Annotated in this window: 58 protein-coding genes, 1 tRNA gene and 1 riboswitch (2 of these 60 cut by a window edge); of the genes, 51 read left to right on the top strand and 8 right to left on the bottom strand. The window is 40.0% G+C overall.

From position 1 onward, the window contains the following. Positions 1–257, bottom strand: the 5' end (the start) of a protein-coding gene (gene nrdE, locus K1I97_RS02700; RefSeq protein ID WP_223331480.1) for a class 1b ribonucleoside-diphosphate reductase subunit alpha. The gene continues 1,903 nt to the left of window position 1, outside the view; only the first 257 of its 2,160 coding nucleotides appear in the window; the start codon lies at positions 255–257; its stop codon lies off the left edge, out of view. 81 nt (positions 258–338) lie between these two features. Continuing rightward, complete coding sequence (gene nrdH / locus K1I97_RS02695; RefSeq protein ID WP_000259240.1) at positions 339–557, bottom strand: glutaredoxin-like protein NrdH; 219 nt, start codon at positions 555–557, stop codon at positions 339–341. A gap of 674 nt (positions 558–1,231) precedes the next feature. Between nrdH and K1I97_RS02690 the strand changes: the two genes are divergently transcribed. From K1I97_RS02690 to K1I97_RS02665, 6 genes are all read left to right on the top strand, one after another. After that, complete coding sequence (locus tag K1I97_RS02690) at positions 1,232–2,452, top strand: alpha/beta hydrolase family protein (protein ID WP_223331479.1); 1,221 nt, start codon at positions 1,232–1,234, stop codon at positions 2,450–2,452. 464 nt (positions 2,453–2,916) lie between these two features. After that, positions 2,917–3,180 (top strand): phosphocarrier protein HPr, encoded by a 264-nt coding sequence (locus tag K1I97_RS02685; RefSeq protein ID WP_000146948.1) that lies wholly within the window; start codon positions 2,917–2,919, stop codon positions 3,178–3,180. 5 nt (positions 3,181–3,185) lie between these two features. Beyond that, entirely contained in the window at positions 3,186–4,919 is a 1,734-nt protein-coding gene (gene ptsP / locus K1I97_RS02680) for a phosphoenolpyruvate--protein phosphotransferase (RefSeq protein WP_223331478.1), read from the top strand. A gap of 255 nt (positions 4,920–5,174) precedes the next feature. Next, entirely contained in the window at positions 5,175–7,634 is a 2,460-nt protein-coding gene (locus K1I97_RS02675; protein ID WP_223331477.1) for a pneumococcal-type histidine triad protein, read from the top strand. A gap of 194 nt (positions 7,635–7,828) precedes the next feature. After that, entirely contained in the window at positions 7,829–8,746 is a 918-nt protein-coding gene (locus K1I97_RS02670) for a metal ABC transporter substrate-binding protein (protein ID WP_223331476.1), read from the top strand. A 13-nt stretch (positions 8,747–8,759) separates the two neighbouring features. Next, a complete protein-coding gene (locus K1I97_RS02665) occupies positions 8,760–11,807 on the top strand; it encodes a pneumococcal-type histidine triad protein (protein WP_317628032.1) in 3,048 nt (1,015 codons plus the stop codon). 36 nt (positions 11,808–11,843) lie between these two features. Here K1I97_RS02665 and pepT read toward each other — a convergent pair whose 3' ends face one another. After that, positions 11,844–13,067, bottom strand: a complete 1,224-nt coding sequence (gene pepT / locus K1I97_RS02660) for a peptidase T (RefSeq protein WP_223331474.1) — start codon at positions 13,065–13,067, stop codon at positions 11,844–11,846. Between the two features lie 154 nt (positions 13,068–13,221). Between pepT and hemH the strand changes: the two genes are divergently transcribed. Then, positions 13,222–14,316 (top strand): ferrochelatase, encoded by a 1,095-nt coding sequence (gene hemH / locus K1I97_RS02655; protein WP_223331473.1) that lies wholly within the window; start codon positions 13,222–13,224, stop codon positions 14,314–14,316. 40 nt (positions 14,317–14,356) lie between these two features. Here the strand turns inward: hemH and mscL are convergent, their stop codons facing one another. Beyond that, on the bottom strand, positions 14,357–14,737 hold the full coding sequence (mscL, locus tag K1I97_RS02650) for a large conductance mechanosensitive channel protein MscL (RefSeq protein WP_125827325.1): 381 nt from the start codon (positions 14,735–14,737) through the stop codon (positions 14,357–14,359). Between the two features lie 77 nt (positions 14,738–14,814). Continuing rightward, positions 14,815–15,252 (bottom strand): GtrA family protein, encoded by a 438-nt coding sequence (locus K1I97_RS02645; RefSeq protein ID WP_084972625.1) that lies wholly within the window; start codon positions 15,250–15,252, stop codon positions 14,815–14,817. A 28-nt stretch (positions 15,253–15,280) separates the two neighbouring features. After that, positions 15,281–15,377, top strand: a riboswitch (PreQ1 riboswitch). Between K1I97_RS02645 and K1I97_RS02640 the strand changes: the two genes are divergently transcribed. From K1I97_RS02640 to dapA, 4 genes are all read left to right on the top strand, one after another. Continuing rightward, positions 15,375–15,884, top strand: coding sequence for a QueT transporter family protein (locus K1I97_RS02640; RefSeq protein ID WP_084972327.1), 510 nt, complete (start codon positions 15,375–15,377; stop codon positions 15,882–15,884). (Overlaps the previous riboswitch by 3 nt.) Positions 15,885–15,989: 105 nt before the next feature. Beyond that, positions 15,990–16,062, top strand: a tRNA-Thr gene (locus tag K1I97_RS02635). A 357-nt stretch (positions 16,063–16,419) separates the two neighbouring features. Then, positions 16,420–17,496 carry an aspartate-semialdehyde dehydrogenase gene (locus tag K1I97_RS02630; protein WP_000542494.1) on the top strand — a complete coding sequence of 359 codons (1,077 nt, stop codon included), beginning with the start codon at positions 16,420–16,422 and terminating at the stop codon, positions 17,494–17,496. Positions 17,497–17,546: 50 nt separating this feature from the next. After that, on the top strand, positions 17,547–18,482 hold the full coding sequence (gene dapA, locus K1I97_RS02625; protein WP_223331472.1) for a 4-hydroxy-tetrahydrodipicolinate synthase: 936 nt from the start codon (positions 17,547–17,549) through the stop codon (positions 18,480–18,482). Positions 18,483–18,528: 46 nt separating this feature from the next. On the opposite strand, the gene mnmE is transcribed toward dapA, so the two are convergent. Then, complete coding sequence (mnmE, locus tag K1I97_RS02620) at positions 18,529–19,902, bottom strand: tRNA uridine-5-carboxymethylaminomethyl(34) synthesis GTPase MnmE (RefSeq protein WP_223331471.1); 1,374 nt, start codon at positions 19,900–19,902, stop codon at positions 18,529–18,531. Between the two features lie 122 nt (positions 19,903–20,024). Next, positions 20,025–20,207: a 4-oxalocrotonate tautomerase gene (locus tag K1I97_RS02615; RefSeq protein ID WP_001117401.1), complete on the bottom strand. Its 183-nt coding sequence runs from the start codon at positions 20,205–20,207 to the stop codon at positions 20,025–20,027. 123 nt (positions 20,208–20,330) lie between these two features. Between K1I97_RS02615 and K1I97_RS02610 the strand changes: the two genes are divergently transcribed. From K1I97_RS02610 to K1I97_RS02495, 24 genes are all read left to right on the top strand, one after another. Beyond that, positions 20,331–20,921, top strand: a complete 591-nt coding sequence (locus K1I97_RS02610) for a thymidine kinase (protein ID WP_223331470.1) — start codon at positions 20,331–20,333, stop codon at positions 20,919–20,921. After that, positions 20,918–21,997 (top strand): peptide chain release factor 1, encoded by a 1,080-nt coding sequence (gene prfA, locus K1I97_RS02605; protein WP_223331469.1) that lies wholly within the window; start codon positions 20,918–20,920, stop codon positions 21,995–21,997. The genes K1I97_RS02610 and prfA overlap by 4 nt, the downstream gene beginning before the upstream one ends. Further along, positions 21,997–22,833, top strand: coding sequence for a peptide chain release factor N(5)-glutamine methyltransferase (prmC, locus tag K1I97_RS02600; protein ID WP_223331468.1), 837 nt, complete (start codon positions 21,997–21,999; stop codon positions 22,831–22,833). Before prfA ends, prmC begins: the two co-directional genes overlap by 1 nt. After that, a complete protein-coding gene (locus tag K1I97_RS02595; protein WP_223331467.1) occupies positions 22,817–23,419 on the top strand; it encodes an L-threonylcarbamoyladenylate synthase in 603 nt (200 codons plus the stop codon). The genes prmC and K1I97_RS02595 overlap by 17 nt, the downstream gene beginning before the upstream one ends. Position 23,420: 1 nt before the next feature. Beyond that, entirely contained in the window at positions 23,421–23,852 is a 432-nt protein-coding gene (locus tag K1I97_RS02590; RefSeq protein ID WP_125453519.1) for a GNAT family N-acetyltransferase, read from the top strand. A 59-nt stretch (positions 23,853–23,911) separates the two neighbouring features. After that, a complete protein-coding gene (gene glyA / locus K1I97_RS02585) occupies positions 23,912–25,168 on the top strand; it encodes a serine hydroxymethyltransferase (protein ID WP_000575498.1) in 1,257 nt (418 codons plus the stop codon). Positions 25,169–25,175: 7 nt separating this feature from the next. Continuing rightward, the gene (locus K1I97_RS02580) at positions 25,176–26,150 is read left to right on the top strand and encodes a nucleoid-associated protein (protein WP_223331466.1); all 975 of its coding nucleotides are present in this window, start codon (positions 25,176–25,178) and stop codon (positions 26,148–26,150) included. Continuing rightward, complete coding sequence (locus K1I97_RS02575) at positions 26,150–26,752, top strand: lysozyme family protein (protein WP_004240129.1); 603 nt, start codon at positions 26,150–26,152, stop codon at positions 26,750–26,752. Before K1I97_RS02580 ends, K1I97_RS02575 begins: the two co-directional genes overlap by 1 nt. Before the next feature lie 87 nt (positions 26,753–26,839). After that, a complete protein-coding gene (locus K1I97_RS02570) occupies positions 26,840–27,814 on the top strand; it encodes a DUF1002 domain-containing protein (RefSeq protein WP_223331465.1) in 975 nt (324 codons plus the stop codon). Between the two features lie 74 nt (positions 27,815–27,888). Beyond that, positions 27,889–29,247, top strand: a complete 1,359-nt coding sequence (gene rlmD, locus K1I97_RS02565) for a 23S rRNA (uracil(1939)-C(5))-methyltransferase RlmD (protein WP_223331464.1) — start codon at positions 27,889–27,891, stop codon at positions 29,245–29,247. Between the two features lie 127 nt (positions 29,248–29,374). Further along, positions 29,375–30,181, top strand: a complete 807-nt coding sequence (locus K1I97_RS02560; protein WP_223331463.1) for an alpha/beta hydrolase — start codon at positions 29,375–29,377, stop codon at positions 30,179–30,181. Positions 30,182–30,192: 11 nt separating this feature from the next. Next, on the top strand, positions 30,193–30,321 hold the full coding sequence (locus K1I97_RS02555) for a putative aDP-ribosylglycohydrolase (RefSeq protein ID WP_009568444.1): 129 nt from the start codon (positions 30,193–30,195) through the stop codon (positions 30,319–30,321). A gap of 182 nt (positions 30,322–30,503) precedes the next feature. Continuing rightward, positions 30,504–30,974 carry a hypothetical protein gene (locus tag K1I97_RS02550; protein ID WP_223331462.1) on the top strand — a complete coding sequence of 157 codons (471 nt, stop codon included), beginning with the start codon at positions 30,504–30,506 and terminating at the stop codon, positions 30,972–30,974. A 157-nt stretch (positions 30,975–31,131) separates the two neighbouring features. Further along, positions 31,132–31,260, top strand: a complete 129-nt coding sequence (locus tag K1I97_RS02545) for an ADP-ribosylglycohydrolase (protein ID WP_223331461.1) — start codon at positions 31,132–31,134, stop codon at positions 31,258–31,260. 75 nt (positions 31,261–31,335) lie between these two features. Beyond that, a complete protein-coding gene (locus K1I97_RS02540) occupies positions 31,336–31,746 on the top strand; it encodes a DUF7668 domain-containing protein (protein ID WP_061409433.1) in 411 nt (136 codons plus the stop codon). A 334-nt stretch (positions 31,747–32,080) separates the two neighbouring features. Further along, positions 32,081–32,707 carry an SAP domain-containing protein gene (locus K1I97_RS02535; RefSeq protein ID WP_223331460.1) on the top strand — a complete coding sequence of 209 codons (627 nt, stop codon included), beginning with the start codon at positions 32,081–32,083 and terminating at the stop codon, positions 32,705–32,707. A 219-nt stretch (positions 32,708–32,926) separates the two neighbouring features. Next, complete coding sequence (locus tag K1I97_RS02530; RefSeq protein ID WP_223331459.1) at positions 32,927–33,856, top strand: hypothetical protein; 930 nt, start codon at positions 32,927–32,929, stop codon at positions 33,854–33,856. A gap of 231 nt (positions 33,857–34,087) precedes the next feature. After that, complete coding sequence (locus K1I97_RS02525) at positions 34,088–34,969, top strand: diacylglycerol/lipid kinase family protein (protein ID WP_223331458.1); 882 nt, start codon at positions 34,088–34,090, stop codon at positions 34,967–34,969. Positions 34,970–35,032: 63 nt separating this feature from the next. Further along, positions 35,033–35,524 carry a phosphoribosylanthranilate isomerase gene (locus tag K1I97_RS02520; protein WP_223331457.1) on the top strand — a complete coding sequence of 164 codons (492 nt, stop codon included), beginning with the start codon at positions 35,033–35,035 and terminating at the stop codon, positions 35,522–35,524. A 131-nt stretch (positions 35,525–35,655) separates the two neighbouring features. Further along, entirely contained in the window at positions 35,656–36,078 is a 423-nt protein-coding gene (locus tag K1I97_RS02515; protein ID WP_223331455.1) for a hypothetical protein, read from the top strand. A 140-nt stretch (positions 36,079–36,218) separates the two neighbouring features. Then, the gene (locus K1I97_RS02510; protein WP_223331453.1) at positions 36,219–36,641 is read left to right on the top strand and encodes a hypothetical protein; all 423 of its coding nucleotides are present in this window, start codon (positions 36,219–36,221) and stop codon (positions 36,639–36,641) included. Continuing rightward, entirely contained in the window at positions 36,634–38,301 is a 1,668-nt protein-coding gene (locus tag K1I97_RS02505) for a cutinase family protein (protein WP_223331451.1), read from the top strand. Before K1I97_RS02510 ends, K1I97_RS02505 begins: the two co-directional genes overlap by 8 nt. Next, positions 38,285–38,599 carry a hypothetical protein gene (locus K1I97_RS02500; protein WP_223331450.1) on the top strand — a complete coding sequence of 105 codons (315 nt, stop codon included), beginning with the start codon at positions 38,285–38,287 and terminating at the stop codon, positions 38,597–38,599. Before K1I97_RS02505 ends, K1I97_RS02500 begins: the two co-directional genes overlap by 17 nt. Positions 38,600–38,612: 13 nt before the next feature. Continuing rightward, entirely contained in the window at positions 38,613–38,921 is a 309-nt protein-coding gene (locus tag K1I97_RS02495) for a hypothetical protein (RefSeq protein ID WP_223331449.1), read from the top strand. A gap of 108 nt (positions 38,922–39,029) precedes the next feature. Here the strand turns inward: K1I97_RS02495 and K1I97_RS02490 are convergent, their stop codons facing one another. Beyond that, a complete protein-coding gene (locus K1I97_RS02490; protein WP_125425676.1) occupies positions 39,030–40,016 on the bottom strand; it encodes an L-lactate dehydrogenase in 987 nt (328 codons plus the stop codon). A 193-nt stretch (positions 40,017–40,209) separates the two neighbouring features. On the opposite strand from K1I97_RS02490, the gene gyrA reads away from it, so the two are divergent. The 16 genes from gyrA to K1I97_RS02410 form a co-directional block, all read left to right on the top strand. Further along, entirely contained in the window at positions 40,210–42,678 is a 2,469-nt protein-coding gene (gyrA, locus tag K1I97_RS02485; RefSeq protein WP_223331448.1) for a DNA gyrase subunit A, read from the top strand. Further along, a complete protein-coding gene (locus K1I97_RS02480) occupies positions 42,678–43,424 on the top strand; it encodes a class A sortase (protein ID WP_084972356.1) in 747 nt (248 codons plus the stop codon). The genes gyrA and K1I97_RS02480 overlap by 1 nt, the downstream gene beginning before the upstream one ends. Positions 43,425–43,622: 198 nt before the next feature. Beyond that, positions 43,623–44,420, top strand: a complete 798-nt coding sequence (locus tag K1I97_RS02475) for a formate/nitrite transporter family protein (RefSeq protein ID WP_000254786.1) — start codon at positions 43,623–43,625, stop codon at positions 44,418–44,420. 150 nt (positions 44,421–44,570) lie between these two features. Next, a complete protein-coding gene (locus tag K1I97_RS02470; RefSeq protein WP_223331536.1) occupies positions 44,571–45,851 on the top strand; it encodes an O-acetylhomoserine aminocarboxypropyltransferase/cysteine synthase family protein in 1,281 nt (426 codons plus the stop codon). 94 nt (positions 45,852–45,945) lie between these two features. Further along, positions 45,946–47,220 (top strand): DUF2130 domain-containing protein, encoded by a 1,275-nt coding sequence (locus K1I97_RS02465; protein WP_223331447.1) that lies wholly within the window; start codon positions 45,946–45,948, stop codon positions 47,218–47,220. Between the two features lie 9 nt (positions 47,221–47,229). Then, positions 47,230–48,108 carry a tRNA pseudouridine(55) synthase TruB gene (gene truB / locus K1I97_RS02460; protein WP_223331446.1) on the top strand — a complete coding sequence of 293 codons (879 nt, stop codon included), beginning with the start codon at positions 47,230–47,232 and terminating at the stop codon, positions 48,106–48,108. A gap of 112 nt (positions 48,109–48,220) precedes the next feature. Then, a complete protein-coding gene (udk, locus tag K1I97_RS02455) occupies positions 48,221–48,859 on the top strand; it encodes a uridine kinase (RefSeq protein ID WP_223331445.1) in 639 nt (212 codons plus the stop codon). Positions 48,860–48,986: 127 nt separating this feature from the next. Next, the gene (xseA, locus tag K1I97_RS02450) at positions 48,987–50,327 is read left to right on the top strand and encodes an exodeoxyribonuclease VII large subunit (protein ID WP_223331444.1); all 1,341 of its coding nucleotides are present in this window, start codon (positions 48,987–48,989) and stop codon (positions 50,325–50,327) included. Continuing rightward, complete coding sequence (locus tag K1I97_RS02445) at positions 50,305–50,517, top strand: exodeoxyribonuclease VII small subunit (protein ID WP_000043226.1); 213 nt, start codon at positions 50,305–50,307, stop codon at positions 50,515–50,517. The genes xseA and K1I97_RS02445 overlap by 23 nt, the downstream gene beginning before the upstream one ends. Beyond that, positions 50,514–51,389, top strand: a complete 876-nt coding sequence (locus K1I97_RS02440; RefSeq protein ID WP_038805374.1) for a polyprenyl synthetase family protein — start codon at positions 50,514–50,516, stop codon at positions 51,387–51,389. Before K1I97_RS02445 ends, K1I97_RS02440 begins: the two co-directional genes overlap by 4 nt. Then, the gene (locus tag K1I97_RS02435) at positions 51,382–52,197 is read left to right on the top strand and encodes a TlyA family RNA methyltransferase (protein ID WP_223331442.1); all 816 of its coding nucleotides are present in this window, start codon (positions 51,382–51,384) and stop codon (positions 52,195–52,197) included. The genes K1I97_RS02440 and K1I97_RS02435 overlap by 8 nt, the downstream gene beginning before the upstream one ends. Continuing rightward, positions 52,190–52,621 (top strand): arginine repressor, encoded by a 432-nt coding sequence (locus K1I97_RS02430; RefSeq protein ID WP_223331440.1) that lies wholly within the window; start codon positions 52,190–52,192, stop codon positions 52,619–52,621. Before K1I97_RS02435 ends, K1I97_RS02430 begins: the two co-directional genes overlap by 8 nt. Before the next feature lie 6 nt (positions 52,622–52,627). Continuing rightward, positions 52,628–54,295: a DNA repair protein RecN gene (gene recN, locus K1I97_RS02425; protein WP_223331438.1), complete on the top strand. Its 1,668-nt coding sequence runs from the start codon at positions 52,628–52,630 to the stop codon at positions 54,293–54,295. After that, positions 54,296–55,024, top strand: a complete 729-nt coding sequence (locus K1I97_RS02420) for a metallophosphoesterase family protein (protein WP_223331436.1) — start codon at positions 54,296–54,298, stop codon at positions 55,022–55,024. 78 nt (positions 55,025–55,102) lie between these two features. Continuing rightward, positions 55,103–56,926: a translation elongation factor 4 gene (lepA, locus tag K1I97_RS02415; RefSeq protein WP_223331435.1), complete on the top strand. Its 1,824-nt coding sequence runs from the start codon at positions 55,103–55,105 to the stop codon at positions 56,924–56,926. 144 nt (positions 56,927–57,070) lie between these two features. Next, positions 57,071–57,671, top strand: the 5' portion of a protein-coding gene (locus K1I97_RS02410; RefSeq protein ID WP_223331433.1) for a hypothetical protein. 23 nt of this gene lie beyond the right edge of the window; only the first 601 of its 624 coding nucleotides appear in the window; its start codon is at positions 57,071–57,073; the stop codon falls past the right edge of the window.

Raw genomic sequence — 57,671 nt, 5'->3', positions numbered from 1 at the left:
ATAAATTGGTGCAATTCTTCCAAGAACTCTGGACGGTATTTCTTGAGAAATGCAGTTTCGATGTAGTTGTGCTCAATGAGGTAGTTGATCTTATCAGTAATTGAACCAAAAACCATAGTATTTGGAACTACATTTTCTTTAAAGAAGGCATCCAAGGCTTCTTTGTCTTTATGAAGCATGATTTGTCCATTAACAGGACGGTTGATTTCGTTATTGAGACGGAAGTAAGTTACGTCCTCAAGATGTTTTAATCCCATAAAATTTCCCTTATCTAATTACAAAAGAAAGGCTTCTAAGTTAGCCCTAGAAGCGAGTTTCTTCTGGATGATGTACTAAGATTATGCTAATTGTTTCAGTTTTCCTGGTTGGAAGCCTGAAAAGACTTCAGTTGGTGTTTGGATAACAGGAGCAGCACTGAAACCGAGCTCTTTAACCTGATCAATATACTCAGGTTGCTCGTCGAGATTGATCTCACGATAAGCGACATTGTTGCTATCCAAGAAACGTTTGGTCATTTTACATTGTACACAATTATTTTTAGAATAAACCGTTACCATTCCGTAACTCCTCATAAAATTTGATTACTTTCTTAGTATATCAGAAAAAAAAACTTTGTCAAACTTTTTAAACTAAATCTTGTGCCTAAAAGTTACAGTTTTAAAATTGAAATACAAGATATAGTGGTTTTTGAAAGAAGTTGAAAATGGCAAAAATCGTAAGAGCATGAATAAGTTTAGCGGAGACAATGCTTTAACAAAACTGAAACTGTAATATTAATGAAAAAAAGAAAGTCTCTGCACAAGATGTCCCTATATTTTGTATTAAAATATTTAAAAGATAACTAAAATGAAGATGTTAGATTATACTGCATTCATCCAAATAGATTATGAATTTCGTATTCTTGATAGAGAGTATATAACTGTAATTTTTGGGAAGTATTCGCTTTATGTGGTATACTAGTAGTGACCATAGAACTTATAGATAGGAATAAATTTAAAAATGAAGCTATGAAAAGAGTTTATAGCGATTACGATATTTAGGTATATCGACTATTTAAAAAATATAAAAGACAGTAGATGAGTTAGATAAATGTTGAATATGCAAAAACTATTAGAATAGAGTTATTCACTTTAGAAACTTATACTTACTGTGGAAATATATAGCATAATGTTGTTAGGGAAATAGGATTAATAGATTAATAAATGAAAGAATGCAAATCAGGAGGCGCGTGGTGAAAGAAAATGATGTTATTTTAAAACGGCAATCAACTCAAATATTTTTTAAGAATGGTGATACGGATTTTTTCTTTAATTGGTTGTTAGGAATCGGTGAAATTTTTGGTTTCTCTCATGGAGAGCTTTATTATCTTGCTCAAAGATTGGGGAACTCACCAAAGCCTGATGACTGGAAAAATGTATTTTTATCGCATGTAAACTACCTTGAACAAGAAGCAAGTAATTCAGGATTGAGTGAACAAACAAAGGCGCAGTATTATCTTGCACAGACCTACTCACTTCGCTCGGCAATTCAGTTTACCGATCCATTTTCTGACGAGTATTTACTGACCGTTCGTCAAATGGAGAAGGTGTTTTCTAGTGCAATTCATTCACTAGGTGCACCGATTGAAAAACTAACTATTCCCTATCAGGGTTCTTACTTGCCTGGGTATTATCTTCATAGCGGCGATAATTGTCCAACGCTAATCATGATTGGTGGAGGTGATACTTATCGCGAAGATTTATTTTACTTTGCAGGATATCCTGGATGGATACGAAATTATAATGTTTTAATGGTTGATCTTCCTGGTCAAGGGAGCAATCCTAGTAGAGGGCTGGTCTTTGATGTGGATGCTTCTATTCCAATTTCATTATGCATAGACTGGTTGGAAAATAGAAATCCTAAACTAAATTATTTAGCTATTTATGGTGTCAGCGGAGGGGGATATTTTACCGCACAAGCTGTCGAAAAGGATCCAAGAATTCATGCTTGGATTGCTAGTACCCCTATTTACGACGTTGCAGAACTTTTCAGAAAAGAATTTGGATCAAGTTTGAAAGCACCTAGTTGGTTAATAAATGCCATTTTAAAATTAGCTGGAAATTTGAATGAATCAGCAAATTTAAATCTTAAAAAGTATGCATGGCAGTTTGGTACTTCTGATTTTAAGAGTGCTATTGATGATGTATTTAACTATGCAAATATTGTAGATTATCAAAAAATTCAATGCCCATGCCTGTTTATCATGGGAAAGGGTGAGGGTGCTGAACTGCAGCATCAAACTAAGGTAATTTATGAATCACTTAAATCTAAAAATCAACAAACTAAACTTCAAGTATTTGAGGCGGAAAGTGGTGCGGACGCTCATTGCCAAGTCAATAATTTAAGACTCGCCCATAATGTCGTTTTTGATTGGTTGGATACTTTATTTGAATGGAATCAATCAAAGTTTTAGTTCTACTTATACTACTTAGATATATCTACATTTTTACTGTTAGGTGCTACAAGCCTATCTTACTTTAAGTAGCAAATTGAATAAATTCTCTACTGTTGATGGTAAGAGTAGGTTTTAGAATTTCAGTATTTAATGAAGTCTTTTCAAATAATAGGTTGGCTGAGTTATATTAATTATAACAAAATAGTATTATTTTTTCATTATTTACTAGGATTGTCTTCTGATTGATATTAAGAGAAAATAGCTTTGAAAATTGAATTTTGATGATAACATTTTTGAACAATTAGTGTTTAGATATGCTATTTAATTGCTAGAGTGCTCATTATAATAGAAAAAGAAGTAATTTCATTTTCAGTAAAAGTCCATAAAATACTTGAAAAATTATCTTGAAGATGATATAATACAGTCTTGTAAGGGTTATCACATATAACTCAAATAGAAAACACTTAAAGGAGAGTCAAACTATGGCTTCTAAAGATTTCCACGTAGTGGCAGAAACAGGTATTCACGCACGTCCAGCAACATTGTTGGTTCAAACAGCTAGCAAATTTGCTTCAGATATCACTCTTGAGTACAAAGGTAAATCAGTAAACCTTAAATCTATCATGGGTGTTATGAGTCTTGGTGTTGGCCAAGGCGCTGACGTTACAATTTCAGCTGAAGGTGCGGATGCTGACGACGCAATCGCTGCTATCACTGAAACTATGGAAAAAGAAGGATTGGCATAAGGAAAATGACAGAAATGCTTAAAGGAATCGCAGCATCTGACGGTGTTGCAGTTGCAAAAGCATATCTACTCGTTCAACCGGATTTGTCATTTGAGACTGTTACAGTCGAAGATACAAACGCAGAAGAAGCTCGCCTTGATGTCGCTCTACAAGCATCACAAGACGAGCTTTCTGTTATTCGTGAGAAAGCAGTAGGTACGCTAGGGGAAGAAGCAGCTCAAGTTTTTGACGCTCACTTGATGGTTCTTGCTGACCCAGAAATGATCAGCCAAATCAAGGAAACAATCCGTGCGAAGAAAGTGAATGCAGAAGCAGGTCTGAAAGAAGTGACAGACATGTTTATCACTATCTTTGAAGGTATGGAAGACAACCCATACATGCAAGAACGTGCAGCGGATATCCGCGACGTGACAAAACGTGTATTGGCAAACCTTCTTGGTAAAAAATTGCCAAACCCAGCTTCTATCAATGAAGAAGTGATCGTCATTGCACATGACTTGACTCCTTCTGATACAGCTCAATTGGACAAAAACTTTGTTAAAGCTTTTGTAACCAACATCGGTGGACGTACAAGCCACTCAGCTATCATGGCACGTACGCTTGAAATTGCTGCTGTATTGGGTACAAACAACATCACTGAAATCGTTAAAGATGGTGACATTCTTGCCGTTAACGGTATCACTGGTGAGGTTATTATCAACCCGACTGATGAGCAAGCGGCTGAATTCAAGGCTGCTGGTGAAGCTTATGCGAAGCAAAAAGCTGAATGGGCACTCTTGAAAGATGCACAAACAGTGACTGCTGATGGTAAACACTTTGAATTGGCTGCCAACATCGGTACTCCAAAAGACGTTGAAGGTGTCAATGACAATGGCGCTGAAGCTGTTGGCCTTTACCGTACAGAGTTCTTGTACATGGATTCTCAAGACTTCCCAACAGAAGATGAGCAGTACGAAGCTTACAAGGCTGTACTTGAAGGAATGAACGGTAAACCTGTTGTTGTTCGTACAATGGATATCGGTGGAGATAAGGAACTTCCTTACTTCGATATGCCTCATGAAATGAACCCATTCCTTGGATTCCGTGCCCTTCGTATCTCTATCTCTGAGACTGGAGATGCTATGTTCCGCACACAAATCCGTGCCCTTCTTCGTGCATCAGTTCACGGTCAATTGCGTATCATGTTCCCGATGGTTGCACTCTTGAAAGAATTCCGTGCAGCGAAAGCAGTCTTTGACGAAGAAAAAGCAAACCTTCTTGCTGAAGGAGTTGCAGTTGCGGATGATATCCAAGTTGGTATCATGATCGAGATCCCTGCAGCAGCCATGCTTGCAGACCAATTTGCTAAAGAAGTTGACTTCTTCTCAATTGGTACAAACGACTTGATCCAATACACAATGGCAGCAGACCGTATGAACGAACAAGTTTCATACCTTTACCAACCATACAACCCATCAATCCTACGTTTGATTAACAATGTTATCAAAGCAGCTCATGCTGAAGGTAAATGGGCAGGTATGTGTGGTGAGATGGCTGGTGACCAACAAGCTGTTCCACTTCTTGTCGGAATGGGCTTGGATGAGTTCTCTATGTCAGCAACATCTGTACTTCGTACACGTAGCTTGATGAAGAAATTGGATACAGCTAAGATGGAAGAGTACGCAAATCGTGCCCTTACAGAATGCTCAACAATGGAAGAAGTTCTTGAACTTCAAAAAGAATACGTTAATTTTGATTAATTGAAAAGCCCTTGCAACTCAGTTGCAGGGACTTTTTTTGATATTTTTAAAAGAATTTTTAAGCTAATCTTTCTTATATAAAGTCCAATCTTGAGAAAATTGTGGTCAGAATAAAAAAGTACTTAACTGGTTCATAAAATTCTTGACAAGTTGCAAATTTAAGAGTAAACTATTAACCAGTTAAGTAATAGAGAGGAGTTTCTGCAATTTAGAAATGAATTGCAACTAGAAATATAAAAAAGAAAGAGAGTTTCGATGAAAATTAATAAAAAATACCTTGCTGGTTCTGCGGCAGCTTTAATTTTAAGTGTCTGTTCTTATGAATTGGGACTGTATCAAGCCAGAACGGTCAAGGAAAATAATCGTGTTTCCTACATAGATGGAAAACAAGCGGCACAAAAAACGGAGAATCTGACTCCTGATGAAGTCAGCAAACGTGAAGGCATTAATGCCGAACAAATCGTCATCAAGATAACAGACCAGGGTTATGTCACTTCACACGGAGATCACTATCATTACTATAATGGCAAGGTCCCTTATGATGCTATTATCAGTGAAGAGTTACTGATGAAGGATCCAAACTATAGGCTAAAAGATGAGGATATTGTCAGTGAAGTCAAGGGTGGTTATGTTATCAAGGTAGATGGAAAATACTATGTTTACCTTAAGGATGCAGCCCATGCGGATAATGTCCGTACAAAAGAAGAAATCAATCGGCAAAAACAAGAGCATAGTCAGCATCGTGAAGGAGGAACTTCAGCAAACGATGGTGCGGTAGCCTTGGCACGTTCGCAAGGACGCTATACTACAGATGATGGTTATATCTTTAATGCCTCTGATATCATTGAAGATACTGGTGATGCTTATATCGTCCCTCATGGCGATCATTACCATTACATTCCTAAGAGTGAGTTATCAGCCAGCGAATTGGCTGCAGCAGAAGCCTTCCTAACTGGTAGAAGTGGCCAATCAAAAACGCCTACTTATCGCCGTACCAATAACAACAGTGCTAGCAGCGATGTAGATAGATGGAGCCCATCCTATAATAACCAAGGCAGTGGCTATACGAACACGAACACATCTAACAACAGTAGTGACGATAGTCAAGCAAGTCAAAGTGATGATATTGATGGTCTTTTGAGACAGCTCTACAAACTGTCTTTGAGCCAACGACATGTGGAATCTGATGGCCTTGTTTTTGATCCAGCACAAATTACAAGTCGAACAGCTAGAGGTGTAGCTGTACCTCATGGGAACCATTACCATTTCATCCCTTATTCACAGATGTCTGAATTGGAAGAACGAATCGCTCGCATCATCCCGCTTCGCTATCGTTCGAACCATTGGGTGCCGGATTCAAGACCAGAACAATCAAGTCCACAACCGAATCCGCAACCTGCACCAAATCCTCAACCAGCTCCAAGCAATCCAATTGACGAAAAATTGGTTAAACAGGCGATTCGAAAAGTAGCTAATGGCTATGTATTTGAGGAGAATGGCATCTCTCGTTATATTCCTGCCAAGGAACTTTCAGCAGAAACTACTGCAGCCATTGATAGTAAACTCACCAAGCAAGAAAGTTTAGCTCATAAACTCGAAGCTAAGAACAGCAACCTCCCATCTGCTAATCGAGGATTTTACAATAAGGCTTATGATTTACTAGCAAGAGTTCATCAAGACTTACTTGATAATAAAGGTCGCCAAGCTGATTTTGACGCTTTGGATAAACTGTTGGAACGACTCAACGATGCCTCAAGTGATAAAGCTAAGTTGGTGGATGATATCCTCGCCTTCCTAGCGCCGATTCGTCATCCAGAACGTCTAGGAAAACCAAATGCGCAAATTGCCTACACTGATGATGAGATTCAGGTAGCCAAGTTGGCAGGCAAGTATACAACAGAAGATGGCTATATCTTTGATCCTCGTGATATCACCAGTGATGAGGGGGATGCCTATGTAACTCCACATATGACCCACAGTCATTGGATTAAAAAAGATAGTTTGTCTGAAGCCGAAAGAGCGGCAGCCCAGGCTTATGCTAAAGAGAAAGGTTTGACCCCTCCTTCGACAGACCATCAGGATTCAGGAAATACGGAAGCTAAAGGAGCAGAAGCAATCTACAATCGAGTGAAAGCAGCTAAGAAGGTTCCACTTGATCATATGCCTTACAATCTCCAACATACTGTGGAAGTTAAAAACGGAAGCTTGATTATTCCTCATTATAACCATTACCATAATATCAAATTTGAGTGGTTTGACGAGGGACTTTATGAGGCACCTAAGGGGTATAGTCTAGAAGATCTCTTTGCGACTGTCAAGTACTATGTCGAACATCCAAACGAACGTCCGCATTCAGATAGTGGTTGGGGAAATGCAAGTGACCATGTTCAAAGAAACCAAAATGGCCAAGCTGATACCAATCAAACGGAAAAACCAAACGAGGAGAAACCTCAGACAGACAATCCTGAAGAAGAAAAGCCACGCGAAGAATCACCAGAGGAGCCAGAAGAGCCTCAGGTCGAGACTGAAAAGGTTGAAGCGAAATTAAGAGAGGCTGAAGAGCTGCTTGCAAAGATCCAAGACCCCATTATCAAGTCCAATGCCAAAGAAACTCTCACCGGCTTAAAAAATAACCTGCTATTTGGTGCACAGGACAACAATACCATTATGGCTGAAGCTGAAAAGTTGTTGGCTTTATTAAAGGAGAGTAAGTAAAGGTAGTAGCATTTTCTAGCTCCTAAAAACAGGATAGGAGAACTAGAAAAGATTAATCGAAAATGAGAGCAGAATGTGAGTTCTAGTTCTCATTTTTTTCATGAAAATGTGCAAAATATCTTGACATATAGTGTAAATAAAGATAAACTATTTACTAGTTAATTAAATGGTTAAATACTAGTTAAGGAGTAATGATGAAAAAAAGAACATTCCTATTATTAATGACAAGTCTGTTGGTTCTTGTTTTAGGAGCATGTAGCCAAAAAGAAAAACAAGAATCAAAAGGGATGAAGATTGTAACAAGTTTTTATCCAATCTATGCCATGGTCAAAGAGGTATCGGGGGACTTGAATGATGTACGGATGATTCAGTCAAGTAACGGGATTCACTCCTTTGAACCTTCAGCAAATGACATTGCTGCTATTTATGACGCGGATGTCTTTGTCTACCATTCTCATACGCTCGAGTCTTGGGCTGGAAGTCTAGATCCAAACTTGAAAAACTCAAAAGTTAAAGTTTTAGAAGCTTCTGAAGGAATGATGTTGGAGCGTGTACCAGGTTTGGAAGATGTAGAAGCTGGTGACGGTATTGATGAAAAAACACTCTACGATCCTCACACTTGGTTAGATCCTGAAAAAGCAGGTGAAGAGGCGCAGATTATTGCGGATAAACTTTCGGAGCTTGATAGCGCCAATAAGGAAACTTATCAAAAGAATGCCAAAAACTTTATCGCTAAAGCCCAAGAATTGACTAAGAAGTACCAGCCTATTTTTGAAAAAGCGAGTCAAAAGACCTTTGTTACACAACACACAGCCTTTTCTTATCTCGCTAAACGCTTTGGTTTGAAACAACTTGGTATAGCAGGGATTTCCCCTGAACAAGAGCCAAGTCCGAGACAACTAACAGAAATTCAAGAATTCGTTAAGACCTATAAGGTTAAGACGATTTTTACAGAAAGTAACGCTTCTTCTAAAGTCGCTGAGACCTTGGTCAAATCAACAGGAGTTAATCTAAAGACACTCAATCCTTTGGAAGCAGACCCTGAAAACGACAAAACGTACTTAGAAAACCTAGAAGAAAATATGAATGTTCTTGCAGAAGAATTAAAATGAGGAGATTATGAAAATGAAGAAAAAGTATCTTGCGGTGGGATCGGCTTTAGTCCTTTCCCTAAGTCTTTGCATCTATGCATTGAATCAACATCAAGTAGAAGGAAACAACAATAATAACCGTGTGTCTTATGTCGATGGGAAGCAAGACTCTCAAAAAACAGAGTCCCAAACACCAGATCAAGTTAGCAAAAAAGAAGATATTCAAGCAGAACAAATTGTCGTGAAAATTACCGATCAAGGTTATGTGACATCACACGGTGATCATTTCCATTATTACAATGGTAAAGTTCCTTTTGATGCGATTTTCAGTGAAGAACTCTTGATGAAAGATGACAATTATCAACTTAAAGACACTGATATTGTCAACGAAATCAAAGGTGGATACATTATCAAGGTTGATGGTAAGTATTATGTCTACCTAAAGGATGCGGCATATGCAGATAACGTTCGTACGAAGGAGGAAATTGAGCGCCAAAAACAAGGTCATACACACGATGCGCCAGCTTCTAACAGTGCAGTGACACTTGCACGATCACAAGGACGTTATACTACCGATGATGGATATATTTTTAATCCATCTGATATTATAGAGGACACTGGTGATGCTTATATCGTTCCTCATGGTGGACATTACCACTACATTCCAAAGAGTTCCTTGTCTGCTAGTGAATTGGCTGCTGCTCAAGCCTACCTCTCTGGAACTAGAAAACAACCGAGTGTGACTGACTATCGTCCAAGTCAAAATGGAATCGGTCAAACCACTAATTCTAGTCAACAAACTGAAACACCAAGCAATACAGAAGAGAGCCTTCAGAATCTATTAAAACAGCTCCATGCACTTCCAAGTAATCAACGTTATGCGGAATCGGATGGCTTAATTTTTGACCCTGCTAAGATTTCAAGCAGAACACCGAGTGGCGTGGCGATTCCTCATGGAAATCACTATCATTTCATTCCGTATACAAAGCTTTCTGCTTTGGAAGAAAAGATTGCGCGTATGATTCCTCTTGCTAGCGACAGTGGGCAACCAGTACCTTTGGAAAATCCAAGTAAACCAGTAGAACATCCTGATCAGCAAGACCATCATCATGACCAAGACGGTGACCATGGAAGTCAGGGGACCAAGCATAAAGATCATGACCACGATGGAGAGAACCATAATCACCATCATGACGAAGAGCATGATCACGACTTTGCAGCTGAACGCGTTGTCAGTGAAGATGAGCAAGGGTTTGTAGTTTCTCATGGAGATCACGCTCATTATTTCTTTAAGAAGGACTTGACTGATGCTCAAATTAAAGCCGCCCAAAACCACTTGAAAGAAAATCGTCAGTCTGAGCCTGTTCAACCACTTGCCAAGACCGTGGAAAATTTCTCAAGAGATGCGAGCGATGAAGAAAAAATCAAGTATATCTCACAGACCTACGGAGTACCGCTTGAAGCGATTCGTATTTCAAATGGATTCTTTGTCTTTGGAAATCCGGATCAAGCCTATGATCCTACTCATATTCATCCCTATGCAGTACGAAAAGAACATGTTCGTATACCGCTGCAGACAGGTGATCCTGAACTTGATTTCTTAAATGAACTTTATACTACTGCCCTACGCGACAATGTGTCTCCTTATAGTTTGCAAGTTGAAAATGGTAGTTTTGTCATTCCACATGGTGATCACAATCACTACATTAAGGTTCAGACCAAGGGCTATGAGGTTGCTTTAAAGAATAAGATTCCTACCTTACAATCAAGCTATCAGCCTGGAGCTTTTGACGAGCAAACTGTTCTTTCTAAAGTTGATCAACTATTAGCAGATAGCAGAAGTCTCTACAAAGACAAACCTATCATGCAGAGACGGGTTGAACTTGCTTTGGGTCAATTTACCGAGAACATGAAAAAACTTGCGACAAACTCAACTGCTGGATACCTAGCAACCTTGGATCTCTTTGATAAGCAATATATCCATGTGGATCACAGTGTGTCTCCAGTTGAAACATCACCTTTGGACAAGAAATACCAAGCCCTTGTAGATAAGATCAATACACTGGATACAGATACTTATGGTTTGCCTAAGAAGGATCTCTTGCTTCATTTGCAAGATGCGAAACTAGCACAAGATGAAACAGAGTTGGATGCGATTGAAGCGAAACTGCAAGCCTTGCAAGATTTCCGCGATCGGACAGGGGTTACGACAGTAGAGTACATTAAGTATTTCTACGAACATGTATCTGATGGCCGACTCAGAGAAGAACTACGTAACCGTGTTGCCAAGTTGACTTGGGAACTTTACCAGTCGCAATCTTTTCTCAAAGCAACCGACTTAAACAAGTTATTCCCAACCATCTACCAAACTAAACTAGAGGTGGAAGAAGCTCTCAAAGACGAACCAGTTTCTACAAAAGCTGGCAAAACCATTCTGGATACGGAAAAAGTGGATAGCCAAACTGCTAAGACAGCTATCTATGAATTCCTAAAAGAACTCTACGGTGATTTTATGCCAGAAGAGCGGGTTAGCCATGTTAAAAAGGAAGAAGTGGATGCTCTTCTAACAAAAGCTGCCCAACTCCTAGCACGTGTCAAAGAAGACGGTGTCAAACAATCCCTAGCTGAAGAAGCAGCCAATATCAAAGCAGCCACAGAAAAAGAAAATGCAGACTTTGATGAAGCCAAGACACAGCTTGAGGAACTTTTGAACCGTATTGCAGCAACTATCCAACGAGAGGAAAAACAGGCAGAACAAGATCCGCAAACGGTGATCATCTATCAAAAACTTTATAATGTCTTGCTCTCTCTTCACAAGTACCTTGAGGATAATAAGGGATTAGATGCAGACTTTGAGCGTGTTGATGCCCTATTTGATCAACTCGCAGCCAAAAGTAGTGATAAAGAAGGCCTCCTTACTCTAGCTAAAGAGATTATTAGCTTGAACCAAGAACTCCGTTCAAAATCAAGTGAAACTGCTAACCAATCTAAGTCTGAGAAAGATAGTGAAACAGCGACATCTCAAGCAAGCGAAAAGCAAGAGCAAAGTGAGTCTGACTCAAGTGCTCAACCAAACGAATAAAAAGAAAGGCGAAGTAGCTGAGCTACCTCGTCTTTTTTAGTCTTTATAGGATACAATACCAATGATGGTATCTACTGCGCGCTCCATGGTCTGAAGACTAACGTATTCAAAACGGCCGTGCATGTTTTCACCACCAGCAAAGATATTCGGAGTTGGAATACCCATAAAGGAAATCTTAGAACCGTCTGTCCCACCACGAATCGGTTCAATGATTGGCGTGATTCCAAGATCTTCCATAACGGCTTTGGCAATGGTAACGGGTGTCATGTCTTTCTCGATGACTTCTTTCATATTGTAGTACTGGTCTGTCAGACTCAAGGTTACTCTATTATTCCCAAGCTTTTGATTCATCTTATCAGCAATGTCCCGCATGGTTTCCTTACGAGCTTCAAAGGCATCTTTTTCAAAGTCTCGAATGATATAGCTTGCACGCGCCTCCTCGACACTACCTGACACATCCATAAGATGATAGAAACCTTGGTAACCATCTGTCAGCTCTGGTCGGTCGTTCTCAGGAAGTTGATTATGAAAATCAATCGCCAGCTGAAGGGCATTGACCATCTGTCCTTTGGCAGTACCAGGGTGGACATTACGCCCTTGGAAATGGAGCTCAGCGCCAGCTGCTGAGAAAGTCTCGTACTGGAGTTCCCCTAGTGGTCCTCCGTCAACAGTGTAGGCGAAATCAACATCAAAATCTTTAGCATCGAATTTGTTAGCACCAACGCCAATTTCTTCATCTGGACCAAAACCAACTCGAATTTCACAATGCTTGATTTCGGGATGAGCAGTCAGGTATTCGATAGCAGTCATAATTTCAGCAATCCCAGACTTGTCATCAGCACCTAGCAAGGTCGTACCATCAGTTGTGATAAGCGTTTGGCCATGATATTTTTCAAGACTCTTGAAGTCAACAGGATCTAGTTTAAAGCCAGAAGTACCTAAGTCGATGGCTCCACCATCATAGTTTTCGATAACTTGCGGCTTCACACCTTCAGCATTAAAGTCAGCAGTATCCATGTGGGAGATGAAGCCAATTTTGCGAGTGAGATTTGGATCGTTAGCTGGTAAGGTACCAATAGCAAAACCATTTGGCAGATAGTAGACGTTTTGTAGACCAACACGTTTCATTTCAGGAATAAGAACGTTGATCGCAAAATCTACCTGACTTTGCGTACTTGGAGTAGTAGTAGAGTGTTCATCAGAACGTGTATTGACCTTAACGTAGCTCAAAAAACGTTCTAAAAGATTGGGATAAGTCATAAAAACTCCTTTATTATCATTTTTTTCATTGTATCATAGAATGGAGGGAAAGACAAAGAGGAGTAAATAAAAAAACAAAATTAATGAAAACGTTTATTTATTATATCTTTCATGGTACAATGGTAATTGAAAAAAACATCACAAGGATATATCAATGAAAAAAGCAATTTTAATGATGACATTCGGTTCACCAGAAGAGATTACCTTTGAGAGTGTAGCGGATTTTTTTACCAATATTCGTCGTGGGGTTAGACCCCAGGATCACGAGATTCAGACCCTCTATGATAACTATGTCCGTATAGGTGGAACACCGCTTCAGAAGATTACCCGTGAGGAAGTTGCTTTAGTAAGAGAGCGATTAGGAGAAGAGTATGGCATCTACTTTGCTAACAAATTTTCTCGCCCCTTTATCCCTGATGTGATCAAGCAGATGGAAGCTGATGGTGTTGAAGAATGTATCTGCTTGATTTTGGAACCTCATTATTCCTTCTACTCGGTGATGGGATATGAGAAGTTTCTGGAGAGCAAGCAAATACGCTTTTTAGTCATTAAAGAGTGGTATCAGCAACAGTCTTTGCTAGACTTCTGGACAGATGAGGTTGGTAAAATCTTGAGAGACGAAGTGGGAGGGGAGTCCTTCAAGGTGATCTTCTCAGCTCACAGTGTTCCAATTTTTGCCTTGGACTATGGAGATCCTTATATCGACCAGATTTTTGACAATAGCAAACTCATCGCGAACCAACTTGGATTAGTAGCAGATCAGTACACCAATACTTGGCAGAGCGAGAGTGACATTGGAATCCCTTGGATCAAGCCAGATGTACTCGAGTATTTGAGAGAACAGAAACAACATCCAGAGCATTATATTTTTGTACCGATTAGCTTTATCAGTGAACATATTGAAGTTCTTTTTGATAATGATGTAGAATGTTATGAGTTATGTCAAGAATTAGGGGTAAATTATCATCGCCCACCAATGCCAAATACAGATTCCCGTTTAATTGATGCTTTAGTTGATACTGTGAGGGACAATGAACAAAAAGAATTTAAGGAATTTCTCCCAGAAGAAGAAACCTTTGACGAATTAGCTCCCTCAGCAACCACTAAGGATATTATGGAGGAAACAGACGATCTTCAAATGCCAGAATTTGTGAAAAAACTGATTGAGAAAAAAGGCCGTGAAAATGTGAAGATGCCTTACTTAATAAAAAAAATGCTAGAAAAGGCAGGTAAGTTGCCGAAAGACTAAAGAAAAAAGGATTTAGCATGAAGCTAGATCCTTTTTTGTCTTATTTTTTCTCAAGAAGGGCTTTGATTTCTTGAAGAACTTCTAGTTCAGTTGGAGTAGCAGGTGCTTCCTCAACCACTTCCTCTTTCTTACGAAGGTTTTGAGCTTTTTCAATACCTTTAATAACGAAGAAAAGAACAGTACCCACAACGAGGAAGTTGATAACAGCGCTCAAGAAGCTACCATAACCAACACCATTCCATGAAAGTTCAGCGATACGTTCAACGTTCGCAGCTTTCAAAGCTGGGTTCAAGAGAAGTGGAGTGATGATATCATTAACAAATGAAGTAACGATAGCACCGAAAGCAGAGGCAATGATCACACCGACAGCGAGGTCAACGACATTACCACGAAGCAAAAATTCTTTAAGATCTTTTAACATTTTCATAAAATCCTTTCATAAAATCATGTTATATTATATCTTAAATAGCTATATAATGCAACTCTAATGCTTATGATTTAAGACACTTTTTTAAAGATATATGATTTACTAAATATATAATTGAGAATGATAATCAAGATTTGAGCAATCAGAGTTTCGATGGTATTAACCCTATCTATATTCTGTTCAACAAACTGACCAATAATATTGGGATAAGATGTAACGAAAATATAAGTTAAAAGAACGTCCAAACCAAGAGTAGAGAGCCGTGCTAAGAAAAATTTAGCCAGACGGATTGCCCAATTTTTTCTCTCTTGTTTAAAAACAAATGCATCATTAGTGATAAAGGCAAAAAGAATAGCAATAATATTTGCGAGTATGGTTGCTAGGACTTCTTGATGGCTGATACGGTAGATAGCTAAACGTGATAAAATTGAGACCAGAGTAGTAGCACCACCAAAAAATAAGTAGGAGAGAATCTCGTTATCAAAGAAAGCTTTTATTTGATTTTTCATGATTTTAGTATAGCATAAAGTCATATATTGTGCTATACTGGTAAGGTTGATTCACTCAACCCTTGGTGCTTAGCTTCTTTCACCAAGCATATTTTACGCGGGAAACCGCCAAAGGAGAGAACATGAAAAATTTAACTGTTCGTGACATGGCAGATATTGCTATTGTTGCTGCTATCTATGTGGTTTTGACCATTACCCCACCACTAAATGCTATTAGCTACGGTGCTTACCAGTTCCGTATTTCTGAGATGATGAATTTTCTAGCCTTTTACAATCCTAAATATATCATCGGTGTGACGATTGGTTGTATGATTGCTAATTTCTTTAGCTTTGGTCTAATAGATGTCTTTGTCGGTGGAGGTTCTACCCTAGTTTTCCTAAGTCTAGGTGTATGGCTCTTTAACAAATACAAAAATGATTATTTGTTCAATGGTTTGATTCGTAAAGATCATTTCTTCTTTTCAATCCTCTTTTCAATTTCAATGATTACCATTGCAGCTGAACTTCATATCGTTGCAGAGGCCCCATTCTTCTTCACATGGTTCTCTACGGGGATTGGAGAGTTTGCATCACTTATCGTGGGTGCGATTTTGATCAATAAACTGGGACAGCAAATCGATCTAACAAAATAAGAAGTTTATAAGCTAGATTCTTAATAAATCTAGCTTTTTTTATTCCATAAAATTAAAAGAGAGCGCTTGACAAGAACATAGAACTATAGTATACTTTTTAGGTAAGCTGATTTAGCTCAGTTGGCAGAGCGCATCCATGGTAAGGATGAGGTCGCCGGTTCAATCCCGGCAATTAGCATGATAGAAACGAAATAACCTTGGGAAACCAAGGTTATTCTTGTACACTTGTATAAATGAAGTTAAAGAGTTTTGGCTGTTGACAAAAGTGACTCTATCTAGTAGAATAGTAGTTGCGATGAGTCGATAGGTAGTCTTCAGACTACTATTGAGCATAAGGAGGTCATAACGCAGGAGCGGACCTTGATGAGTTGTGTGAACCTGCTCATCACATGAAGATGCCTCTTAGTCCCTGGTCAATGACTAGGGATTTTTAGTTTTCAGAAAATATAGTCTAAAAATGCTTTTCAATTTCTGGAAAAAGTAGTATAATACATCTATTATAGAAATTTTTAGAAAATTCCGAAAGAGGTTATTTATGGGATATACAGTTGCTGTAGTCGGCGCGACAGGTGCTGTCGGAGCTCAGATGATAAAAATGTTGGAAGAATCAACACTTCCAATTGATAAAATCCGTTACCTTGCTTCTGCACGTTCAGCAGGCAAAACTTTGAAATTTAAAGACCAAGATATTACGATTGAAGAAACGACTGAGACAGCTTTTGAGGGTGTTGATATTGCACTCTTCTCAGCAGGTGGTTCGACATCAGCTAAGTATGCACCATACGCAGTTCAAGCTGGAGCGGTAGTAGTGGATAATACATCTTATTTCCGTCAAAATCCAGATGTACCATTGGTTGTGCCAGAAGTAAATGCTCATGCACTTGATGCCCACAACGGTATTATCGCATGTCCTAACTGTTCTACAATCCAAATGATGGTGGCGCTTGAACCTGTTCGTCAAAAATGGGGCTTGGACCGTATCATCGTTTCAACTTACCAAGCCGTTTCTGGTGCTGGTATGGGAGCGATTCTTGAAACACAACGTGAACTCCGTGAAGTCTTGAATGATGGTGTGAATCCACGTGATTTGCATGCGGAAATCTTGCCTTCAGGTGGTGACAAGAAACACTATCCTATCGCCTTTAATGCTCTTCCACAAATCGATGTCTTTACTGACAATGATTACACTTATGAAGAGATGAAGATGACTAAGGAAACGAAGAAAATCATGGAAGATGATAGCATCGCAGTGTCTGCAACATGTGTTCGTATTCCAGTCTTGTCAGCTCACTCTGAGTCAGTTTATATCGAAACAAAAGAAGTGGCCCCAATCGAAGAAGTGAAAGCAGCCATCGCAGCCTTCCCAGGTGCAGTTCTTGAAGATGATGTAGCGCATCAAATCTATCCTCAAGCTATCAACGCTGTTGGCTCGCGTGATACCTTTGTTGGTCGTATCCGTAAAGACTTGGATGCTGAAAAAGGAATTCACATGTGGGTTGTTTCAGATAACCTTCTTAAAGGTGCTGCTTGGAATTCAGTACAGATTGCAGAAACGCTCCACGAACGTGGATTGGTTCGTCCAACAGCTGAATTGAAATTTGAATTGAAATAATGGTTTAGGAGTTCGAATGAACTCCTTCTTTGAAATAGAGAGGTGTTTTCATGTCTTATCAAGATTTAAAAGAGTGTAAAATCATTACAGCCTTCATTACTCCTTTCCACGAGGATGGTTCCATCAACTTTGATGCCATTCCGGCCTTGATTGAGCATTTATTAGCCCATCACACAGACGGCATTCTTCTAGCTGGAACGACTGCTGAGAGTCCAACTTTAACCCACGATGAAGAGTTGGAACTCTTTGCAGCTGTACAAAAGATTGTTAATGGACGCGTTCCTTTGATTGCGGGTGTAGGTACCAATGATACACGTGACTCGATTGAGTTTGTCAAAGAAGTAGCAGAATTTGGTGGTTTTGCTGCTGGTCTTGCTATCGTGCCATACTACAATAAACCTTCTCAAGAAGGCATGTATCAGCACTTTAAAGCTATTGCAGATGCATCAGATTTACCTATTATCATTTATAACATTCCAGGCCGTGTGGTTGTCGAATTGAATCCCGAAACCATGCTTCGTTTGGCTGACCATCCTAATATTATCGGTGTTAAGGAATGTACTAGCTTGGCCAATATGGCTTACTTGATTGAACACAAGCCAGAAGAGTTCTTGGTCTATACTGGTGAGGATGGAGATGCCTTCCATGCCATGAACCTTGGTGCGGATGGGGTTATTTCTGTTGCCTCCCATACAAATGGAGATGAGATGCACGAGATGTTCACTGCCATTGCAGAAAGCGATATGAAGAAAGCTGCAGCTATTCAACGTAAATTCATCCCTAAAGTCAACGCCCTCTTCTCTTATCCAAGTCCTGCTCCAGTTAAGGCAGTCCTTAACTATATGGGATTTGAAGCTGGACCAACTCGATTACCTCTAGTTCCAGCACCAGAAGAAGATGCCAAACGCATTATCAAAGTTGTTGTAGATGGCGACTACGAAGCAACTAAGGCAACTGTAACAGGTGTCCTAAGACCAGATTACTAATAAAGACAATAAAATCCATGACCGTATGAACGATCATGGATTTTTCTTATTTTCCTAAACAGAATTGGCTAAAGAGTTGGGTAATGAGTTCATCTGGAGCAGCATCGCCAGTGATTTCTCCGAGGATTTCCCAAGTGCGAGTCAAGTCAACTTGAAGCAAGTCAACTGGCATCCCTAGTTCAAGACCTTGGTTAACAGCTTGTAGGCTTTCAACGGCCTTTTCAATCAAGGAAATATGACGGGCATTAGACAAGTAAGTAGCATCTTGTTCGACCAAACCAGCATTTTCAAAGAAGAGGTCGTTGATTCTATCCTCAATCTTATTAATGTTTTGGTTTTTAAGAACTGAAATACGGATGATACCTTCAGGTAGTTCCGAAGTTTCAATCGCTTCAGGCAGATCAGTTTTGTTAAGCAGAATAATGCGGTTGGTATCTTGGCTGATTTCTAAGAGTTGGCGATCTTGGGCGGTCAGTGGCTCACTGGCATTTAATACTAGTAGTACCAAGTCAGCTTCCTTGAGGGCTTTTCTAGAACGTTCGACACCGATTTGTTCCACGATATCATCTGTTTCCCGAATTCCAGCTGTATCAATCAATTTGAGAGGAACACCATTGATGTTGACGTATTCTTCGATGACATCACGGGTGGTACCTGCAATATCCGTTACAATAGCCTTGTCTTCACGTAGGAGGTTGTTGAGTAGGCTGGATTTCCCAACGTTGGGACGACCAATGATAGCTGTTGAAATTCCTTCACGTAGGATTTTACCACGACGAGCTGTTCTAAGGAGATTGGTAAGTAATTGCTCAAACTCCAAGGTCTTTTCACGGACAACAGCAGTAGTGGCTTCTTCAACATCGTCGTATTCAGGATAGTCGATATTAACCTCTACTTGTGCCAGTGTATTGAGAATTTCCTGACGAGTATTGTTAATGAGGTCAGATAAAGAACCGTCTAGTTGTTTGACTGCAATATTCATGGCCTTGTCTGTCTTGGCACGGATGATATCTATAACAGCCTCGGCCTGAGTTAAGTCTACACGACCGTTAAGGAAGGCACGCTTAGTAAATTCACCAGGCTCTGCCATACGAGCACCTTCACGGATAGCCAGTTGGAGAATTTCATTGGTTACGGCGATTCCACCGTGGGTGTTAATCTCGATAATATCCTCACGAGTGAAAGTCTTTGGAGATTTCATAGCCCCAACCATAACCTCATCCATGACCTTGCCTGACTGAGGATCAACAATGTGGCCGTAGTTAAGTGTATGGCTGTCAACCTTACTCAAGTCCTTGCCTTTAAAGATTTTCTGGGCGATAGCAAAGCTATCTGTTCCGCTTAAACGAACAATCCCAATAGCTCCTTCACCTAGTGGAGTGGAGATTGCTGCAATGGTATCAAATTCCCGTGTAATCATTTCAATTCCTTTATAGTTTATTTGTTTGTATAGACTAATATCTCTTAAAATTGTAACAAAATATAGTGTTTTATTCAACGAATGGCACTTATAAAGAAAAGCCTAAGCAGATTGCTTAAGCTTTACTTAGTGCGCATTTCGCCTTGTGGGAAATAGGTTCCTTCAGGCATATCGTTGATAATGACATGAACAGCAGATTGAGGTGCACCAGTGTTGCGAACCACAGCTTCCGTTACTTCCTTGGCTAGGGCTTTCTTTTGCTCTAACGTGCGTCCTTCAAATAAATCGATGCGTACAAATGGCATAATTGAGTCCTCCACTAGTTATTTGATTTCTTCTATTTTACCACAATTTGCCGTTTAAAGCTTTGAGAAAATATGGTATACTAGAATGTAGCAAAAATTTAGAAATGGACGTGAAATAGAAGCATGGCACAGTTGTATTATCGTTATGGGACTATGAACTCAGGAAAAACGATTGAGATTTTAAAAGTGGCCTATAACTATGAGGAGCAAGGAAAGGGAGTTGTGATTATGACTTCGGCTCTGGATACGCGTGACGGTGTTGGCTATGTTTCGAGTCGAATTGGGATGAAAAGACCAGCAGTTGCTATTGAGGAAACGACGGATATCTTTGGGTTCATCCGAGATTTACCTGAAAAGCCCTATTGTGTACTTGTCGATGAAGCCCAGTTTTTAAAGCGTCACCATGTTTACGACCTAGCTCGTGTTGTCGATGAGTTAGATATACCTGTCATGGCATTTGGTTTAAAAAATGACTTTCGTAATGAACTATTTGAAGGTTCTAAACACCTCTTGCTTTTAGCAGATAAGATTGATGAAATCAAGACCATCTGTCAGTATTGCAAGAAAAAAGCGACCATGGTCTTGCGCACGCAGGACGGATTTCCAGTCTATGATGGTGAGCAAATCCAGATAGGTGGGAATGAAACCTATATCTCGGTTTGCCGTAAACATTATTTTGCACCTGAAATCAATAAGGAGAATAAGAAAGAATGAACATCTATGATCAACTACAAGCTGTAGAAGACCGTTATGAAGAGTTAGGAGAATTGCTCAGTGACCCTGATGTGGTATCTGATACCAAACGTTTCATGGAGCTTTCAAAAGAAGAGGCTTCAAGTCGTGATACCGTAACTGCCTACCGCGAATACAAACAAGTCCTTCAAAATATCATCGATGCCGAAGAGATGATTAAAGAATCAGGCGGAGATACGGACTTGGAAGAAATGGCCAAACAAGAATTGAAAGATGCTAAGGCTGAAAAAGAAGAGTACGAGGAAAAACTGAAAATCTTGCTCCTTCCTAAAGATCCAAACGATGACAAGAATATCATCCTTGAAATACGTGGAGCTGCAGGTGGTGATGAAGCAGCCCTATTTGCTGGCGATTTGCTAACCATGTACCAAAAATATGCTGAAGCTCAAGGCTGGCGCTTTGAAGTCATGGAAGCCTCTATGAACGGCGTTGGTGGTTTCAAAGAAGTAGTTGCTATGGTTTCTGGTCAGTCTGTCTACTCTAAACTTAAGTATGAATCAGGTGCTCACCGTGTACAGCGTGTCCCTGTGACAGAAAGCCAAGGGCGTGTTCATACCTCAACAGCGACTGTCCTTGTCATGCCTGAAGTCGAAGAAGTAGAATACGATATTGATCCAAAAGACCTTCGTGTGGATATCTACCACGCATCTGGTGCTGGTGGACAGAACGTCAACAAAGTTGCGACTGCCGTTCGTATTGTTCACTTGCCAACCAATATCAAGGTTGAAATGCAGGAAGAACGTACGCAGCAAAAGAACCGTGAGAAGGCTATGAAGATTATTCGTGCGCGTGTTGCTGACCACTTTGCACAGATTGCTCAAGATGAGCAGGACGCAGAGCGCAAGTCTACTATCGGAACCGGTGACCGTTCAGAACGTATTCGCACTTATAACTTCCCACAAAACCGTGTTACCGACCACCGTATCGGCTTAACCCTTCAAAAACTAGATACGATCTTGTCTGGTAAACTCGATGAAGTTGTGGATGCCTTGGTTCTTTATGATCAAACGCAAAAATTGGAAGAATTAAACAAATAATGAAATTAGCTCAAATTTTTAAGGATTATGAGGAAAAGTTAATAGCACAGGGAGAGGAAGCTGAAAGCCTCTCTTTTGTCTATCGTAGCCTAAAAAATCTGTCATTTACAGACTTTGTTTTTGCTCTTCAGCAAGAAATTTCAGAGGAAGAAAGACGATTTGTAGAGGATATTTACACGAAACTGGCAGCTCATATACCCGCCCAATATATTATTGGTCATGCTGAATTCTTTGGGATGCAGTTAAAAGTAGATGAGCGAGTTTTGATTCCCCGTCCAGAGACAGAAGAGTTGGTGGAACTTATCTTGGCTGAAAATTCTGAGGAAAATCTTAAGGTCCTAGATATCGGGACTGGAAGTGGCGCCATAGCTCTTGGATTAGCTAAAAACAGACCAGATTGGTCAGTAACAGCAGCAGATATTTCCCAAGACGCCTTAGAGCTTGCATCAGAGAATGCTAGAAATCAAAATCTTAATATATTTTTTAAAAAATCTGATTGTTTTGCAGAAATTTCTGAAAAATATGATATAATTGTATCCAATCCACCCTATATCTCTCGTGAAGATGAGTCAGAGGTTGGTTTGAATGTTTTGCATTCAGAGCCTCATCTAGCTCTTTTTGCAGATGAGGATGGCCTAGCTATTTACCGCAGAATTGCGGAAGATGCAAAAGACTATCTCACAGATGGTGGTAAGATTTACCTTGAAATTGGATACAAGCAAGGTCATAGTATTCCTGCGCTTTTTAAGAAACATCTTCCTGAAAAACGAGTACGAACACTCAAGGACCAATTTGGTCAAGATAGGATGGTTGTAGTTGATGATGGACAGGATTAGACAAGAGTTGGAAAAGGGCGGGGCAGTCGTTTTACCTACCGAGACAGTTTATGGTCTCTTTGCTAAGGCCTTAGACGAAAAAGCTGTCGACCATGTTTACCAACTCAAACGTCGTCCTAGAGACAAGGCGCTCAATCTTAATGTCGCTTCTCTCGAGGACATCTTGCATTTTTCAAAGAATCAGCCAACTTATCTACAAAAGCTTGTAGAGACCTTTTTACCAGGTCCCTTGACCATTATCCTTGAAGCCAATGACCGAGTTCCCTATTGGGTCAACTCTGGTCTTTCAACGGTGGGGTTTCGGATGCCGAGTCACCCCATTACACTTGATTTGATTCGAGAGACAGGTCCTTTGATTGGGCCGTCTGCCAATATTTCAGGTCAGACAAGTGGAGTGGCCTATGCTCAAATTCTAGAGGATTTTGACCAAGAGGTTTTGGGTCTGGAGGACGACGCTTTTCTAACTGGACAGGATTCGACTATTTTGGATTTGTCTGGAGACAAGGTGAAAATCTTACGCCAAGGGGCAATTAAACGAGAAGATATTCTTGCTCGGTTGCCAGAGATTTCTTTTGAGGAGGAATGAGATGCTAAGAGATTTGCAAGAAACAGATGTGAATGCTATATGTGAGATTAACCAAGAGGCTTTGGGTTATTCTTTTAGTCCAGAGGACACAGCTAGTCAACTAGCTAGACTATCTCAGGATTCCCATCATTTCCTACTTGGCTATGAGGATGCAGCCAGCCATGTCCTACTTGGATATGTCCATGCTGAAGTTTATGAATCCCTTTATTCCAAAGCAGGATTTAATATCTTAGGCTTAGCGGTTTCACCTCAAGCACAAGGGAAAGGTATCGGTAAAAGCTTACTGCAAGGGTTGGATCAAGAAGCAAAAAGACGGGGTTATGGGTTTATCCGCTTAAACTCTGCTGATCATCGTCTGGGAGCTCATGCATTTTATGAAAAAGTTGGTTATACTTGTGATAAAGTGCAGAAACGGTTTATTCGCATCTTTTAGTTTATTTTCCTATTGAAAAACAAACTAAAGGACCAGTCACACTATAAAGGAGAAGACCTATGATTTTTGACAAAGACGATTTTAAAGCATACGATGCTGATCTATGGAATGCTATTGCCAAAGAAGAAGAACGCCAACAAAACAACATTGAGTTGATTGCTTCGGAAAACGTGGTTTCCAAGGCAGTTATGGCAGCTCAAGGGTCTATCTTGACAAACAAATATGCCGAGGGTTACCCAGGACGCCGTTATTATGGTGGAACTGATGTGGTAGACGTGGTAGAAACTCTAGCTATTGAACGTGCAAAAGAAATTTTCGGTGCTAAATTCGCCAATGTCCAACCTCACTCAGGAAGCCAAGCCAACTGTGCGGCTTACATGGCCTTGATTGAGCCAGGTGATACCGTTATGGGGATGGATTTGGCAGCAGGTGGACACTTGACCCACGGAGCTCCAGTTAGCTTCTCAGGTCAAACTTATAACTTTGTTTCTTACAGTGTGGATCCTGAAACGGAACTCTTGGACTTTGATGCTATCTTGAAACAAGCGCAAGAAGTAAAACCAAAACTAATTGTAGCTGGTGCTTCAGCATATTCTCAAATTATCGATTTCTCAAAATTCCGTGAAATCGCAGATGCCGTTGGTGCTAAGCTCATGGTCGATATGGCCCATATCGCTGGTTTGGTTGCAGCTGGACTTCATCCAAGCCCAGTACCATACGCTCATATCACTACAACAACGACCCACAAAACTCTTCGTGGACCGCGTGGTGGTTTGATTTTGACAAATGATGAGGACCTAGCTAAGAAAATCAACTCAGCTATTTTCCCTGGTATTCAGGGTGGTCCTTTGGAGCATGTTGTGGCGGCTAAGGCGGTTTCCTTCAAAGAAGTTTTGGACCCAGCCTTCAAGGAATATGCTGCTAATGTCATCAAAAACAGCAAGGCTATGGTTGAAGTCTTCTTGCAAGACCCTGATTTCCGTATCATTTCTGGTGGAACTGAAAACCACCTCTTCCTAGTGGATGTGACTAAGGTTGTAGAAAACGGAAAAGTTGCTCAAAACTTGCTAGATGAAGTTAATATTACCCTAAATAAAAACTCAATCCCATACGAAACCTTGTCACCATTCAAGACAAGTGGGATTCGTATAGGATCTGCAGCCATCACTGCACGTGGATTTGGTGAGGAAGAAAGCCGTAAAGTGGCTGAACTCATCATTAAAACTCTTAAAAATGCAGAAAATGAAGCTGTCTTAGAAGAAGTGAGAAGTGAAGTCAAAGCGTTGACAGATGCCTTCCCACTATACGAGGACTAATACTTTTATGGACATTTATATTAAGAAAGCTATTATCCATCAGTTCAGCCCAGACGATACTGAGTTGTTTCTAGCGGATAAATTTCTCAATATCACTCCAAAAATCGAGGAATACCTACGCAAAAAAATCGAACGTGTGTATTCAGATGAAGCTAAGACTGGGATTTTCGAAGAAGAAAATCCCTTCTTCAATCACATCAGGGATGATTTGTTGGAGACATCAGTAACACTGGCTAATCTCTGGAAAGAGGAGTTCAGCATTTCTGAAAATCTCAAGACCAATGACTTGGTTTTTGTTCAGTTTTCTAAAGAAGGCGTTGAACATTTTGCTTTCTTGCGAATTGCCCTGCGTGAGACCTTGACTCACCTCGGAGGAGAAGTTGACAATCCAATCAAGCTAACTCAGAATAACCTTCCTGGATTTGGAACGGGAGCTGATGAGGCTTTGGTGGTCAATCTTCAAAGTCGCAAGTACCACCTCATCGAAAAACGCATCAAGTACAATGGGACTTTTTTAAACTATTTTTCAGAAAATCTCTTAAGCGTTGCCCCTAAGATTTCGCCAAAAAAATCCATCAAGGAACTGGAAAAAACGGCCCAGAGAATTGCAGAGTCCTTTAACACAGATGATTTTCAATTTCAATCCAAGGTCAAATCAGCGATTTTCAACAATCTTGAAGAAAGTAATGAATTGTCACCTGAAAAATTGGCTAATGACCTTTTTGACAACAATCTGACAGCTCGTTTGAGCTTTATCGACCAAGTCAAGGAAGCCGTACCAGAACCAGTCCAGTTTGATGAAATTGATGCCAGTCGCCAATTAAAGAAATTTGAAAACCAAAAACTCTCCTTGTCAAATGGAATTGAGCTCATCGTTCCCAATAACGTCTATCAAGATGCGGAGTCGGTCGAGTTTATCCAAAATGACAATGGAACCTATTCTATCTTAATCAAAAATATCGAGGATATTCAAAGTAAATAATGTTTAAATTTATAAGAAGAGTGCTTGTGCTAGCAGTCTTCCTTTTCGCAGGATACAAAGCTTATCATATCCATCAGGATGTTAAACAAGTCATGACCTACCAACCCATGGTTCGAGAAATCCTCAGTGAAAGAGATACCCCAGCCAATGAAGAGTTGGTGCTCGCCATGATTTATACCGAAACGAAGGGAAAAGAGCGGGATGTCATGCAGTCTAGTGAGTCTGCTAGTGGCGCTACCAATACCATCAAAGACGATGCCTCTAGTATTCGCCAAGGGGTTCAGACACTAACAGATAATCTCTATTTGGCACAGAGCAAAGGAGTAGATGTCTGGACCGCTGTTCAAGCCTATAATTTTGGACCTGCCTATATCGACTTTATCGCTCAGAATGGCAAGGAAAATACTCTGGCCCTAGCCAAGCGTTACTCCCGAGAAACGGTCGCTCCAATCCTTGGTAATACTACAGGGAAGACCTATACCTATATCAACCCTATTTCAATCTTTCACGGAGCTGAACTCTATGAAAACGGTGGAAATTATTACTACTCGAGACAGGTTCGCTTTAATCTCTATATCATGAAATTCTTTAATTTCTTTTAAACATCTGGTTTGACCAGGTGTTTTTTCACTATAAGTTTTCTTTAAGATTGTTTTATTAACCTAGAAAGGTAAAGGAGGGAATATCCCATGAGAAAGAAATTCTTTCTAACAAGCGCTGCAGTACTGTGGGCCGTAACAGCTATGACGAGTGTCCACGCAGCAACCGATGTTCAAAAAGTAATCGATGAAACCTATGTACAACCAGAATATGTTCTAGGTTCTTCTCTATCTGAAGACCAGATAAACCAAACTCTTAGCAAACTTGGCTATGACGCATCAAAAGACACTAAAGATATCAAAACTATGACACCTGATGTCTATTCGAAAATTATGAATGTGGCTAATGACGCTAGTCTACAGCTCTATTCATCAGCCAAGATTCAAAAGCTAGGTGACAAGTCACCTCTAGAAGTCAAGATTGAAACGCCTGAAAATATCACCAAGGTGACGCAGGATATGTACCGTAACGCAGCGGTGACGCTGGGAGTGGAGCATGCAAAAATCACAGTTGCAGCACCCATTCCAGTTACAGGAGAGAGCGCCCTAGCAGGGATTTACTACTCGTTAGAGGCCAATGGTGCCAAAGTACCGCAAGCCAATAAAGACTTGGCTCAAGAGGAACTAAAAGCCTTATCCGATATTAATGCTGAAAACAAGGACAAGTCAGGTTACGATGCCAATAAACTCAATGTCGCTTTGGCAGATATCAAGGCAGGAATCGCAAAGGCAAAAGAAGCCAAAGGCAATCTGACAGAAGAAGATGTCCGCAAAATTGTAGAAGACACACTAAAAAACTACAAACTCGATCAGGTTATAACAGGAAACCAGGTCAATATCATCATCAATTTTGCACTCAACCTCTCAAAGAGTGACATTTTGAACAATGCTGATTTCACTAAAACCCTAAATGACCTCAAGGAAAGCATTGTTTCCCAAGCTGGAGATAGTTTTAAAAATATCAATCTCAACTTTGATGCTAATAAAGCGCTAGAAGAGGGGGGCAACTTCTTTAGCTCTCTTTGGCAAGCCATTGTCAATTTCTTCAAGAGTTTTGGTGCTTAGGTCATTTCATGATATAATAGATGGTAACAGAAATGTTGCCGTCTTTTTTTGTCGGCTGATAGAAAGTGAAAAATATGTTAAAGAAAAATGATATTGTAGAAGTTGAAATTGTCGATTTGACCCATGAAGGTGCTGGGGTGGCCAAGGTAGAAGGTTTGGTTTTCTTTGTAGAGAATGCTCTACCAACTGAGAAAATCCTCATGCGTGTCCTTAAAGTCAATAAAAAGATTGGCTTTGGGAAGGTTGAAGAATACCTTACACATTCTCCGCATCGTAATCAAGACTTAGATTTGGCTTACCTGCGTTCAGGCATAGCCGACTTGGGGCATCTTGCTTATCCAGAGCAGCTCAAGTTTAAAACTAAGCAAGTCAAGGATAGTCTCTACAAGATTGCTGGCATTAGAGATGTAGAGGTCGCTGAAACACTAGGTATGGAACATCCAGTCAAGTATCGCAATAAGGCACAGGTGCCCGTTCGTCGAGTGAATGGTGTCTTGGAAACTGGTTTTTTCCGTAAGAATTCGCATGACCTTATGCCTCTTGAAGATTTCTTTATCCAGGATCCTGTCATTGACCAAGTTGTGGTAGTTCTACGCGATTTGCTTCGTCGTTTTGATTTAAAACCTTATGACGAAAAGGAACAGTCTGGCTTGATTCGAAATCTTGTAGTGCGACGTGGTCATTATTCAGGACAAATCATGGTGATTTTAGTAACAACTCGTCCTAAAGTTTTTCGTGTTGAGCAATTGATTGAACAACTCATCAAGCAGTTCCCAGAGATTGTCTCCGTCATGCAAAATATCAACGACCAGAATACCAATGCTATTTTCGGCAAGGAGTGGCGTACACTTTATGGTCAAGATTACATTACCGACCAGATGTTGGGAAATGACTTCCAAATCGCTGGCCCAGCCTTTTACCAGGTCAATACTGAAATGGCGGAGAAACTCTATCAAACAGCCATTGACTTTTCAGAGTTAAAAGCAGATGATGTGGTTATCGATGCCTATTCAGGGATTGGAACGATTGGATTATCCGTTGCGAAGTATGTCAAGGAAGTCTACGGTGTTGAAGTGATTCCAGAAGCAGTTGAGAATAGCAAAAAGAATGCCCGACTAAACAATATCTCAAACGCCCACTATGTCTGTGACACAGCTGAAAATGCTATGAAGAATTGGGTTAAAGAAGGTATTCAACCAACTGCCATTCTTGTTGACCCACCACGCAAGGGATTGACCGAAAGCTTTATCAAAGCAAGTAGCCAAATTGGAGCTGACCGCATTGCCTATATCTCTTGTAATGTCGCAACCATGGCGCGTGATATCAAACTATACCAAGAGTTGGGATATGAATTGAAGAAAGTACAGCCGGTTGATTTGTTTCCACAAACGCACCATGTTGAGTGTGTAAGCTTGTTAGTGAAACGCAGTTAATCCTCAAAAGATTCACCCAAACCTTTTGAGTCCCACATACGCATCATGCGGAGGCGGTGTCACTGCTTGTACGAGCTGATTAAACAAGGGTGTAGCTAGTGAAAGTCCTACAGTAAGGAGTTTAAACATGAAATTCCATGAATTTGGTGATAAGAATTTGCCTCCTATTTTACTGATACATGGTGGTGGCAGTTCTTGGTGGAATTATCTTCGTCAAGCACGAATCTTGTCAAAAGAATACCGTATTATTCTACCCAATTTGAATGGCCACGGCGAGGAATATCAACTTGATTATGTTTCTACTGAAGATTCTGCTTTGGAGATTCTAGACTATATCAAAGCAAACTGTGGTGGGAAATTGTTTGCAATCGGTGGTGTTTCACTTGGTGGTCAAATTGCCATGGAGTTTTTGTCTTTAGACAGTGAAATTGCTGAGAAGGCCATCATAGATGGAAGCCTCTGTATTCCTCAACCAAGGTTAGCTAAAATCAGCATCTTTCTAGTGTCTCTATTTGGTAAACTGATGTTCAATAAATTCTCTTGCAAACTTCAGTTCAGCATGATGAACAAACTCTATCCTAAACTGGCTTTTCCAGAGGAAATAAAAGCTTATTATTTGGAGGATTTGCCAAGGACGCCTATCAAAACATTGGTGACCATTTACAAAAACTATATGGGATGTTACAAGCTGAAAGATATGATTTCTGCTAGCAAGGCTCAGGTTCTGTATATCTATGGTGAAAAAGAATTGAACTGTGTGAAAGAATCAGCGAAATTATTTCATCAGCTACATTCAAATACAATTTTGTATGAAGCAAAGGGCTATAACCACGGCTATTTATCAGCTTACCTAACTTATGAGTGGATTGATTTGGTGGTGCCATTTTTAAAGAGTGACTCATTAGAAATGTGTAACGAATCTGATATGCCATAAGGAGGAAACGGATGCTAGGAGCAATAGTTGGAGACATTGTAGGTTCAGTTTATGAATGGAACAATATCAAAACGAAGGACTTTCCTTTATTTAGGAAAGACTGCTTTTTTACAGATGATACGGTAAGTCCGAACCGCTGAGTGTGTAGCTTTGCTGGTAAAAGCGTAAAAATCTTATAACAAAAGAACTTAAGAAAGTATTGAAACAAAGGCTTTTGCCGTAAGAGATATTTTAGTATTATGCCTGAAATTAAAATAGGCTAAGAGTAGATTTGTGAGTTTTGAACAATTTTTCCTAGCATACTTAGGAATGGAGAGATAAGATGACATGGACTAAGGAATATTTTTCTAAAATTGAATTTATTATTCATTGTGGTTGTGAAATTTTTGGTTATTTTGAGTGTAATCTGATGAACTCTGAACTGTCCTACCAAGAGTGTGGGAATACTGGAATGATCGTTTTTGAACATAGTCAGAAACTATCCGAAAAAGCCTTATCTAAACTCATGAAATATACGCGACTTATTGATTTTGAGAAATATAGAAAGGGGAACAATTCAAATAAGAATGATAAAGTTATTGGTTATAGAGATGCATTTTCGATAACTTTCAAGGGCTATAGTCAAGATGGACAAGCTTTATTGATATATAATATGGACTATGTTTACAAGGATTGGTACAATAGACCCGTTGATAACTTGTACAGTTTTATAAGCGAAACCTATTTTTCAGATTTTCAAAATAATAGATGTTTTATTGCTCAAGGGCTGATGGCTGGTGTACTTCCGTTTTAGGTATAATATGAAGATGTAGTACATAGTGGAATCAAAAAAGTTTTTTAATTATAATTTGATTAGATGAATACCTATAAATTACACAAAATTCGTTAATAGATAATTTTAAAACTATAGTTGATGGTCAAATTCCCAATATCTTACAAGGAGGAAACGGATGCTAGGAGCAATTGTTGGAGACATTGCAGGTTCAGTTTACGAAAGTAACAACATCAAAACGAAGGATTTTCCTTTATTTTGTGAGGATTGTTTTTTCACGGATGATACGGTAAGTCCGAACCACTGAGTGTGTGAGTTTGTTAGTGAAACATTTTTAATATTTATAAGATTTAAAGTTGATTACAAAAAAGGAAGTATTATCATGGGAATATTCGATGATTTTGAGTACAAAGAAAACTACCAAGATGAAGAAAAAGTAATTGAAGTACTTAAAAAGATTTTAAGAGCAATTCATCTAAATAATTATAGAGATATTTTGGATTGTGTTGATGGTTCAGAAGTTGATGATGTAAGAGAGTTACTTGAATATATTGACGATTCATTACAATTAAATGATTTTGATAAAATTGATGAATATGGTGTAGATTGTAATTTCCATCCGAATTATGAGTACTCCCAACTACAAGTTTATGAATTTAATGATCAAACTGGCTTTGTTGTTGAATATGAGATGACCTCCGATTCTGAATTAGTAGATTTAACCCTACAATTAGAATTTTTATACAATAATGATGGTTACAAAATAACTTCTATAGATGTCGATCCTGGATAAACAACACTTAATTATCTTCGTTATATGATAAATGCATATATTAAGGCTAGATAATTTGATTGTAAGTTACTTAAAATATCGGTTAGTTTTTCAAATATTGGGAGAATGAAAGATGTATATAATGGAATTGTGCCAAAATGATTATTCTAAAGATTTTGTCGTATTTGATTCTTTAGAAGATGGAAAAGACTTTGTTTCTCACTGATGATACGGTAAGTCCGAACCGCTGAGTGTGTGAGTTTGTTAGTGAAATGTTGCTAATCCTCAAAATAAAGAAGCCAAAATTCCATTATTTTGAGATGAAAACCTAAACTGTTTTTTAGGAGGTGAAATATTGATAGAAAGCAGACCTATGTTTGAAAAAATCACATCCTTTGATGAATTTAATAAATATTACTGGTATCGTGATGAACTTTCACAGATATGCAAGTCATTAGGGCTTGAATATAGAGGTACAAAACAAGAACTCAATGATATTATTGAGCAGTACTTTAAGGGGAATTTGATTAAAAAATCATCAGTAAAAAGAAAAAAGAAACAAGTAGAAGTCGTTACCTTAGATACGCCCTTACTTGAATGTGGATTTTCCTTTAATGCACACTTTAGAGAATATTTCTCAACTTTAACAGGTGTTTCGCCCTTTAAATTTACTGCTGATATGGCCACTGCTTGGAGAAAAGTCAAAAGAGAACATGATTTGAGTTTTACAATCCAAGATATGCTAAAAGTTTATTATGGAGATTCAGATTATGCCAAGTATGATCATTCAGTTTGTCAATGGAACCAATTTTTAAAGGACTTCTGTGCAGACGAAAATAGTCGCAACTACTCGAATAAACTAAAAGTAGCTTCCATTCTTTGGAAAGAAGTTAGAAATTCAAGTAATGAAAAAATTTATTCAAAAAATCTTTTGACTGAATATGCTGATAAAATAAACGAGTATGGCGAGGTAGTTCAATAGAAGTGACCTGATTTTGATATTTTTGATTTGACTGCTGTTGACTTAGCTTAATTAAAGCAGCCTTTAACTTTAAAGTAAGCGATAATCATTTTAAGCGATTTTAAGCAAGTCAAGGATATTTTTTGAAGACGGAGTAAATAGTGAGCTAGTGTAGATTTACACACATCTATTTGTCTTTTTAAACGGATTTATATAATTAAAAAATATGGAGGATATTTTATGATACAAGTAAATGAGTTTATTAATAAAGTAGATATTACAGATAGTGATAATGTCAATTGTGAATTTGAAGTACGTAAAAAGGCAATGGATTTTTATAAGAAGTATCCTTTTTATGAGGAAGATGATTGGAAGATTATTAAGTTTCAAAACTCAGTTGATAAATATAATAAATTAAAGAATAATAAAGATATTGAAGCATACAAAGAAAAATCAAAATCAGGATATAAGGGAGCTCATTTGCTTGTCAATAAATCGAAAGGTATTGCACTTACGGCTGACATTCTTACTTCAATCACTGTTCCGTATAAAAAAATTACCAATGTTGAACCTAGCTTGAAAGGTGGTAAAGAAATAAAAGACGGGATATTAAAAGGTGATTTAGAAATACCACATGATTTGGAACCTTATTTTAAAGCTTTTGCTATTGTTTACTATTGGTGTGGAAATATGATGCCAGTGGTGGAAAGTTTCCTCCCTGGAAGTGATGGAGCAGACAACTGGCTTTGGAAAATGAAGACGATAATTGACTGTCATACATCTGGTGCTAATCAAAAATGGAGAAATTGGATTAAAGAAAACTGGGGAGAAGATCTAAACAAATTCATCACAGATTACTATTTTGAAGATTGTTTTGACAAGGATAGTTTAACCATAAAAAATATTGTTCCAAGTCTCAAAAAAGACTATGTTGTTTCATTAAGTTGTTATTACTTACATCTCCTTCAAGAAAATGAACATAAATTAGCAAAAGAATTTTTACTTAATCATGTAAAAGTGATTATTCAAAGAAGTTACCGAATTGAAAATAAATTTCATGGGGATTGGAAGAAAAAGGAAGGGGACGAGGTAAAAGAAATTTTTAAAGAAATTTTCGCGCAAGCTAGATTTAATGGCAAACAGATTAATAAATTAATTTCTTTATTTTAGATAGGTAAGTGACAATATTTAGGAGCTAATCGTCTGATATTGTCTACTGATCTTTATTCAAATTATATTTTATATCTTCAAAATTCTTAGTAAACGCTTTGTCTATGTTTTTTAAATTAATCCCCAGTACGTCAGATTTTTCTTTTCAGAGATTTCATTATATAATAGCAGTACGTTTAGTTGCACATGATGAAATAGAAACATTTCTAACGAATATTAAGGAGAAAATAAATGAAAAAAGCAATGGTAATTATCAACCCTACCTCTGGTGGGGAAAAGGCTTTGGATTATAAGGTCAAACTGGAGAATAAAGCCAAAGATTATTTTGAGCATGTGGAAACCAAAATTACTGAAAAAGCACTGGATGCAACACTCTTTGCTGAGGAAGCGTCTCGTGAGCAGTACGATGCAGTGGTTGTTTTCGGTGGAGACGGGACTGTCAATGAAGTTATTTCGGGTATTGCTGAGAGAGACTACACTCCGAAGTTAGGGATTATCCCTGGCGGTACGGGCAACCTCATTACGAAACTGTTGGAAATCAATCAAGACATCGATGGCGCGATTGATGAACTCGATTTTAACTTAACCAATAAGATTGATATTGGTAAAGCAAATGACAACTATTTTGGTTATATCTTTAGTATCGGTTCTCTGCCTGAGGCGATTCACAATGTGGAGATCGAGGACAAGACAAAATTCGGTATTTTAGCCTATGCTGTAAATACCATGAAGTCTGTGATGACGGATCAGGTCTTTAACATTAAGATTGAGACAGAAAATGGAAATTATGATGGTGAAGCGAGTCATGTTTTGGTTCTCTTGACAAATTACTTCGCTGATAAGAAAATCTTTGAAGAAAATAAAGACGGCTATGCCAATATTTTGATTCTAAAAGATGCTTCTCTATTCTCTAAATTATCCGTCATTCCAGATTTACTAAAAGGGGATGTTGTCGGAAATGATAATATTGAGTATATCAGAGCGCGAACCATTAAGATTTCTTCAGATAGTGAATTGGAGTCAGATGTTGACGGCGATAAGTCGGATAACCTACCTGTAGAAATCAAGGTACTAGGCCAGCATATTGAAGTCTTTTCACAACCGAAAGAGTAGAAGGTAGAAACAAGTTTGTCTTTCACTGAGAAATAAAGTTTTATATCAAAGATTGGAGGAGGAATGAATTCTCTATTTGATGAATTTCGAACAATTTGTTCTCATTTAAACCAAGTCGGAATCACACCGACGCTCATGGGGTCTTTGGGGTTTGAATACCGTTCAAATGAAGATTGGGAGCCGTCTGACATTGATATTCATGTTCCTGGAGATCCTAGAGGCTGGGAAGCGCCTGATCATCTCAGAATTTATGACTGGGACAAGATAATGAAAGTGATGAACCACTTGGGCTATAACTTGGTAGATATTCACGAGCACGAATTCCAAAAAGATGGTCTGAGCGTTGAATTTGGGAGTATCAATTCATTACCAGATTTTGCAGAAGTTTCGGAATCAGATATAGAGTTGATTCATCTCGAGGACATCACGTTTCGTGTTCCAAGTTTGGAACAGTATTTCAGTATATACAAAGCTTCTTCCCAAGATTCCTATCGAAATGACCACAATAACAATAAAGATTTTAAAAAGATAGAGTGGCTGGAAAGACATTTGTAAAATCATATGTAGAAGACAGTAAAGCAAATCGATTTGCTGTTTTTTTGTATTGATTGAAAGTGGGGCAATTTGTTGAGTTCATGATATAATTGATATAATATACTTAGATTCCGCTATATAGGAGGAAAGAGATGAAAAAACGTACTTTGGTTTGGCTAGTTTTAGCCCTTGTAGTATTTGGAGGAGGCGCATGGATGGCACAGAAAACAAATTTATTTGGAGGAGTATTTCTTAGTCCGCGAGCCAAGCAGTTGGCTTATTTGAAGGAGCATGAAGAAGAAATTGTAAAATTTGTAAAGTCTAAAAATTCAAAGATTGAATCTGTTCAGATGGATTGGAATAGTTTAACTGTTGAACAGATAGGGAATGGAACTCCACAGGGGGGAGGTTATAATCTATCAGTGAAGGGTTCTTTTAATCATATAAAGGATTCTGACTTTACAATAGATTTTCGATTAAAAAATAAAAATGATGTGCCTTCAATAGATAGGATTGGTATGTATAATCAGCCTAGAGTGTTAAAAAATGGAGGTTGGGACAAGTATGACGAATAGTAACCTAAAAACCTTTGATAATTTTTATGCAGATTTAACATTATTCCTCATTGCTTATTAACTTAGAATACTTGCTAAAAGTATTTTTTTTTACATTCATGATATAATATACTTAGATTCCACTATATAGGAGGAAAGAGATGAAAAAACGTACTTTACTTTGGCTAGTTATAGCTCTTGTAGTATTTGGAGGAGGCGCATGGATGGCACAGAAAACAAATCTATTTGGAGGAATAACTCTGAGCCCACGGGCTAAGCAGTTGGCTTATCTGAAGGAGCATGAAGATGAGATGGCGAACTTTATAAAGTCTAGAAATCCTAAAGTCGAAAGTGTCCAATTTGATTGGGATAGTATGAAAGTAGAAAATATAGGAAATGGTACCCCTCAAGGTGGGGGATATATTATAACATTGGATGGAAAAATAAATAACAATGAAGATACTGAATTTACAATTGGTTTCCCTATAGAATATAATAGCAATAGTATTCCCAATATTAAGAAAATTTCTGAAATGCAACCGATAAGAGTTTTGAAAGGCAACGTATGGGAGATTTATGACTAACAGTAATTTAAAAACCTTTGATAATTTTTATGCGGATTTAGCGCAATCGGCTTATATTGGTCGTCCCAATAATTTTCCACCTAAAAATAATTCAATAGAAGCAAGAGTGTTTGACTATTCAAAAGAAATAATTTATAACGAAGAAATCACCCCCGGAGGTAAACATCTACCCCATAATGGTAGAGTCTACTTGCAGCCGGATCCTGATTTGCGAGATACTTATAAAGTCACATCGATACCAGTTCCTGATGCGAATGGGATGAGGCAGGATATTCATCACAAACGTTATCAAAAAGGACTGTTAACTGATGATGAAGCTGGTTTCAGTGCCTACTACTTAACGGATACGCCTACCTTGACTAATGATACTACGAAAACTTATATGACTATCCGCGGCAGTGATGCCATCAGTAAAGAAAATTGGAACGACTGGATTGACAACGACGCTAAGTTCGCTCTCAATCATATCCATACGCCGCAAGCCAAGTTAGCGACAGTAGGAATGAAAACGAAGATCGCAGAGATGCGCGAAAAAGCTCCGCAAGCTACGATGGACATCACAGGTCACTCCCTAGGAACCATTGTCTCTGCCCAAGGAGTAGCGGGCCTTAGCGATGAGGAACTTGAGAAAATCGGCAAAGTCGTCCTCTTTGATGGCCCAGACACGACAAAGAGTTTAAAGAAAATGGGCCTCAGTGATGAGAAAATCAAAAAGATTAGCGAAAAGATAGAGTACTATGTCAATCCTTTTGATGTCGTGGGTATGCTTAACCGCGAGCATACCATCACTAAATTACCTGGGGACTCCGATGAACCACTTAAAAAACCCGTCGGTAAAGTCAATGTCCTTGTCCCCTTGCATTATACCCAGATTACTGATCCGGAAAGCTCCCATGACTTTGGTGTTTTCCAATCGGATGGAAAGGGGAATTTATTGACTGCGTCTGAGGATTTTCACCCAGAATTGCTCAGGGCAGGTGAAAAGCTGGCTCGACTGATAGCGACAACGTTGGATTCCCTCCGAGCTTTAGGAGTTGATGAAAATGTAGCCTCAAATGTTTTAAATTCCATTATGAGAGGTGAGTTTAAAATAAAGGCAGCTATTGGTTATTCAGTTTACGAGAATTTTACAACTGAATATAGTAAAATCGTCGAAGAAGCTCGTCAGGAATCTATAAAGTGGGATCGAGAAGCTATTCCTCGTTATCAGGAACAACTGAGAAATGGCAATCTTACAGGAGAAAAGAGGATTTTGGTTCGAGCTCAGTTGCTTCAGACAGCAGCCCAGTTGGCAAATTTTGACATGGAAGACAAAGTTAAATCTGTGAAAACCTTACTTTCAGATGCTAAGGAAGATATTCAAAATATGATAAAAGAAACAAGACAGACAGCCTTTGACATGGTGGGATATTTGTCAAGTTCAGAAGTTACGAATCTGCTTTCTGGTTTTGATACAACAAGCTTTTGGGATGAAGGCGTTACCAGTGACACGAAGACTGCAGCAACATCCTTCCTGACACAAATTGAGCAACTAGGGGAAAGTCTGGTTAAAGCTAGTGGCTCCTTTGAGACCATAGATACAGATAGAGCTGAAGATTTTAACAATCTATTGGCGGATGTAAAACAAACATGGAGGGGTAAAAATGGTAGTGCTAACTGATGAGGATACTTTAATTACAAGAGAGCAGCTCGATAGAGGCTTTAAGGAAAAGATGAAGGCGCAAGAACGACAAGCGATTCGGGCCTTGGTAACTGCAAAAGAACTGTCCATCCTTGCTAAAGGAGCAGAATTAGCTAAAAAGTTGCAAGAAGCGGCCTCAGATATGCAAGAATACGCTTCAAAGACCTATGTAAACAATATTAAGGGCGGATTTGAGGGTAAAGCTGCAGAAGCTGCAGAGACTTACTTGACCCAGACCATGCAAACCCCTACGTTACAAAGTCCGATCAAAAACTAGGAGAAAACTTGTGATGGATAAAAAGGAACTTCAGAAACTAGAGGATGAGCATAATCGTAAATTACGAGACTTAGAGCGTTTGGAGATGGATTTGGATGATGATTTCCACAAGTTTAGCAGGGAGACGGATAATCTCCTAGAGGCGCTTTCCTATGCCTGTAGAGACAGTAGTTTTGCTGAAATTCAACCATATATCTTTGAGATAGAGAACAATTTAGACAGCTATCATCAACTGTATAAGAATCGTATAGAGAATGTGTTGGAAGCTCGTCATCAAGAGAATAAAAATTTTTACAAAAGGTTAGAAGAAAAGGATCTTTAACAGAGTCCTACAAGTTCTTTTGAATAGTTGGGAATGTTTTGCTATTTAATTAGTGATAGATATAAAAACAAGTTCCTTGCGACTACAAGGAACTTGTTTTTATGTGGATTAGTTTTTAGAAGCCGCTTGGAATTCAGGGTTTTTCCATGCTTCATCAATGATAGCTTGCAATTCTTTTGCAGATGCTTGCATTTTTTGAGTTTCCGCATCGTTCAATGGGATGTTTACTGGACGAACGATACCGTGTGCACCAACAACAGCTGGTTGACCGATAAAGACATCTTTCACACCGTATTGACCTTCTTGGAATACAGAAAGTGGAAGTACTGCATTTTCGTCATCAAGGATTGCTTTTGTGATACGAGCAAGCGCTACTGCGATACCGTAGTATGTAGCTCCTTTTTTGTTGATGATTGTGTAGGCAGCGTCACGAACACCTTCGAACAATTCAATCAATTCAGCTTCTTGAACGTTTTGAGTATCTTTAAGGAATTCTTCAAGGTTTACACCAGCGATGTTGGCATGTGACCAAACCGCAAATTCAGAATCTCCATGTTCACCCATGATGTAGGCGTGAACTGAACGAGCATCAACATCCAATTTTTCAGCAAGTGCTTGACGGAAACGAGCTGAGTCAAGTGAAGTACCTGAACCGATAACACGTTCTTTAGGGAATCCAGAGAATTTCCAAGTTGAGTAAGTCAAAACGTCAACTGGGTTAGCCGCAACAAGGAAGATACCATCAAAACCTGATTCAACAACTTGTGTCACAATTGATTTGTTGATAGCCAAGTTTTTACCTACAAGGTCAAGACGAGTTTCACCTGGTTTTTGAGGAGCACCTGCAGTGATAACAACAAGGTCAGCGTCAGCACAGTCAGAGTATTGAGCAGCGTAGATTTTTTTAGGTGAAGTGAAGGCAAGGGCGTGGCTAAGGTCAAGCGCATCACCTACAGCTTTTTCGTGTAATTGAGGAATTTCGATAATTCCAAGCTCTTGTGCAATTCCTTGGTTAACAAGTGCAAAAGCGTAAGATGAACCTACGGCACCGTCACCAACAAGGATCACTTTTTTGTGTTGTTTAGTTGAAGTCATTATCTAAACATCTCCTTCATTTTTTTTAGGGGAATCCCCAGACACTTTCATTCTATCACTTTTAAAAAACTTTGTCACGAATATTCTATTCGGTTATCGATGTAAACGTTTTAGCGATTTCCAAAGACTGAAATGAAGGACAAATTATGGTATAATATATCTAATTACTAATAGTGAAATGAGGCATTTATGAATGCAGGATAGAAATTTAGTGAATGTCAATCTGACAAAGGAGATGAAGACTAGCTTTATCGACTACGCCATGAGTGTTATCGTAGCGCGTGCTCTTCCTGATGTTCGAGATGGCTTAAAACCAGTTCACCGTCGTATTCTTTACGGAATGAATGAATTGGGGGTCACTCCAGATAAACCCCATAAAAAATCAGCCCGTATCACAGGGGATGTTATGGGTAAATACCACCCACACGGAGATTCCTCTATTTATGAAGCTATGGTCCGCATGGCCCAGTGGTGGAGTTACCGTTACATGCTCGTTGATGGGCATGGAAACTTTGGTTCCATGGATGGGGACGGTGCTGCCGCGCAACGTTACACTGAGGCACGTATGAGCAAGATTGCTCTTGAAATGCTTCGTGATATCAATAAAAATACAGTTGATTTTGTAGACAACTACGATGCCAATGAACGTGAACCCTTGGTTTTGCCAGCTCGTTTTCCAAACCTTTTGGTCAACGGGGCAACTGGGATTGCCGTAGGGATGGCTACCAACATTCCTCCTCACAACCTTGGTGAAACCATTGATGCCGTGAAGCTGGTCATGGACAATCCAGATGTGACTACTAAGGACTTGATGGAAGTCTTGCCTGGTCCAGACTTTCCAACTGGTGCCCTTGTTATGGGGAAATCAGGTATTCATAAGGCCTACGAAACTGGTAAAGGTTCGATTGTTCTTCGTTCTCGTACTGAAATCGAAGAAACTAAGACTGGCCGTGAACGAATCGTTGTAACGGAATTTCCATACATGGTTAATAAAACCAAGGTGCATGAGCATATTGTTCGCTTGGTTCAGGAAAAACGGATTGAGGGCATTACTGCAGTCCGTGATGAATCCAACCGTGAAGGGGTTCGTTTCGTTATCGAAGTCAAACGCGATGCCTCCGCAAATGTTATCCTTAACAATCTCTTCAAGATGACCCAGATGCAAACCAACTTTGGTTTCAATATGCTGGCGATTCAGAATGGCGTACCGAAAATCTTGTCTCTTCGTCAAATTTTGGATGCTTATATCGAGCACCAAAAGGAAGTGGTTGTTCGTCGTACCCGTTTTGACAAGGAAAAAGCAGAAGCGCGTGCGCACATCTTAGAAGGTCTTTTAATTGCACTTGACCATATAGACGAGGTAATCCGTATCATCCGTGCTAGTGAAACGGATGCCGAAGCACAAGCTGAGTTGATGAGCAAGTTTAAACTTTCAGAGCGTCAAAGTCAGGCTATCCTTGATATGCGTCTTCGTCGTTTGACAGGATTGGAACGTGATAAGATTCAGTCTGAGTATGATGAATTGATTGCCTTGATTGCAGATTTGGCCGATATTCTTGCCAAACCTGAGCGTGTGGCCCAAATCATCAAAGAGGAGCTGGACGAAGTCAAACGCAAGTTTGGTGACAAGCGCCGTACTGAGTTGATGGTCGGAGAAGTCTTAACTCTTGAAGATGAAGATTTGATTGAGGAGACGGATGTCTTGATTACCCTTTCTAACAAGGGCTACATTAAACGTCTGGACCAAGGTGAGTTCACTGCCCAAAAACGTGGTGGCCGTGGAGTCCAAGGTACTGGTGTTAAGGATGATGACTTTGTGCGTGAGTTGGTTTCAACCAGCACTCATGATCACCTGCTCTTCTTTACTAATAAAGGACGTGTCTATCGCCTTAAAGGCTATGAAATTCCTGAATATGGGCGTACAGCTAAGGGCTTGCCAGTTGTCAATCTTTTGAAGTTGGACGAAGGGGAGAGCATTCAGACCATCATCAACGTTGAGTCTGAACGTAGTGATGACGCCTATCTCTTCTTTACAACTCGTCACGGTATCGTGAAGAGAACCAGCGTCAAGGAATTTGCTAACATTCGTCAGAATGGACTTAAGGCCTTGAATCTCAAGGATGAGGATGAGTTGATCAATGTCTTGCTGACAGAAGAAGATACAGATATTATCATTGGTACCAAGTTTGGTTATGCTGTTCGCTTTAATCAGTCAGCTGTTCGTGGAATGAGCCGTATCGCGACAGGTGTCCGAGGAGTCAATCTTCGTGAAGGTGATACAGTAGTTGGCGCAAGTGTTATTACTGACCAGGATGTGGTTCTTATCATCACTGAAAAAGGTTATGGTAAACGTACTCTTGCTACTGAATATCCAACTAAAGGCCGTGGTGGTAAAGGGATGAAGACAGCCAATGTTGCTGAGAAAAATGGTCCTCTTGCAGGCCTCCTCACTGTTAAAGGTGATGAAGACCTGATGATTATCACGGATACAGGGGTCATAATTCGAACAAATGTTGCCAATATTTCACAAACAGGACGCTCAACTATGGGAGTTAAGGTGATGCGTCTAGATCAGGATGCTAAGATTGTGACCTTTACAACAGTTGCTGCAGCAGAAAAAGAAGAAGTTGGGACTGAAATTGAAACAGAGAGTGAAGTATAATGTCTGAAAAAGATAATAAAAAGAAAAAAAAGAAACGCAGAAACCTGCTGACCAATATCCTAGCAGTCTTTCTCATCCTCTTGTCTTTGGTCTTGATTTTTAATTCAAAGATCCGAAACATGTTTATGGTTTGGAATACCAATAAATATCAAGTCAGTCAGGTGACTAAGGAAAAGATTGAAGAGAATAAAGAGGCAGAAGGAAATTTCGATTTTGATTCTGTCAAATCAATCTCATCAGAAGCGGTGTTAGCTGCCCAGTGGGATGCTCAACAACTTCCAGTCATAGGAGGGATTGCCATTCCTGAAGTAGAGATCAACCTGCCTATTTTTAAAGGTTTAGATAATGTAAACTTGTTCTACGGGGCAGGGACCATGAAAGCAAATCAGAAAATGGGGGAAGGCAACTATTCACTAGCCAGCCACCATATCTTTACTGCTGAAAATGCAAGCCAAATGCTCTTTTCACCTTTAGTCAATGCCAAAGCGGGGATGAAAATTTATCTGACTGATAAAGATAAAGTATACACCTATGAGATTCGTGAGGTGAAGCACGTGACGCCTGATCGCGTAGACGAAATTGAAGACCGTGATGGTATCAAAGAAATCACATTGGTAACCTGTGTCGACTATGATGCGACAGAGCGAATTATTGTTAAAGGTGATTTTAAAGAAGTTAAAGCATATTCAGAAACATCTGATGATGTCCTTAGTGCCTTTAATAAACCATATAAACAGCGTTATTAACAAATAAAAGAACCAGTGAAGAAGAAAATCGCTGGTTTTTGTGTGAACAAAGAGAACTAAAAAAACTTTTAAAGAAAAATATGAAAAGTATTACAAGTGAAATTTTTTGAACAAAATTTTCATATTTCACGGGAAACGCTTTCTTGAAATCAAGAATTATGTTATAATATTCACAAATAAAAGTTTTAGGAGTTTTTTATGGTCTCTTCAGAATTTATCTCAAAGATTGAATTTGCTTGTAAGAAGAAAGAAAGTCTTTATAGCCAAAGCAAGTTTAAGTATGCGATTCGTTCCATGTTTGCAGGTGCCTTTCTAACATTTAGTACGGCTGCGGGTGCAGTTGGGGCTGACTTGATTAATAAGATCGCACCAGGCAGTGGTCGCTTCCTCTTCCCATTCGTTTTTGCTTGGGGATTGGCCTACATTGTTTTCTTGAATGCTGAGCTAGTAACTTCAAATATGATGTTTTTGACAGCTGGTAGTTTCTTGAAAAAAATCTCATGGAGAAAAACAGCTGAGATTTTACTTTACTGTACCTTGTTCAATCTCATAGGAGCTTTGATAGCAGGTTGGGGCTTTGCCCACTCAGCAGCCTATGCAAATCTGACACATGATAGCTTCATTTCAGGGGTTGTTGAGATGAAATTAGGTCGTTCAAATGAGTTAGTCTTACTTGAAGGTATTTTAGCCAATATCTTTGTAAACATTGCCATTCTCTCCTTTGTTTTGGTGAAAGACGGTGGGGCCAAACTTTGGCTTGTTTTGTCAGCTATTTACATGTTTGTATTCTTAACAAACGAACACATTGCAGCCAACTTTGCTTCTTTTGCGATTGTTAAGTTCAGTGTTGCAGCTGATTCCATCGCAAACTTTGACATACCTAATATCCTTCGTCACTGGGGTGTAACCTTTATCGGGAACTTCATTGGAGGTGGCCTCTTGATGGGATTACCATATGCCTTTCTCAATAAGAACGAAGATACTTATGTTGATTAAAGAAATGAGCACGAGTCAATCGTGCTTTTTTGTTTGAGGTGTAAGACTAGTCATAGTCGTTCCTTATATCAAAATATAAAAAAACGGTATTGGAAAAGACTAGCCTAAGATGATACAATATCCGTAATGAAGCTATTTGGAGGTCGTCTTATGACTCGTGATTTTAAATTTGAAACTCTACAATTACATGCTGGGCAGGTGGTTGATCCAGCTACCAAGTCTCGTGCAGTGCCGATTTATCAGACAACATCCTTTGTATTTGATGACACGCAGGAAGGGGCGGATCTTTTTGCCTTGAGAAAACCAGGGAATATCTATACCCGTATTACCAATCCTACAACAGCTGCCTTTGAAGAAAGAATCGCTGCTCTTGAAGGTGGTGTTGGGGCTCTTGCGACAGCATCTGGTATGGCTGCCGTAACCTACACTATTTTGGCTCTTGCTCACGCAGGTGACCACGTAGTAGCAGCTTCAACCATTTACGGTGGAACCTTCAATCTCTTGAAAGAAACCCTTCCTCGTTATGGAATCACAACAACATTTGTGGATGTGGATAACTTGGAGGAAGTGGAAGCAGCTATCAATGACAATACCAAGCTTGTCTTGATTGAAACCTTGGGCAACCCCTTGATTAACATTCCTGACTTGGAAAAATTGGCCGAAATTGCTCATAAACACCAAATTCCTCTCGTTTCGGACAATACTTTTGCCACACCGTATTTGATTAACGTCTTCTCTCACGGTGTAGATATTGCCATTCACTCAGCAACTAAGTTTATCGGTGGTCATGGTACGACTATTGGTGGTGTTATCGTGGATAGTGGTCGTTTTGACTGGGAAGCTTCAGGAAAATTCCCTCAATTTGTAGAGGAAGATCCTAGCTACCACAACTTGAGCTATACTCGCGATGTTGGGGCAGCAGCCTTTATCATCGCTGTTCGAGTTCAATTGCTTCGTGATACTGGTGCAGCCTTGTCACCATTTAATGCTTTCCTATTACTCCAAGGACTCGAAACGCTTTCGCTTCGTGTAGAACGCCATATTCAAAATACAGAGAAAATCGTTGATTTCCTTGTTAACCATCCTAAGGTAGAAAAAGTCAACTATCCAAAACTAGCTGACAGTCCTTACCGTGCTTTGGCTGAGAAATACTTGCCAAAAGGTGTAGGTTCAATCTTTACCTTCCATGTCAAAGGTGGAGAAGCAGAAGCCCGCAAGGTGATTGATAATTTGGAAATCTTCTCTGACCTTGCAAACGTTGCAGATGCTAAGTCCCTTGTGGTCCATCCAGCCACAACCACTCACGGTCAGTTGTCAGAAAAAGATCTAGAAGCAGCAGGTGTCACACCAAACCAAATCCGCTTGTCTATCGGTCTTGAAAATGTAGAGGATTTGATTGAAGATTTGCGCTTGGCCTTGGAAAAAATTTAAAGTAACTGATATAAACAGTGGGTTTCGACTCGCTGTTTTTGATTTTCCCTCAAGCATGATATAATGGTTACAGAAGTCTAGAAAGAGGAAAGTTATGAACGAAATCAAATGTCCCAACTGTGGGGAAGTCTTTACAGTAAATGAGAGCCAGTATGCTGAACTTTTGTCCCAAGTGAGAACGACAGAGTTTGATAAGGAACTACACGATCGCATGAAGCAGGAGCTTGCCCTAGCTGAGCAAAAGGCTATGAATGAGCAACAGTCAAAACTAGCTCAAAAAGACCAAGAAATTGCCCAATTACAGAGTCAAATCCAAAACTTTGATACAGAGAAAGAATTGGCAAAGAAAGAGGTTGAACAGACAAGTCATGAGGCTTTACTGGCTAAGGATAAGGAAGTACAGACCTTGGAAAACCAACTGGCTACCTTACGTTTGGAGCATGAAAATCAACTGCAAAAGACCCTCTCTGACCTAGAAAAAGAGCGCGATCAGGTCAAAAATCAGCTCCTCTTGCAAGAAAAGGAAAATGAGTTATCTCTAGCTTCCCTCAAGCAAAATTATGAAGCCCAGCTCAAGGCAGCTAGTGAGCAGGTCGAATTTTACAAGAATTTCAAGGCTCAACAATCTACCAAGGCAATCGGGGAAAGTTTGGAACAGTATGCAGAGAGTGAGTTTAACAAGGTTCGTAGTTTTGCCTTTCCAAATGCTTACTTTGAGAAGGATAACAAGGTCTCTGCGCGTGGGTCTAAAGGCGACTTTATCTTCCGTGAATGTGATGAAAATGGAGTGGAAATCATTTCCATCATGTTTGAGATGAAAAATGAAGCCGACGGAACAGAGAAGAAACATAAGAATGCGGATTTTTATAAAGAATTGGACAAGGACCGTCGTGAAAAGAACTGTGAGTATGCAGTTTTGGTGACCATGCTTGAGGCCGATAACGACTACTTTAATACAGGGATTGTTGATGTTAGCCACGAGTATGAAAAGATGTATGTGGTTCGTCCCCAGTTCTTTATCCAGTTAATTGGTCTCTTAAGAAATGCTGCGCTTAATTCTTTGAAATATAAGCAAGAGTTGGCACTTGTCCGTGAACAAAACATTGATATCACTCACTTTGAGGAAGATTTGGATGCCTTTAAACTAGCCTTTGCCAAGAACTACAATTCAGCTTCAACTAACTTTGGTAAAGCCATCGATGAAATCGACAAGGCCATCAAACGGATGGAAGAGGTCAAAAAATTCCTAACAACATCAGAAAACCAACTCCGTCTTGCAAACAATAAATTGGAAGATGTTTCGGTTAAAAAATTGACTCGTAAAAATCCAACCATGAAAGCGAAGTTTGATGCCTTGAAGGGGGAATAGAAAGCAAAAATGAACGGTATTATCAACTTAAAAAAAGAAGCGGGAATGACCTCGCATGATGCGGTTTTTAAACTGCGTAAGATTTTGGGGACTAAGAAGATTGGTCATGGTGGGACCTTGGATCCGGATGTAGTGGGTGTTTTGCCCATTGCAGTTGGCAAGGCGACCCGCATGGTTGAGTTTATGCAGGATGAGGGCAAGGTCTACGAGGGAGAAATCACTCTGGGTTATTCAACAACGACCGAGGATGCTAGTGGGGAAGTGGTCGCAGAGACACCCGTTTTGTCGCCCTTAGATGAAAAGCTTGTCGATGAAGCAATTACTAGCCTGACTGGGCCTATTACTCAGATTCCTCCCATGTATTCGGCTGTCAAGGTCAATGGTCGCAAGCTCTATGAGTATGCACGTGCTGGTCAGGAAGTGGAGCGTCCAGAACGTCAGATAACTATTTATAGCTTTGAACGGACAAGTCCGATTTCTTATGAGGGCGAACTTGCACGTTTCACCTTTCGTGTAAAATGCAGTAAGGGAACTTATATTCGTACCTTGTCTGTTGACTTGGGAGAGAAGTTGGGTTATGCGGCTCACATGTCCCATTTGACACGGACTAGTGCAGCCGGTTTACAATTGGAAGACGCTCTTACCTTGGAAGAAATTGCTGAAAGAGTAGAGTCTGGCCAATTGGATTTTCTCCATCCTCTAGAGATTGGAACAGGGGACCTTGTCAAAGTTTTCCTAACTCCAGAACAGGCTACGGAAGTTCGCTTTGGTCGTTTTATCGAGCTAGATCAGTCGGATAAGGAATTGGCTGCCTTTGAAGAAGAAAAATTGCTTGCCATTCTAGAAAAACGGGGTAATCTTTATAAGCCAAGGAAGGTTTTTGGATAGTCTGGCTAGGTGCAAGTATTAGAATTGTTACCCATAATCAATCCAAAACTAGACTATAAATTTTTCAAAAAATGTGATAGAATAGACGACGGATAAAAAAACGGAGGATAGCATGCAAAATAGACCAATCATTATCGGGGTTACAGGTGGTTCTGGTGGAGGAAAAACCAGTGTTTCAAGAGCCATTTTATCGCATTTTCCTGATGAGAAGATTTCCATGATTGAGCATGATTCATACTACAAGGATCAGTCTCATTTGACCTTTGAAGAGCGTGTCAAAACCAACTATGACCATCCTTTTGCCTTTGATACAGACTTGATGATCGAGCAGATTAAGGAGTTATTGGCGGGTCGTCCAGTGGATATTCCGACTTATGACTATACAGAGCATACACGGAGTAGCATGACCTATCGTCAAGAACCTCAAGATGTCTTTATCGTTGAGGGGATTTTGGTCTTGGAGGACAAGCGTCTGCGTGATTTGATGGATATCAAGATTTTTGTGGATACGGATGATGATGTGCGCATTATTCGTCGTATCAAGCGTGATATGGAAGAGCGTGGCCGTAGTCTTGACAGCGTTATTGACCAGTATTTAGGTGTGGTTAAACCCATGTACCACCAGTTTATCGAGCCAACTAAGCGTTATGCTGATATCGTCATTCCTGAGGGAGTCAGCAATACAGTTGCTATCGACCTTTTGACGACCAAGATTGCAAAGATTTTGGAAGAAGCTCGAAACAGCAAATAATCAGATGTGGAGGCCTTGCCTCCTTTTTCTATTTTTCACTCATAATGGTACATAAATGGAGATTTTTAGGCATATTTTTGGTATAATAATACCCATGAAAGAGCAAGAAAATGAATAGTAGGTGGAGATGGAAAAGTATTTATCGGTAACAACTTTGACCAAGTATCTGAAAATGAAATTCGATAAAGACCCATACTTGGAACGGGTCTATTTAACTGGTCAAGTTTCCAACTTTCGTAAACGACCTACTCACCAATATTTCTCCCTGAAGGATGACCATGCAGTTATTCAAGCGACCATCTGGTCTGGGATCTATCAGAAACTAGGTTTTGACCTCGAAGAAGGGATGAAAATCAATGTGATTGGGCGAGTTCAGGTTTATGAACCGAGCGGTAGCTACTCTATCATCATTGAAAAGGCTGAGCCTGATGGGGTTGGGGCGCTTGCGATTCAGTTTGAACAACTCAAGAAAAAATTGACAGAAAAAGGTCTGTTTCAAGAACGCTTCAAGCAACCTCTGCCCCAATTTTCTAAGCGTATCGGCGTAGTAACAAGTCGTAGTGGAGCTGTTATTCGAGATATTATCACGACTGTCAGCAGGCGCTTTCCTGGTGTTGATATCCTTCTCTATCCGACTAAGGTGCAAGGTGATGGATCGGCGGAGGAAATTGCTCGAAATATCGCGCGTGCGAATCAACGTGACGATTTGGATTTACTGATTATTGGTCGTGGTGGTGGTTCCATCGAGGATCTCTGGGCCTTTAACGAAGAAATTGTGGTACGAGCTATTTTTGAATCTCGTTTGCCAATCATTTCTAGTGTGGGGCATGAGACAGATGTGACCTTGGCGGATTTTGTGGCAGATAGACGGGCTGCGACACCGACTGCTGCTGCTGAACTAGCAACACCTGTGACCAAGTTGGATCTATTAGCTCATTTGCAAAATCAGGAAAAACGGATGGCGACAGCAGTCCGAAATGTCCTATCAAGGAAAAAAGAGGCTTTGAAAAAATGCAGTCAGTCTGTTATCTTTAGACAGCCAGAGCGCTTGTATGATGGTTATTTGCAACGGTTGGATCAACTGCAACTGCGTTTAAAACAAAGTTTGCGAACACGGATTTCCGATAACAAACAGCTAGTCCAAGCAAGGACGCATCAACTGGTACAATTATCACCTGTTACCAAAATCCAACGCTATCAAGATCGTCTAGGTCAGTTGGACAAGCTCCTACGTAGCCAAATGGCGCTTGTTTATGATGCCAAGGTTGCTGAGGTGAAGAGACTTTCAGAAGCTTTGTTGATGTTGGATACCAGTCGAATCGTGGCGCGTGGCTATGCGATTGTCAAAAAAGAAGATTCTGTTGTGGATTCAGTTGAGATGTTGAAGAAAAAAGACCAAGTGACGCTTTTGATGCGAGATGGTCAAGTAGAATTAGAGGTTAAAGATGTCAAAACAAAAGAAATTTGAGGAAAATCTAGCAGAACTGGAAACCATTGTCCAAAGTTTGGAAAATGGTGAAATTGCTTTGGAAGATGCGATTGCGGCCTTTCAAAAGGGCATGGTCTTGTCAAAAGAGCTCCAAGCGACACTGGACAAGGCTGAAAAGACCTTGGTTAAGGTCATGCAAGAAGACGGAACAGAAAGTGATTTTGAATGAAGAAGCAAGAAAAATTAGCTCTTGTCGAGTCGACCTTGGAAGATTTTTATGGAGACCAGCAGTTTGCTTCTAGTCTACGAGAGTCCGTTCTCTATTCCATTCATGCTGGGGGCAAGCGTATTCGGCCTTTTCTCTTGTTAGAGGTTCTGGAAGCCTTGCAAGTCGCTATTAAACCAGCACACGCGCAGGTGGCTGCGGCCTTGGAAATGATTCATACAGGGAGCTTGATTCACGATGACCTTCCTGCCATGGATGATGACGATTACCGTCGAGGGCGTTTAACCAATCATAAGAAATTTGGTGAAGCAATGGCTATTTTGGCTGGAGATGCTTTATTCCTAGATCCATATGCCTTGATAGCGCAGACAGATTTGCCAAGTCAAATCAAGGTGGATTTGATTGCCAACTTATCCCTTTCTTCAGGAAGTCTAGGCATGGTAGCAGGTCAGGTTTTAGATATGGAAGGCGAACACCAGCATTTGTCCTTGGAAGAACTTCAGACCATTCATGCCAATAAGACTGGAAAATTACTAGCCTATCCCTTCCAAGCAGCTGCTATCATAGCTGAATTAGCGCCTGAAATCCAAACAAAATTGAAAACTGTAGGTGAATTGATTGGGCTGGCTTTTCAAGTAAGAGATGATGTACTGGATGTGACAGCTAGTTTTGAGGAAATCGGCAAGACACCACAAAAGGATTTACAGGCAGAAAAGTCAACCTATCCTGCCTTGTTGGGCTTGGAAGAGGCCATTGCCTTTTGTAACCAAACTTTGGATCAAGCCGAGGCTAAATTAGAAGAAATCGCCCAGCAAGTCAGCTTTGAAACAGCGCCGATTGTGAAAATAGTAGAAAGTTTGAGAATCAATGGCTAAGGAAAGAGTGGACGTACTAGCTTATAAACAGGGTTTGTTTGAAACGCGTGAACAAGCCAAGCGTGGTGTCATGGCTGGTCTAGTCGTAGCAGTCCTGAATGGAGAACGCTTTGACAAACCAGGAGAGAAAATTCCAGATGACACCGAGTTAAAACTCAAAGGTGAAAAACTCAAGTATGTCAGTCGAGGTGGTCTAAAACTGGAAAAGGCTTTGCATGTCTTTGATTTATCAGTGGATGGCGCAACCACGATTGATATTGGGGCTTCCACTGGAGGATTTACTGACGTCATGTTGCAAAATGGTGCTGAGTTAGTCTTTGCAGTTGATGTCGGCACCAATCAGTTGGCTTGGAAATTGCGCCAAGACCCACGGGTTGTCAGCATGGAGCAGTTCAATTTCCGCTATGCTGAAAAGACTGATTTTGAGCAGGAACCGAGCTTTGCCAGTATTGATGTGAGTTTTATTTCCCTCAGTTTGATTCTGCCAGCCTTACACCGAGTCTTGGCTGATCAAGGGCAGGTTGTGGCTCTGGTTAAGCCCCAGTTTGAAGCAGGTCGTGAGCAGATTGGAAAGAATGGAATCATTCGCGATGCCAAGGTTCATCAACATGTCCTTGAATCTGTCACTGCTATGGCAGTTGAACAAGGTTTTTCAGTGTTTGGATTAGACTATTCACCAATCCAAGGTGGACATGGAAATATTGAGTTTTTAGTTTATTTGAAAAAGGAAGAGGGAGCAAGTAATCAAGTTGCCCCAGAAATAGAAAAAATTGTAGAGAGGGCGCATAGTCAATTTAAAAATGAATAAAAAAGAGAGACTTGAAAAAATTAGACGATTTGTGACAGATTATCAAATCGGTACGCAAGAAGAAATCGTAGAACATTTGAAAGAAGCAGGCATCAGTGCCACTCAGGCAACGGTATCACGAGATATCAAAGAACTAGGTATTGTCAAAATTCCTTTGAGAGACAACACCTATGTCTATGAATTGCCAAAATCAATCGTCAAAAGTTTGCAGTTGGCTGAGGACAATATTGTGAGTTCTGAGTTAATGGGAAATATGATCAACCTTTCTGTCATTCCTGGAAATACTATTTTTGTGAAGAGTCAGTTGGTTGAAGCATTTACTGAACAGATTTTTAGCTGTCTAGCTGATGATGATTCTATCTTAATTGTAGCTAGAACAGCAGAGGCAGCTGAAGAAATTGTTGAACAAGTCAAAAAATGGTAGGTCAGTATGTTACTTGAAATTTCGATAAAAAACTTTGCCATTATTGAGGCGATTTCCCTCAATTTTGAAAAGGGTATGACTGTTTTGACCGGGGAAACGGGTGCTGGAAAGTCTATCATTATCGACGCTATGAATCTCATGTTGGGGGCTCGTGCAACGACAGACGTTATTCGTCACGGTGCGCCAAAGGCAGAGATTGAGGGACTTTTCTCAGTTGAAAATAGTCGCCTTTTACAGGAACTTTTTGAAGAGCAAGGTTTAGAATTGGGTGATGAGATTATCATCCGCCGTGAAATTTTGCAAAACGGTCGTAGTGTTAGTCGCGTAAATGGTCAGATGGTCAATCTTTCTGTTCTGCGTGCTATTGGGCAACACCTTGTGGATATCCATGGTCAGCATGACCAAGAGGAGTTAATGCGTCCTCAACTGCACATTCAGATGTTGGATGAGTTTGGTGATACTACTTTCTTGGACTTGAAGGAGACCTATCAGACTAGCTTTGATGCCTATCGTAAAATGCGCAAGCAGGTTCTGGAAGTCAAGAAAAACCAGCAGGAACATAAGGCACGTATCGAAATGTTGGAATTTCAAATGGCAGAGATTGAGGCTGCAAACTTGCAGGCTGGTGAAGACTTGACTCTCAACCAAGAACGAGATAAACTCCTCAATCATAAGAATATTGCTGATACGCTAACCAATGCCTACACTATGTTGGACAATGAGGAATTCTCCAGTCTTGCTAATGTCCGTTCAGCCATGAATGACATGGAAAGTGTCGAAGAATATGACCCTGAATACCGTGAAATTTCAAGTTCTCTGTCTGAGACCTACTATGTTTTAGAAGATATTACAAAGCGTTTGGAAGATATTATTGAGGGCTTGGATTTTGATGGCAATCGCCTCATGCAGGTTGAGAATCGCCTAGATCTTCTGAATACTATTACCCGTAAATACGGTGGGACTGTGGACGATGTCCTGCTTTACTTCGCTAAGATTACGGATGAGTACAATCTCTTGACAGGTAATAATCTTTCTTCCGAAGACATGGAAGCAGAGCTCAAGAAATTGGAAATTAATCTTGTTGATCTGGCAGGGCAGCTTGCATCTGCTCGCCATGATTTGGCCCAGCAGCTTGAGGCAGAGATTAAACAAGAACTTCAGGACCTCTATATGGAGAAGGCACAATTCCAGGTTCGCTTTAGTAAGAGTAAATTCAGCCGTGAAGGAAATGAAGCAGTTGAGTTTTACATTTCCACCAATCCTGGTGAAGACTTTAAACCTTTGGTCAAAGTTGCGTCTGGTGGGGAATTATCCCGTCTCATGTTGGCTATCAAGTCTGCTTTTTCTCGCAAAGAAGGCAAGACCAGTATTGTCTTTGATGAGGTGGATACGGGAGTTTCAGGTCGTGTGGCCCAAGCCATCGCACAGAAGATTCATAAGATTGGCCAGCATGGTCAGGTTCTTGCTATTTCTCACCTTCCACAAGTGATTGCCATCGCGGATTATCAATTCTTTATTGAGAAGATTAGCGATGAGCACTCAACGGTGTCGACGGTTCGCCTCTTGACTTTAGAAGAGCGAGTAGAGGAAGTAGCTAAGATGTTGGCTGGGGAAAATGTAACCCAAGCGGCCCTTACCCAAGCCAGAGAATTATTACAAACGAGGGAGAAATAAATGACAGACTATTATGTAATTGGAGATGTTCACGGAAAGGCAGGTATGCTAGAAGATCTGCTCAAAACCTGGGATGGTCAAACTCAGCTGCTCTTTCTAGGGGATTTGATTGACCGTGGTGAGGATAGTCGCCGTGTTCTAGAAATGGTCAAAGACTTGGTCGACAATCATGGAGCGATCTGTCTATCAGGAAACCACGAGTATATGTTTCTGACTTGGCTCGATGACCCAGAAGAAAGCTATGACCATTATCGTCGCAATGGTGGTGATACAACTATTAACTCTATCCTAGGTCGTCCCTTAGATGCACCTGTGGATGCAGTTGAAGACGCTAAACATGTTGAGACGGAAGCAGCAGATTTAGTCGAATTTATCCGTCAGATGCCTTTTTTCGTTGAGACAGACAAGTATATCTTTGTGCATGCTGGTATTGATTTGACCTTGGATGATTGGCATGAAACCACTGATTACAAGAAAGTCTGGCTCAGAAAACCATTCCACGAAGCTGAAAATAATACCGGGAAAACCATTGTCTTTGGGCATACACCAGTTTATGGTTTGCTCAAGCAAGACCGAGGTACTGCTGAGCTTTGGATAACAGAGGATGGCAAGATTGGCATGGATGGAGGAGCTGTCTATGGTGGTGTCCTTCATGGAATCGTCTTTACAGACCAAGGAATGACAGAACACCACTTTATCGAAAATGATGGTTTTATTGCCGAAGATTAGTACTCCTAGCAGGGTATGGTCTTGTCAAAATGTTAAAAACAATTTATAATTAATAGATACCCTGAAAGGAAGAGCATCATGGACTTAGAAGAATTAAAGAAACGACAGGAGAAAATCCGCAACTTCTCTATTATCGCCCATATTGACCACGGAAAGTCGACGCTGGCAGACCGCATTTTGGAAAAGACGGAGACCGTTTCTAGTCGTGAAATGCAAGCCCAGCTTCTCGATAGTATGGATCTTGAGCGTGAACGTGGGATTACCATTAAACTTAATGCCATTGAGCTCAATTACACTGCGAAAGACGGAGAAACTTATATTTTCCACTTGATTGATACGCCAGGGCACGTGGACTTTACCTATGAAGTGTCGCGTTCGCTCGCTGCCTGTGAGGGGGCGATTTTGGTGGTCGATGCAGCCCAAGGGATTGAGGCGCAAACTCTTGCCAACGTTTATCTAGCCTTGGATAATGATTTAGAAATTCTACCAGTCATTAACAAGATTGACCTACCAGCAGCTGATCCTGAGCGTGTGCGTATAGAGATTGAGGATGTCATTGGACTAGATGCCAGCGAAGCGGTCTTGGCTTCAGCCAAAGCTGGTATTGGTATTGAAGAAATTCTTGAGCAAATCGTAGAGAAAGTTCCCGCACCAACAGGAGATGTAACGGCACCACTCAAGGCCTTGATTTTCGACTCAGTTTATGATGCCTATCGTGGGGTTATCCTCCAAGTGCGTGTCATGGACGGAGTGGTCAAACCTGGCGATAAGATTCAGCTTATGAGCAATGGAAAGACCTTTGATGTGACTGAGGTTGGTATTTTCACGCCAAAAGCAGTTGGGCGCGATTTTCTAGCGACTGGTGACGTTGGTTATATTGCGGCTTCCATCAAGACGGTTCAAGACACTCGTGTGGGTGATACAGTGACCCTAGCAAGCAATCCTGCAGCAGAACCACTAGACGGCTACAAGCAAATGAACCCTATGGTCTTTGCAGGTCTTTACCCAATCGAGTCAAACAAGTACAATGACCTTCGTGAAGCCCTTGAAAAATTGCAGCTAAACGATGCCAGCTTGCAGTTTGAACCTGAAACATCTCAGGCACTCGGTTTTGGTTTCCGTTGTGGATTCCTTGGACTTCTCCATATGGATGTTATCCAAGAGCGTTTAGAGCGCGAGTTCAACATTGACCTCATCATGACAGCTCCGTCTGTTATTTACAAGGTTAACCAAACTGACGGTGAGTCTATGGATGTGTCTAACCCCTCTGAATTTCCAGATCCGACTAAGATCGCGACCATTGAAGAACCTTATGTCAAGGCGCAAATCATGGTACCACAGGAGTTTGTTGGTGCAGTAATGGAATTGGCTCAGCGCAAACGTGGGGACTTTGTAACCATGGACTATATTGATGATAATCGTGTCAATGTCATCTATCAAATTCCACTTGCTGAAATCGTCTTTGACTTCTTTGATAAGCTTAAGTCTTCGACGCGTGGTTATGCAAGCTTTGACTACGAATTGTCAGAGTACCGCCCATCTAAACTGGTCAAAATGGATATCCTTCTCAATGGAGACAAGGTGGATGCCCTCAGCTTTATCGTTCACAAGGATTTTGCCTACGAACGTGGAAAACTCATCGTTGATAAGCTCAAGAAAATCATTCCTCGTCAGCAGTTTGAGGTACCTATTCAGGCAGCCATTGGACACAAGATTGTAGCTCGTACTGATATCAAGGCCCTTCGTAAGAACGTACTTGCCAAGTGTTACGGAGGTGACGTTTCTCGTAAACGCAAACTCCTTGAAAAACAAAAAGCTGGTAAGAAGCGTATGAAAGCTATCGGATCAGTAGAAGTTCCCCAAGAAGCCTTCCTCAGCGTCTTGAGCATGGATGAAGAATAGAAATAAAAAATAAAACTCTTGAAGATTTTTCAAGAGTTTTTGCTTTAAATGTGAGCTATTAAATCGTAAACTAACAGAATCGATTAGGTTAGAATTTGACAGAAGTCCTTATTTTTCTTATAATGCAGATGGAAAGGTGGTAGGATGAAAAAATTATTAATTTTAGGTACTGTAGTTACTGTTAGTGCTTTTTTAGCTTCATGTTCCAATAAATCGCAAACAGCAACCGAAGAAAGTTCGTCTGCAGTTGTTAGTTCTTCTAGTAGTCAGGAAACGAGTAGCTCTAGCTCTGCCGTTTCTGAAGCGAAAAAGGGAGAGACGCAAATCATCGGATCGAATGAGTATGGCTTTGTCAAGGTACCCAAATCATGGGTTCGATTCCATGAAGTAGAAGGTGGAAATGATATACAGTATTGCGATGGAACAGATATCAACATTGTTACGCTGAATACCTTCAAGGCTGAGCAGTTCAATATCAGCGAAGAAGAATATGCTAAACTGGATGTTGTGACTGTCTCATCTAGTATTTTAATTTCCAAAGAACAAAGCTCTGATTTCAGTAAGGTTTGGGGCTCCAAATCGACCATTGGAGGTTATGAAGCCTATGTTGTCAATGCAATTACTAAGTCAGGGAAATACCTCGTTACTTGGGTTTTCCGATCAAATGATGGTAAAATCCGCTATGTTTCACTTGAAGGAGATGGGGAAACTTTAAAAACAATCTTACCAATGGTTGAAAGTAGCT

Origin of the sequence: Streptococcus oralis, from assembly GCF_019929345.1 — a bacterium.
Lineage (GTDB): Bacteria > Bacillota > Bacilli > Lactobacillales > Streptococcaceae > Streptococcus.
This window is presented reverse-complemented; position numbering and strand designations above follow the sequence as displayed.

Excerpts from the sequence above, each read along its gene's own strand:
- ptsP (WP_223331478.1), top strand. The coding sequence starts at position 3,186 with ATGACAGAAATGCTTAAAGGAATCGCAGCATCTGACGGTGTTGCAGTT.
- K1I97_RS02570 (WP_223331465.1), top strand. The coding sequence starts at position 26,840 with ATGAGAAAGAAATTCTTTCTAACAAGCGCTGCAGTACTGTGGGCCGTA.
- gyrA (WP_223331448.1), top strand. The coding sequence starts at position 40,210 with ATGCAGGATAGAAATTTAGTGAATGTCAATCTGACAAAGGAGATGAAG.
- lepA (WP_223331435.1), top strand. The coding sequence starts at position 55,103 with ATGGACTTAGAAGAATTAAAGAAACGACAGGAGAAAATCCGCAACTTC.
- K1I97_RS02560 (WP_223331463.1), top strand. The coding sequence starts at position 29,375 with ATGAAATTCCATGAATTTGGTGATAAGAATTTGCCTCCTATTTTACTG.
- K1I97_RS02510 (WP_223331453.1), top strand. The coding sequence starts at position 36,219 with ATGAAAAAACGTACTTTACTTTGGCTAGTTATAGCTCTTGTAGTATTT.
- K1I97_RS02440 (WP_038805374.1), top strand. The coding sequence starts at position 50,514 with ATGAAGAAGCAAGAAAAATTAGCTCTTGTCGAGTCGACCTTGGAAGAT.
- K1I97_RS02545 (WP_223331461.1), top strand. The coding sequence starts at position 31,132 with ATGCTAGGAGCAATTGTTGGAGACATTGCAGGTTCAGTTTACGAAAGT.
- K1I97_RS02475 (WP_000254786.1), top strand. The coding sequence starts at position 43,623 with ATGGTCTCTTCAGAATTTATCTCAAAGATTGAATTTGCTTGTAAGAAG.
- mnmE (WP_223331471.1), bottom strand. The coding sequence starts at position 19,902 with ATGATTACACGGGAATTTGATACCATTGCAGCAATCTCCACTCCACTA.
- K1I97_RS02675 (WP_223331477.1), top strand. The coding sequence starts at position 5,175 with ATGAAAATTAATAAAAAATACCTTGCTGGTTCTGCGGCAGCTTTAATT.
- K1I97_RS02595 (WP_223331467.1), top strand. The coding sequence starts at position 22,817 with ATGATGGACAGGATTAGACAAGAGTTGGAAAAGGGCGGGGCAGTCGTT.
- xseA (WP_223331444.1), top strand. The coding sequence starts at position 48,987 with ATGGAAAAGTATTTATCGGTAACAACTTTGACCAAGTATCTGAAAATG.
- K1I97_RS02520 (WP_223331457.1), top strand. The coding sequence starts at position 35,033 with ATGAATTCTCTATTTGATGAATTTCGAACAATTTGTTCTCATTTAAAC.
- prmC (WP_223331468.1), top strand. The coding sequence starts at position 21,997 with ATGAAATTAGCTCAAATTTTTAAGGATTATGAGGAAAAGTTAATAGCA.
- dapA (WP_223331472.1), top strand. The coding sequence starts at position 17,547 with ATGTCTTATCAAGATTTAAAAGAGTGTAAAATCATTACAGCCTTCATT.
- K1I97_RS02515 (WP_223331455.1), top strand. The coding sequence starts at position 35,656 with ATGAAAAAACGTACTTTGGTTTGGCTAGTTTTAGCCCTTGTAGTATTT.
- K1I97_RS02575 (WP_004240129.1), top strand. The coding sequence starts at position 26,150 with ATGTTTAAATTTATAAGAAGAGTGCTTGTGCTAGCAGTCTTCCTTTTC.
- K1I97_RS02640 (WP_084972327.1), top strand. The coding sequence starts at position 15,375 with ATGAAAAATTTAACTGTTCGTGACATGGCAGATATTGCTATTGTTGCT.
- K1I97_RS02685 (WP_000146948.1), top strand. The coding sequence starts at position 2,917 with ATGGCTTCTAAAGATTTCCACGTAGTGGCAGAAACAGGTATTCACGCA.
- K1I97_RS02555 (WP_009568444.1), top strand. The coding sequence starts at position 30,193 with ATGCTAGGAGCAATAGTTGGAGACATTGTAGGTTCAGTTTATGAATGG.
- K1I97_RS02610 (WP_223331470.1), top strand. The coding sequence starts at position 20,331 with ATGGCACAGTTGTATTATCGTTATGGGACTATGAACTCAGGAAAAACG.
- recN (WP_223331438.1), top strand. The coding sequence starts at position 52,628 with ATGTTACTTGAAATTTCGATAAAAAACTTTGCCATTATTGAGGCGATT.
- mscL (WP_125827325.1), bottom strand. The coding sequence starts at position 14,737 with ATGTTAAAAGATCTTAAAGAATTTTTGCTTCGTGGTAATGTCGTTGAC.
- K1I97_RS02505 (WP_223331451.1), top strand. The coding sequence starts at position 36,634 with ATGACTAACAGTAATTTAAAAACCTTTGATAATTTTTATGCGGATTTA.
- K1I97_RS02670 (WP_223331476.1), top strand. The coding sequence starts at position 7,829 with ATGAAAAAAAGAACATTCCTATTATTAATGACAAGTCTGTTGGTTCTT.
- glyA (WP_000575498.1), top strand. The coding sequence starts at position 23,912 with ATGATTTTTGACAAAGACGATTTTAAAGCATACGATGCTGATCTATGG.
- K1I97_RS02580 (WP_223331466.1), top strand. The coding sequence starts at position 25,176 with ATGGACATTTATATTAAGAAAGCTATTATCCATCAGTTCAGCCCAGAC.
- K1I97_RS02480 (WP_084972356.1), top strand. The coding sequence starts at position 42,678 with ATGTCTGAAAAAGATAATAAAAAGAAAAAAAAGAAACGCAGAAACCTG.
- K1I97_RS02550 (WP_223331462.1), top strand. The coding sequence starts at position 30,504 with ATGACATGGACTAAGGAATATTTTTCTAAAATTGAATTTATTATTCAT.
- K1I97_RS02645 (WP_084972625.1), bottom strand. The coding sequence starts at position 15,252 with ATGAAAAATCAAATAAAAGCTTTCTTTGATAACGAGATTCTCTCCTAC.
- K1I97_RS02445 (WP_000043226.1), top strand. The coding sequence starts at position 50,305 with ATGTCAAAACAAAAGAAATTTGAGGAAAATCTAGCAGAACTGGAAACC.
- K1I97_RS02500 (WP_223331450.1), top strand. The coding sequence starts at position 38,285 with ATGGTAGTGCTAACTGATGAGGATACTTTAATTACAAGAGAGCAGCTC.
- truB (WP_223331446.1), top strand. The coding sequence starts at position 47,230 with ATGAACGGTATTATCAACTTAAAAAAAGAAGCGGGAATGACCTCGCAT.
- K1I97_RS02615 (WP_001117401.1), bottom strand. The coding sequence starts at position 20,207 with ATGCCATTTGTACGCATCGATTTATTTGAAGGACGCACGTTAGAGCAA.
- nrdH (WP_000259240.1), bottom strand. The coding sequence starts at position 557 with ATGGTAACGGTTTATTCTAAAAATAATTGTGTACAATGTAAAATGACC.
- K1I97_RS02435 (WP_223331442.1), top strand. The coding sequence starts at position 51,382 with ATGGCTAAGGAAAGAGTGGACGTACTAGCTTATAAACAGGGTTTGTTT.
- K1I97_RS02590 (WP_125453519.1), top strand. The coding sequence starts at position 23,421 with ATGCTAAGAGATTTGCAAGAAACAGATGTGAATGCTATATGTGAGATT.
- K1I97_RS02530 (WP_223331459.1), top strand. The coding sequence starts at position 32,927 with ATGATACAAGTAAATGAGTTTATTAATAAAGTAGATATTACAGATAGT.
- K1I97_RS02540 (WP_061409433.1), top strand. The coding sequence starts at position 31,336 with ATGGGAATATTCGATGATTTTGAGTACAAAGAAAACTACCAAGATGAA.
- K1I97_RS02490 (WP_125425676.1), bottom strand. The coding sequence starts at position 40,016 with ATGACTTCAACTAAACAACACAAAAAAGTGATCCTTGTTGGTGACGGT.
- K1I97_RS02630 (WP_000542494.1), top strand. The coding sequence starts at position 16,420 with ATGGGATATACAGTTGCTGTAGTCGGCGCGACAGGTGCTGTCGGAGCT.
- rlmD (WP_223331464.1), top strand. The coding sequence starts at position 27,889 with ATGTTAAAGAAAAATGATATTGTAGAAGTTGAAATTGTCGATTTGACC.
- prfA (WP_223331469.1), top strand. The coding sequence starts at position 20,918 with ATGAACATCTATGATCAACTACAAGCTGTAGAAGACCGTTATGAAGAG.
- K1I97_RS02495 (WP_223331449.1), top strand. The coding sequence starts at position 38,613 with ATGGATAAAAAGGAACTTCAGAAACTAGAGGATGAGCATAATCGTAAA.
- K1I97_RS02470 (WP_223331536.1), top strand. The coding sequence starts at position 44,571 with ATGACTCGTGATTTTAAATTTGAAACTCTACAATTACATGCTGGGCAG.
- K1I97_RS02465 (WP_223331447.1), top strand. The coding sequence starts at position 45,946 with ATGAACGAAATCAAATGTCCCAACTGTGGGGAAGTCTTTACAGTAAAT.
- K1I97_RS02665 (WP_317628032.1), top strand. The coding sequence starts at position 8,760 with ATGAAGAAAAAGTATCTTGCGGTGGGATCGGCTTTAGTCCTTTCCCTA.
- pepT (WP_223331474.1), bottom strand. The coding sequence starts at position 13,067 with ATGACTTATCCCAATCTTTTAGAACGTTTTTTGAGCTACGTTAAGGTC.
- K1I97_RS02430 (WP_223331440.1), top strand. The coding sequence starts at position 52,190 with ATGAATAAAAAAGAGAGACTTGAAAAAATTAGACGATTTGTGACAGAT.
- K1I97_RS02420 (WP_223331436.1), top strand. The coding sequence starts at position 54,296 with ATGACAGACTATTATGTAATTGGAGATGTTCACGGAAAGGCAGGTATG.
- hemH (WP_223331473.1), top strand. The coding sequence starts at position 13,222 with ATGAAAAAAGCAATTTTAATGATGACATTCGGTTCACCAGAAGAGATT.
- K1I97_RS02525 (WP_223331458.1), top strand. The coding sequence starts at position 34,088 with ATGAAAAAAGCAATGGTAATTATCAACCCTACCTCTGGTGGGGAAAAG.
- udk (WP_223331445.1), top strand. The coding sequence starts at position 48,221 with ATGCAAAATAGACCAATCATTATCGGGGTTACAGGTGGTTCTGGTGGA.